This window comes from Superficieibacter sp., assembly GCF_032071645.1.
In the GTDB taxonomy this organism is placed as follows: domain Bacteria; phylum Pseudomonadota; class Gammaproteobacteria; order Enterobacterales; family Enterobacteriaceae; genus Superficieibacter.
The window spans coordinates 1-55,331 of record NZ_DAMAPU010000002.1; the positions used below are offsets into that span (position 1 = coordinate 1).

59 protein-coding genes and 1 pseudogene are annotated in these 55,331 nt (G+C 56.5%); 47 read left to right on the forward strand and 13 right to left on the reverse strand.

Annotated features, from left to right (window positions below; all coding sequences use genetic code 11):
* Nucleotides 1-323 precede the first annotated feature (323 nt).
* A complete protein-coding gene (queG, locus tag RT197_RS04250) occupies nt 324-1,463 on the reverse strand; it encodes a tRNA epoxyqueuosine(34) reductase QueG (protein WP_312947601.1) in 1,140 nt (379 codons plus the stop codon).
* Between queG and nnr the strand changes: the two genes are divergently transcribed.
* From nnr to RT197_RS04335, 17 genes are all read left to right on the forward strand, one after another.
* Nucleotides 1,462-2,988: a bifunctional ADP-dependent NAD(P)H-hydrate dehydratase/NAD(P)H-hydrate epimerase gene (gene nnr / locus RT197_RS04255; protein WP_312947603.1), complete on the forward strand. Its 1,527-nt coding sequence runs from the start codon at nt 1,462-1,464 to the stop codon at nt 2,986-2,988. The genes queG and nnr overlap by 2 nt on opposite strands.
* On the forward strand, nt 2,981-3,442 hold the full coding sequence (tsaE, locus tag RT197_RS04260; RefSeq protein WP_312947605.1) for a tRNA (adenosine(37)-N6)-threonylcarbamoyltransferase complex ATPase subunit type 1 TsaE: 462 nt from the start codon (nt 2,981-2,983) through the stop codon (nt 3,440-3,442). The genes nnr and tsaE overlap by 8 nt, the downstream gene beginning before the upstream one ends.
* Nucleotides 3,443-3,458: 16 nt before the next feature.
* The gene (gene amiB / locus RT197_RS04265) at nt 3,459-4,799 is read left to right on the forward strand and encodes an N-acetylmuramoyl-L-alanine amidase AmiB (RefSeq protein ID WP_312947607.1); all 1,341 of its coding nucleotides are present in this window, start codon (nt 3,459-3,461) and stop codon (nt 4,797-4,799) included.
* Between the two features lie 9 nt (nt 4,800-4,808).
* On the forward strand, nt 4,809-6,638 hold the full coding sequence (mutL, locus tag RT197_RS04270; protein WP_312947609.1) for a DNA mismatch repair endonuclease MutL: 1,830 nt from the start codon (nt 4,809-4,811) through the stop codon (nt 6,636-6,638).
* Entirely contained in the window at nt 6,631-7,581 is a 951-nt protein-coding gene (gene miaA / locus RT197_RS04275) for a tRNA (adenosine(37)-N6)-dimethylallyltransferase MiaA (RefSeq protein ID WP_312947611.1), read from the forward strand. Before mutL ends, miaA begins: the two co-directional genes overlap by 8 nt.
* 88 nt (nt 7,582-7,669) lie before the next feature.
* The gene (gene hfq / locus RT197_RS04280; protein ID WP_312947612.1) at nt 7,670-7,981 is read left to right on the forward strand and encodes an RNA chaperone Hfq; all 312 of its coding nucleotides are present in this window, start codon (nt 7,670-7,672) and stop codon (nt 7,979-7,981) included.
* A 74-nt stretch (nt 7,982-8,055) separates the two neighbouring features.
* Nucleotides 8,056-9,336 carry a ribosome rescue GTPase HflX gene (gene hflX / locus RT197_RS04285; RefSeq protein ID WP_312947614.1) on the forward strand — a complete coding sequence of 427 codons (1,281 nt, stop codon included), beginning with the start codon at nt 8,056-8,058 and terminating at the stop codon, nt 9,334-9,336.
* A 92-nt stretch (nt 9,337-9,428) separates the two neighbouring features.
* Nucleotides 9,429-10,685 (forward strand): FtsH protease activity modulator HflK, encoded by a 1,257-nt coding sequence (hflK, locus tag RT197_RS04290; protein ID WP_312947616.1) that lies wholly within the window; start codon nt 9,429-9,431, stop codon nt 10,683-10,685.
* A gap of 2 nt (nt 10,686-10,687) precedes the next feature.
* Nucleotides 10,688-11,692: a protease modulator HflC gene (hflC, locus tag RT197_RS04295; protein WP_312947618.1), complete on the forward strand. Its 1,005-nt coding sequence runs from the start codon at nt 10,688-10,690 to the stop codon at nt 11,690-11,692.
* Nucleotides 11,693-11,984: 292 nt separating this feature from the next.
* On the forward strand, nt 11,985-12,182 hold the full coding sequence (locus RT197_RS04300) for a DUF2065 domain-containing protein (protein ID WP_312947619.1): 198 nt from the start codon (nt 11,985-11,987) through the stop codon (nt 12,180-12,182).
* 100 nt (nt 12,183-12,282) lie between these two features.
* Nucleotides 12,283-13,581: an adenylosuccinate synthase gene (locus RT197_RS04305; protein WP_312947620.1), complete on the forward strand. Its 1,299-nt coding sequence runs from the start codon at nt 12,283-12,285 to the stop codon at nt 13,579-13,581.
* Nucleotides 13,582-13,740: 159 nt separating this feature from the next.
* Nucleotides 13,741-14,166 (forward strand): nitric oxide-sensing transcriptional repressor NsrR, encoded by a 426-nt coding sequence (nsrR, locus tag RT197_RS04310; protein ID WP_312947622.1) that lies wholly within the window; start codon nt 13,741-13,743, stop codon nt 14,164-14,166.
* Nucleotides 14,167-14,204: 38 nt separating this feature from the next.
* Nucleotides 14,205-16,658 carry a ribonuclease R gene (gene rnr, locus RT197_RS04315; RefSeq protein ID WP_312947624.1) on the forward strand — a complete coding sequence of 818 codons (2,454 nt, stop codon included), beginning with the start codon at nt 14,205-14,207 and terminating at the stop codon, nt 16,656-16,658.
* A gap of 41 nt (nt 16,659-16,699) precedes the next feature.
* Nucleotides 16,700-17,281, forward strand: coding sequence for a DapH/DapD/GlmU-related protein (locus RT197_RS04320; protein ID WP_312947627.1), 582 nt, complete (start codon nt 16,700-16,702; stop codon nt 17,279-17,281).
* Nucleotides 17,282-17,501: 220 nt separating this feature from the next.
* Nucleotides 17,502-17,747, forward strand: coding sequence for a YmjA family protein (locus RT197_RS04325; protein WP_312947630.1), 246 nt, complete (start codon nt 17,502-17,504; stop codon nt 17,745-17,747).
* 176 nt (nt 17,748-17,923) lie between these two features.
* A complete protein-coding gene (locus RT197_RS04330) occupies nt 17,924-18,406 on the forward strand; it encodes a cold shock domain-containing protein (RefSeq protein WP_312947632.1) in 483 nt (160 codons plus the stop codon).
* A gap of 126 nt (nt 18,407-18,532) precedes the next feature.
* Entirely contained in the window at nt 18,533-19,072 is a 540-nt protein-coding gene (locus RT197_RS04335) for a DUF2058 domain-containing protein (RefSeq protein ID WP_312947634.1), read from the forward strand.
* A gap of 59 nt (nt 19,073-19,131) precedes the next feature.
* Here the strand turns inward: RT197_RS04335 and RT197_RS04340 are convergent, their stop codons facing one another.
* The gene (locus RT197_RS04340; RefSeq protein ID WP_312947637.1) at nt 19,132-19,719 is read right to left on the reverse strand and encodes a TetR/AcrR family transcriptional regulator; all 588 of its coding nucleotides are present in this window, start codon (nt 19,717-19,719) and stop codon (nt 19,132-19,134) included.
* A gap of 169 nt (nt 19,720-19,888) precedes the next feature.
* On the opposite strand from RT197_RS04340, the gene RT197_RS04345 reads away from it, so the two are divergent.
* The 14 genes from RT197_RS04345 to RT197_RS04410 all read left to right on the forward strand — a co-directional run bounded on the left by RT197_RS04345 (nt 19,889) and on the right by RT197_RS04410 (nt 34,210).
* Nucleotides 19,889-20,644: an SDR family oxidoreductase gene (locus RT197_RS04345; protein ID WP_312947640.1), complete on the forward strand. Its 756-nt coding sequence runs from the start codon at nt 19,889-19,891 to the stop codon at nt 20,642-20,644.
* A gap of 255 nt (nt 20,645-20,899) precedes the next feature.
* Nucleotides 20,900-21,901 carry a D-cysteine desulfhydrase gene (locus RT197_RS04350; RefSeq protein WP_312947641.1) on the forward strand — a complete coding sequence of 334 codons (1,002 nt, stop codon included), beginning with the start codon at nt 20,900-20,902 and terminating at the stop codon, nt 21,899-21,901.
* Nucleotides 21,898-22,623: an amino acid racemase gene (locus RT197_RS04355; RefSeq protein WP_312947644.1), complete on the forward strand. Its 726-nt coding sequence runs from the start codon at nt 21,898-21,900 to the stop codon at nt 22,621-22,623. The genes RT197_RS04350 and RT197_RS04355 overlap by 4 nt, the downstream gene beginning before the upstream one ends.
* A gap of 25 nt (nt 22,624-22,648) precedes the next feature.
* Nucleotides 22,649-23,650, forward strand: coding sequence for a glycine betaine ABC transporter substrate-binding protein (locus RT197_RS04360; RefSeq protein ID WP_312947646.1), 1,002 nt, complete (start codon nt 22,649-22,651; stop codon nt 23,648-23,650).
* On the forward strand, nt 23,647-24,420 hold the full coding sequence (locus tag RT197_RS04365) for an ABC transporter permease (RefSeq protein WP_312947650.1): 774 nt from the start codon (nt 23,647-23,649) through the stop codon (nt 24,418-24,420). Before RT197_RS04360 ends, RT197_RS04365 begins: the two co-directional genes overlap by 4 nt.
* Nucleotides 24,417-25,196, forward strand: coding sequence for an ABC transporter ATP-binding protein (locus tag RT197_RS04370; protein WP_312947652.1), 780 nt, complete (start codon nt 24,417-24,419; stop codon nt 25,194-25,196). Before RT197_RS04365 ends, RT197_RS04370 begins: the two co-directional genes overlap by 4 nt.
* A 54-nt stretch (nt 25,197-25,250) precedes the next feature.
* The gene (locus RT197_RS04375; RefSeq protein WP_312947655.1) at nt 25,251-26,468 is read left to right on the forward strand and encodes a M20 family metallopeptidase; all 1,218 of its coding nucleotides are present in this window, start codon (nt 25,251-25,253) and stop codon (nt 26,466-26,468) included.
* 23 nt (nt 26,469-26,491) lie between these two features.
* Nucleotides 26,492-28,054, forward strand: a complete 1,563-nt coding sequence (locus tag RT197_RS04380; protein ID WP_312947658.1) for an ABC transporter substrate-binding protein — start codon at nt 26,492-26,494, stop codon at nt 28,052-28,054.
* 9 nt (nt 28,055-28,063) lie between these two features.
* Nucleotides 28,064-29,023 carry an ABC transporter permease gene (locus RT197_RS04385; protein ID WP_312947661.1) on the forward strand — a complete coding sequence of 320 codons (960 nt, stop codon included), beginning with the start codon at nt 28,064-28,066 and terminating at the stop codon, nt 29,021-29,023.
* A complete protein-coding gene (locus RT197_RS04390) occupies nt 29,023-29,880 on the forward strand; it encodes an ABC transporter permease (RefSeq protein WP_312947664.1) in 858 nt (285 codons plus the stop codon). The genes RT197_RS04385 and RT197_RS04390 overlap by 1 nt, the downstream gene beginning before the upstream one ends.
* Complete coding sequence (locus RT197_RS04395; protein WP_312947667.1) at nt 29,873-30,862, forward strand: ABC transporter ATP-binding protein; 990 nt, start codon at nt 29,873-29,875, stop codon at nt 30,860-30,862. Before RT197_RS04390 ends, RT197_RS04395 begins: the two co-directional genes overlap by 8 nt.
* Nucleotides 30,859-31,659: an ABC transporter ATP-binding protein gene (locus tag RT197_RS04400; protein WP_312947670.1), complete on the forward strand. Its 801-nt coding sequence runs from the start codon at nt 30,859-30,861 to the stop codon at nt 31,657-31,659. The genes RT197_RS04395 and RT197_RS04400 overlap by 4 nt, the downstream gene beginning before the upstream one ends.
* An 86-nt stretch (nt 31,660-31,745) precedes the next feature.
* Nucleotides 31,746-32,477, forward strand: coding sequence for a 23S rRNA (guanosine(2251)-2'-O)-methyltransferase RlmB (gene rlmB / locus RT197_RS04405; RefSeq protein WP_312947672.1), 732 nt, complete (start codon nt 31,746-31,748; stop codon nt 32,475-32,477).
* Between the two features lie 110 nt (nt 32,478-32,587).
* Nucleotides 32,588-34,210: an isovaleryl-CoA dehydrogenase gene (locus RT197_RS04410; protein WP_312947674.1), complete on the forward strand. Its 1,623-nt coding sequence runs from the start codon at nt 32,588-32,590 to the stop codon at nt 34,208-34,210.
* A gap of 271 nt (nt 34,211-34,481) precedes the next feature.
* Here RT197_RS04410 and yjfN read toward each other — a convergent pair whose 3' ends face one another.
* Together yjfN and bsmA are read right to left on the reverse strand one after the other, a co-directional pair.
* The gene (gene yjfN / locus RT197_RS04415; protein WP_312947676.1) at nt 34,482-34,757 is read right to left on the reverse strand and encodes a DUF1471 family protease activator YjfN; all 276 of its coding nucleotides are present in this window, start codon (nt 34,755-34,757) and stop codon (nt 34,482-34,484) included.
* A 142-nt stretch (nt 34,758-34,899) separates the two neighbouring features.
* A complete protein-coding gene (gene bsmA / locus RT197_RS04420; RefSeq protein WP_312947679.1) occupies nt 34,900-35,211 on the reverse strand; it encodes a biofilm peroxide resistance protein BsmA in 312 nt (103 codons plus the stop codon).
* Nucleotides 35,212-35,417: 206 nt separating this feature from the next.
* On the opposite strand from bsmA, the gene yjfP reads away from it, so the two are divergent.
* Nucleotides 35,418-36,131, forward strand: coding sequence for an esterase (gene yjfP / locus RT197_RS04425; protein WP_312947682.1), 714 nt, complete (start codon nt 35,418-35,420; stop codon nt 36,129-36,131).
* Here the strand turns inward: yjfP and ulaR are convergent.
* Nucleotides 36,128-36,883 (reverse strand): HTH-type transcriptional regulator UlaR, encoded by a 756-nt coding sequence (ulaR, locus tag RT197_RS04430; protein WP_312947685.1) that lies wholly within the window; start codon nt 36,881-36,883, stop codon nt 36,128-36,130. The two genes, yjfP and ulaR, sit on opposite strands and share 4 nt — an antisense overlap.
* 107 nt (nt 36,884-36,990) lie before the next feature.
* Nucleotides 36,991-38,055: an L-ascorbate 6-phosphate lactonase gene (ulaG, locus tag RT197_RS04435; RefSeq protein ID WP_312947688.1), complete on the reverse strand. Its 1,065-nt coding sequence runs from the start codon at nt 38,053-38,055 to the stop codon at nt 36,991-36,993.
* A 359-nt stretch (nt 38,056-38,414) separates the two neighbouring features.
* Between ulaG and ulaA the strand changes: the two genes are divergently transcribed.
* The 10 genes from ulaA to rplI all read left to right on the forward strand — a co-directional run bounded on the left by ulaA (nt 38,415) and on the right by rplI (nt 44,480).
* Complete coding sequence (gene ulaA / locus RT197_RS04440) at nt 38,415-39,815, forward strand: PTS ascorbate transporter subunit IIC (RefSeq protein ID WP_312947691.1); 1,401 nt, start codon at nt 38,415-38,417, stop codon at nt 39,813-39,815.
* Nucleotides 39,816-39,826: 11 nt separating this feature from the next.
* On the forward strand, nt 39,827-40,132 hold the full coding sequence (gene ulaB, locus RT197_RS04445) for a PTS ascorbate transporter subunit IIB (RefSeq protein WP_312947693.1): 306 nt from the start codon (nt 39,827-39,829) through the stop codon (nt 40,130-40,132).
* A gap of 9 nt (nt 40,133-40,141) precedes the next feature.
* On the forward strand, nt 40,142-40,609 hold the full coding sequence (gene ulaC, locus RT197_RS04450; protein ID WP_312947696.1) for a PTS ascorbate transporter subunit IIA: 468 nt from the start codon (nt 40,142-40,144) through the stop codon (nt 40,607-40,609).
* 12 nt (nt 40,610-40,621) lie between these two features.
* Nucleotides 40,622-41,272 (forward strand): 3-keto-L-gulonate-6-phosphate decarboxylase UlaD, encoded by a 651-nt coding sequence (ulaD, locus tag RT197_RS04455; protein WP_312947699.1) that lies wholly within the window; start codon nt 40,622-40,624, stop codon nt 41,270-41,272.
* 9 nt (nt 41,273-41,281) lie between these two features.
* Nucleotides 41,282-42,136, forward strand: coding sequence for an L-ribulose-5-phosphate 3-epimerase (locus RT197_RS04460; protein WP_312947702.1), 855 nt, complete (start codon nt 41,282-41,284; stop codon nt 42,134-42,136).
* Nucleotides 42,136-42,822 carry an L-ribulose-5-phosphate 4-epimerase gene (locus tag RT197_RS04465; RefSeq protein WP_312947705.1) on the forward strand — a complete coding sequence of 229 codons (687 nt, stop codon included), beginning with the start codon at nt 42,136-42,138 and terminating at the stop codon, nt 42,820-42,822. The genes RT197_RS04460 and RT197_RS04465 overlap by 1 nt, the downstream gene beginning before the upstream one ends.
* A 218-nt stretch (nt 42,823-43,040) precedes the next feature.
* Nucleotides 43,041-43,436 (forward strand): 30S ribosomal protein S6, encoded by a 396-nt coding sequence (gene rpsF / locus RT197_RS04470; protein WP_039055524.1) that lies wholly within the window; start codon nt 43,041-43,043, stop codon nt 43,434-43,436.
* Between the two features lie 6 nt (nt 43,437-43,442).
* Nucleotides 43,443-43,757 carry a primosomal replication protein N gene (gene priB / locus RT197_RS04475; protein ID WP_012134407.1) on the forward strand — a complete coding sequence of 105 codons (315 nt, stop codon included), beginning with the start codon at nt 43,443-43,445 and terminating at the stop codon, nt 43,755-43,757.
* Between the two features lie 4 nt (nt 43,758-43,761).
* Nucleotides 43,762-43,989: a 30S ribosomal protein S18 gene (gene rpsR / locus RT197_RS04480; protein ID WP_000135199.1), complete on the forward strand. Its 228-nt coding sequence runs from the start codon at nt 43,762-43,764 to the stop codon at nt 43,987-43,989.
* 41 nt (nt 43,990-44,030) lie between these two features.
* Nucleotides 44,031-44,480 carry a 50S ribosomal protein L9 gene (gene rplI, locus RT197_RS04485; protein WP_312947725.1) on the forward strand — a complete coding sequence of 150 codons (450 nt, stop codon included), beginning with the start codon at nt 44,031-44,033 and terminating at the stop codon, nt 44,478-44,480.
* Nucleotides 44,481-44,553: 73 nt separating this feature from the next.
* Here the strand turns inward: rplI and RT197_RS04490 are convergent, their stop codons facing one another.
* The gene (locus RT197_RS04490) at nt 44,554-45,192 is read right to left on the reverse strand and encodes a LysM-like peptidoglycan-binding domain-containing protein (protein WP_312947728.1); all 639 of its coding nucleotides are present in this window, start codon (nt 45,190-45,192) and stop codon (nt 44,554-44,556) included.
* A gap of 228 nt (nt 45,193-45,420) precedes the next feature.
* Between RT197_RS04490 and fklB the strand changes: the two genes are divergently transcribed.
* Nucleotides 45,421-46,041, forward strand: coding sequence for an FKBP-type peptidyl-prolyl cis-trans isomerase (fklB, locus tag RT197_RS04495; protein WP_312947730.1), 621 nt, complete (start codon nt 45,421-45,423; stop codon nt 46,039-46,041).
* 304 nt (nt 46,042-46,345) lie between these two features.
* A complete protein-coding gene (cycA, locus tag RT197_RS04500) occupies nt 46,346-47,758 on the forward strand; it encodes a D-serine/D-alanine/glycine transporter (RefSeq protein ID WP_312947732.1) in 1,413 nt (470 codons plus the stop codon).
* 92 nt (nt 47,759-47,850) lie between these two features.
* Here the strand turns inward: cycA and ytfE are convergent, their stop codons facing one another.
* The 4 genes and pseudogenes from ytfE to RT197_RS04520 form a co-directional block, all read right to left on the reverse strand.
* The gene (gene ytfE, locus RT197_RS04505) at nt 47,851-48,513 is read right to left on the reverse strand and encodes an iron-sulfur cluster repair protein YtfE (RefSeq protein ID WP_312947734.1); all 663 of its coding nucleotides are present in this window, start codon (nt 48,511-48,513) and stop codon (nt 47,851-47,853) included.
* 81 nt (nt 48,514-48,594) lie between these two features.
* The gene (locus tag RT197_RS04510) at nt 48,595-49,566 is read right to left on the reverse strand and encodes a DMT family transporter (RefSeq protein WP_312947736.1); all 972 of its coding nucleotides are present in this window, start codon (nt 49,564-49,566) and stop codon (nt 48,595-48,597) included.
* Nucleotides 49,567-49,683: 117 nt separating this feature from the next.
* A pseudogene (locus RT197_RS04515) lies at nt 49,684-49,864 on the reverse strand (AraC family ligand binding domain-containing protein); the annotation flags it as partial.
* A gap of 80 nt (nt 49,865-49,944) precedes the next feature.
* Complete coding sequence (locus RT197_RS04520) at nt 49,945-50,793, reverse strand: SDR family oxidoreductase (protein WP_312947738.1); 849 nt, start codon at nt 50,791-50,793, stop codon at nt 49,945-49,947.
* An 87-nt stretch (nt 50,794-50,880) separates the two neighbouring features.
* Here RT197_RS04520 and RT197_RS04525 point away from each other — a divergent pair, with 87 nt between their 5' ends.
* The gene (locus RT197_RS04525) at nt 50,881-51,261 is read left to right on the forward strand and encodes a winged helix-turn-helix transcriptional regulator (RefSeq protein ID WP_312947740.1); all 381 of its coding nucleotides are present in this window, start codon (nt 50,881-50,883) and stop codon (nt 51,259-51,261) included.
* Between the two features lie 31 nt (nt 51,262-51,292).
* Here the strand turns inward: RT197_RS04525 and RT197_RS04530 are convergent, their stop codons facing one another.
* Nucleotides 51,293-53,236 carry a bifunctional 2',3'-cyclic-nucleotide 2'-phosphodiesterase/3'-nucleotidase gene (locus RT197_RS04530; RefSeq protein ID WP_312947743.1) on the reverse strand — a complete coding sequence of 648 codons (1,944 nt, stop codon included), beginning with the start codon at nt 53,234-53,236 and terminating at the stop codon, nt 51,293-51,295.
* Between the two features lie 190 nt (nt 53,237-53,426).
* Between RT197_RS04530 and cysQ the strand changes: the two genes are divergently transcribed.
* A complete protein-coding gene (gene cysQ, locus RT197_RS04535) occupies nt 53,427-54,170 on the forward strand; it encodes a 3'(2'),5'-bisphosphate nucleotidase CysQ (protein ID WP_312947746.1) in 744 nt (247 codons plus the stop codon).
* Here the strand turns inward: cysQ and RT197_RS04540 are convergent.
* Nucleotides 54,160-54,717, reverse strand: coding sequence for a YtfJ family protein (locus tag RT197_RS04540; protein WP_312947748.1), 558 nt, complete (start codon nt 54,715-54,717; stop codon nt 54,160-54,162). The two genes, cysQ and RT197_RS04540, sit on opposite strands and share 11 nt — an antisense overlap.
* Nucleotides 54,718-55,043: 326 nt before the next feature.
* On the opposite strand from RT197_RS04540, the gene RT197_RS04545 reads away from it, so the two are divergent.
* Complete coding sequence (locus tag RT197_RS04545) at nt 55,044-55,250, forward strand: DUF1107 domain-containing protein (protein ID WP_312947751.1); 207 nt, start codon at nt 55,044-55,046, stop codon at nt 55,248-55,250.
* The last annotated feature ends 81 nt before the right edge of the window (nt 55,251-55,331 follow it).

Here is a 55,331-nt window from a genome sequence, read left to right on the forward strand (position 1 = left end):
GCACGACCTTGCCAAGGTCGGGGTCGCGAGTTCGAGTCTCGTTTCCCGCTCCAAATCTTCACTCCAGAATAAATTATCCACAGCGACGACGCCCGTTGTACGCCATGTTTTGCACTTCTGACAAACTTCTGTAAACAGAGTTATCCACAGGTTAGCGATTTCTGCCTTCCGCACATAATTGTTCAGAATGTAAATTAGTTTTCGATAACGTTATGAAATTATTGGATAAAATAATATTTCAAAATGTTAATTCGATCGCTTGACGAATTTTTGCGTGTTGAATACCAATGAGTTTTTAATTTTATTCACATGCTGTGAATGGTTTATGCGTCGCGCGGCAAACCTTTTTCAATCACCCGCACCAGCCGCTGTTTTTTGGGTAGCTGTACGTCAACCACGCAGGCATTACGCTTCTGAATTTGCTGCGCAATCGCCCATTCTATGTGCTCGTCGAGAAGTGGGTGCTCACCCCGGCGCGCTTCGAGCGCCCGAATATTGGCTTCATCCCACGGTGCGTTGCCCAGCGCAACGGCAATATTTCGCAGCCAGCGCAGGTGACCAATGCGCCGAATGGCTGAGCCTTCCGTCACCTTCAGAAACCACGCTTCGCTCCACGCAAAGAGTTCAATCAGTTCGGGCGCGTGTAGCGATTTGCGCGGGCTGAAATCTTCCTCGTTCGTCAACTGCGAATAGCGATTCCACGGGCAGATAAGCTGGCAGTCATCGCAACCGTAAATCCGGTTGCCCATCAGCGGACGAAATTCTTCGGGGATCGCGCCTTCCAGCTCAATGGTTAAATAAGAAATGCAGCGCCGGGCGTCTACGGTGTAGGGTTCAACGATCGCCCCGGTCGGGCAAATGGTCATGCAGGCCACGCAGCGCCCGCAGCCTTCTTCAACGGGGCCATCGACGGGCAGCGGGAGGTCGATCAACAACTCGCCGAGAAAAAAGAACGATCCGGCGTCACGGCTGAGGATCAGTGAGTGCTTGCCCGTCCAGCCCAGCCCGGCTTTTTCCGCCAGCGGACGTTCCAGCACAGGCGCGGAATCCACAAAAGGTCTAAAATTCAGCGAAACGCACTGTTCCTGGATTTTCTCACCGAGCTTTTTTAAGCGATTGCGCAGCAGCTTGTGATAGTCGCGTCCGAGCGCGTAGCGGCTGACGTAGCCAAGCGTGGGATCTTTCAGCGTGCGGGCAAACGCAGCGTTGGCGGGCAGATAGTTCATCCGCACGCTGATGACGCGCAGCGTGCCGGGCAGAAGCTCGTGAGGACGGGCGCGCATCATGCCGTGACGCGCCATCCACTCCATTTCGCCGTGGTACTGTTTATCGAGCCACGCCTGGAGTTGCGGCTCGCTGGCGCTAAGATCGGTATCGGTAATACCGACCTGCTGAAACCCGAGTTCAGTGCCCCACTGTTTAATATTTTGCGCTAACTGACTGAGATCGAGGGGCTGAGACATGACGGACCATACCATGAACAAAAACCCCGCAAGTGTACCACACTCCATCTGGCCTGCGCAGGCGCTACCGCGTCTCGAACAAGAAGCAGCAGATGCGCTGGGATTAACGTTGTTTGAACTGATGCAGCGAGCGGGCTTCGCCGCTTTCACCCTGGCACGGGAATGCTGGCCGGACGCGCGCCACTGGCTCATTCTGTGCGGTCACGGTAATAACGGCGGCGACGGCTACGTGGTTGCGAGGCTGGCGCAGGCGGCGGGTATACAGGCGAGCGTAATTGCGCTTCAGAGTGAGAAACCCTTGCCGGAAGAGGCAGAAAGCGCCCGCGAGGCCTGGCTTAACGCGGGCGGCACCGTTCACGCGCCGGATGTGGCCTGGCCGGAAGGTGTTGAGGTCATCGTTGATGGTTTGCTGGGCACTGGCCTGCACAGCGCTCCGCGTGATGATATCGCCGCACTGATTGACCATGCCAACGCGCATCCGGCACCCGTGCTGGCGCTGGATATTCCCTCTGGCCTGCTGGCGCAGACGGGTGCGACGCCCGGCGCGGTAATTCACGCCGCTCATACCATCACTTTCATCGCCCTCAAGCCCGGGCTGCTCACCGGTAAAGCCCGCGACGTGGTGGGGCAACTGCACCATAACGCTCTCGGCCTGGAAGGGTGGCTGGCCGGGCAGGAGCCGCCGTATCTCCGCTTTGACGGCAGCCTGCTGGCCGACTGGCTTAAACCGCGCCGTCCGACCTCTAACAAAGGCGATCACGGCAAACTGCTGATTGTGGGCGGCGATCACGGCACGGCGGGGGCGATCCGCATGACCGGTGAAGCGGCGCTGCGTGCGGGGGCAGGGCTGGTACGGATCTTAACCCGCAGCGATAACATCGTTCCTGTCCTCGCCGCGCGCCCGGAACTGATGGTGCAGGCGCTGACGCCAGAATCGCTCGAAGATAATCTGGAATGGGCGGATGTTGTGGTGATTGGCCCCGGTCTCGGACAGCAAAAATGGGGCCGTCAGGCGCTGCAAAAAATTGAGAATTTTCGCAAACCGATGTTATGGGACGCGGATGCGCTGAACCTGCTGGCAATCAATCCCGATAAACGTCACAATCGCCTGCTGACGCCGCATCCCGGCGAAGCTGCCCGGCTGTTAAACACCGACGTTGCAGAAATTGAGAGCGATCGCTTACTTTCTGCGCAGCGTCTGGTAAAACAGTATGGTGGCACCGTAGTGCTGAAGGGCGCGGGGACGGTGGTTGCCAGCCACGAAGGAACGCTCGGCATCGTGGATGCCGGTAACGCGGGCATGGCGAGCGGCGGAATGGGCGATGTGCTGTCTGGTATTATCGGCGCACTGCTGGCACAAAAGCTGCCACTCTTTGAGGCCGCCGCTGCCGGATGTATTGCTCACGGCGTCGCGGCAGATAAGCTGGCGGCGCGTTACGGTACGCGCGGTATGCTGGCGACTGACCTTTTTTCCACGCTTGTGCGTGTTGTTAACCCGGATGTGATTGACCCAGACCATGATTAATCGAGTAATACCTCTGCCCGACGAACAAGCGACTTTAGACCTCGGTGAACGCATCGCCAAGGCGTGCAATGGCGCAACCGTTATTTATCTTTATGGCGACCTCGGCGCGGGGAAAACCACCTTCAGCCGTGGGTTTTTGCAGGCGCTGGGCCATCGCGGAAACGTCAAAAGCCCGACCTATACGCTGGTCGAGCCTTACGTTCTTGATGCGCTGACGGTCTATCACTTCGATCTGTACCGTCTCGCTGACCCGGAAGAACTGGAGTTTATGGGCATCCGCGACTATTTCACCAATGAGGCGATTTGCCTGGTGGAGTGGCCGCAGCAGGGGACGGGCGTGCTGCCGGAACCGGATATTGAAATACACCTGGATTATCAGGCACAAGGTCGTGAGGCGCGCGTAACCGCGGTCTCCGCATCGGGTGATTCGCTGCTGGCGCGTTTAGCCGGTTAACCTTAAGGGCGACGGGATGATGTATCGTATGCATAAATGGTTGATATCGCTGCTGGTGCTGCTGTGCGCGCAGGCCGGAGCGGCAAGCCTGTCCGATATCCAGGTATCTAATGGCGATCGTCAGGCCCGCATTACCCTAAGTTTTATCGGCGATCCCGAGTACGCATTTTCCCAGGACGGTAAGCGCACCGTCGCGCTGGATATCAAACAAACCGGCGTGATCCAGGGGCTGCCGTTGCAGTTCAGCGGTAACAACCTGGTGAAGGCGATCCGTTCCGGTACGCCAAAAGATAATCAGTCATTAAGGCTGGTGGTCGATCTCACGGAAAACGGGAAAACCCGCGCGGTGAAGCAGCAAAACGGCGGCAACTATACGGTGGTGTTTACCATCAATGCCGATGTCCCGCCGCCGCCTCCTCCTGCGCCAGTGATAGTTGCGCAGCCGCAAGCCGCGCCGCCGGTGGTTGCGCAAACGCGCCCGGTGCAGCCTGCGCAAAACCCGTTTAAAGCAGACAACGATCGCATCACCAGCGTAACGAACAGCAATACCGTAACGCGTCCCGCCATGCGCACACGCACGGCCTCAGGCGATAAAGTCATTATCGCCATTGATGCCGGACACGGCGGTCAGGACCCCGGCGCGATTGGCCCCGGCGGTACGCGCGAAAAAAATGTTACCATCGCCATTGCGCGTAAACTGCGCACCCTGCTGAATGCCGATCCGATGTTTAAAGGTGTGCTGACCCGCGACGGCGACTACTTTATTTCGGTGATGGGGCGCTCTGACGTCGCTCGCCAGCAGAACGCCAACTTCCTTGTGTCGATCCACGCCGACGCCGCGCCTAACCGCGACGCGACCGGCGCGTCGGTATGGGTCTTGTCCAACCGCCGCGCCAATAGCGAAATGGCAAGCTGGCTGGAACAGCACGAGAAGCAATCCGAGCTGCTCGGCGGCGCGGGAGACGTGCTGGCGAACAGTCAGTCCGATCCTTACTTAAGCCAGGCGGTGCTGGATTTACAATTCGGTCATTCGCAGCGCGTCGGGTATGATGTGGCGACGAATATGCTCAGCCAGCTTCAGCGTGTCGGATCGCTGCATAAGCGGCGACCAGAGCACGCCAGCCTTGGCGTTTTACGCTCGCCGGATATTCCATCCGTGCTGGTGGAGACCGGGTTTATCAGCAATACCAGCGAAGAGCGTTTGCTGGGCAGCGATGAATTCCAGCAGCAGATTGCCAGCGCGATTTATGCAGGCCTGCGTAACTACTTCCAGGCGCATCCGCTACAGCCTGGCCCGCAGGGAGACGCCGGGCAGGTTGCCAGCGCATCGTCGCCGGGCGGGATGCTGCTCAACTAAGGAGATTTCATGCCGATTCAGGTTTTGCCTCCGCAGCTTGCAAACCAGATTGCCGCAGGTGAGGTGGTCGAGCGCCCTGCGTCGGTGGTGAAAGAGCTGGTTGAAAACAGCATCGATGCTGGCGCAACGCGAATTGATATCGATATCGAACGCGGTGGCGCTAAGCTCATCCGCATCCGTGATAACGGCTGCGGCATCAAAAAAGACGAGCTGGCGCTGGCGCTGGCTCGTCACGCCACCAGTAAAATCACCACTCTTGACGATCTTGAAGCCATTATCAGCCTCGGCTTTCGCGGTGAAGCGCTGGCGAGCATCAGCTCAGTCTCACGCCTGACGCTTACCTCGCGGACGGCGGAGCAGCAGGAAGCATGGCAGGCCTACGCCGAAGGGCGCGATATGGACGTGACGGTTAAACCGGCGGCGCACCCGGTGGGGACAACGCTGGAAGTGCTGGATCTGTTCTATAACACGCCCGCCCGCCGCAAATTCATGCGCACCGAGAAAACCGAGTTTAACCACATCGACGAGATTATTCGCCGCATCGCGCTGGCGCGTTTTGACGTATCTATCAACTTGAATCATAACGGTAAAATGGTGCGTCAGTATCGCGCAGTGCCGCCGGGCGCGGCGAAAGAACGGCGAATGGGTGCCATTTGCGGGACGGCCTTTCTTGAGAAGGCGCTGGCGATTGAGTGGCAGCACGGCGATCTGACGCTGCGCGGCTGGGTGGCCGATCCGCAGGGAACCACGCCCGCGCTGGCAGAAATTCAGTACAGCTATGTTAACGGGCGCATGATGCGTGACCGCCTGATTAACCACGCGATCCGCCAGGCCTGTGAGGAAAAACTTGGTCTGGATCAGCAGCCTGCGTTTGTGCTCTATCTGGAAATCGATCCGCATCAGGTGGACGTGAACGTCCACCCTGCCAAGCATGAAGTGCGCTTTCACCAGCCGCGGCTGGTTCATGATTTTATCTACCAGGGCGTGCTGAGCGTACTCCAGCAGCGGTTTGACGCGCCGCTGGCGCTGGCGGAAGAGCCGCGCCACGTCCCGGAAAATCGCGTCGCCGCCGGACGCAATCAGTTCGCCGAACCCGCGCCCGAACGCGAGAAAACGCCGCCGCGCCCTGCCTCCGCGCCTGCGGGTGGAGGCGCGAGCTGGCCCAATGCCCAGCCGGGCTACCAGAAACAGCAGGGCGCACTTTACCGCCAGCTGTTACAAACTCCCTCTACCGAACGTCAAGTTCGTGAACCGTCACCGCCGGTACAGGCGCTGGACGGTCACGCGCAGAGTTTTGGTCGTGTGCTGACCATTCTGCACAGCGAGTTTGCTCTGCTGGAGCGGGGAGGCAAATTACAGCTTCTGGCGCTGCCGGTTGCCGAGCGCTGGCTGCGGCAGGCGCAACTCACGCCGGGTAAAAATGAGGTATGCGCTCAGCCGCTGTTGATCCCCCTGCGGCTGAAAGTTTCGGCGCAGGAAAAGCAGGCGATGAGCAACGCACAGGCCGTTTTAACGCAGTTGGGCATTGAATTTCAGTCAGATGCTCATTTTGTGACAATTCGGGCCGTGCCTTTACCCTTGCGGCAACAAAATTTACAAAACTTGATTCCTGAACTGATAGGCTACCTGGCGCAGCAATCGACGCATCTTGTTGAAGATATTGCCCTGTGGCTGGCGCGCAATCTGGCAAGCGAGCATGTCCAGTGGAACATGGCGCAGGCGATTGCGGTGCTGGCAGATGTCGAACGCCTCTGCCCGCAGCTGGTCGCGTCGCCGCCAGGCGGTTTATTACAACCTGTTGAGATACATTCGGCGATGAACGCCCTGAAAGATGAGTAACGTGACACAAGCAGATCTGCCACAGGCAATATTTTTAATGGGGCCAACGGCCTCGGGCAAAACCGCGCTGGCGATAGCGTTACGTAAAGTTTTGCCAGTAGAGTTGATAAGCGTCGATTCCGCCCTTATCTATCAAGGGATGAATATCGGAACGGCGAAGCCGGATGCGGACGAACTTCGCGCCGCGCCGCACCGGTTGTTAGACATTCTCGACCCCGCGCAGGCTTATTCGGCGGCTGATTTCCGCCGCGACGCGCTAAAGGAGATGGCAGAGATTACCGCCTCGGGCCGTATTCCTCTGCTGGTGGGCGGTACGATGCTGTATTTCAAGGCATTACTGGAAGGACTCTCACCGCTTCCTTCCGCTGATCCAGCGGTCAGAGCGAAGATCGAGCAGCAGGCCGCAGAGCAGGGATGGGAGGCGCTACATCAGCAGCTTCAGGAGATTGATCCTGTCGCCGCAGCGCGCATTCATCCTAACGATCCGCAAAGGCTTTCCCGGGCACTGGAAGTTTTTTTCATTTCGGGTAAAACTTTAACGGAGCTGACGCAAACGTCAGGCGAGGCTCTGCCCTACAGGGTGCATCAGTTTGCTATCGCTCCGGCGAGCAGGGAACTGCTCCATCAGCGCATTGAGCAGCGTTTTCATCAGATGTTGGCTTCAGATTTTGAAGCAGAAGTGCGAGCGCTTTTTGCTCGTGGAGATTTGCATACGGATATGCCTTCCATTCGTTGTGTGGGATACCGCCAGATGTGGTCTTATCTTGAAGGCGAGATTTCATATGATGAAATGGTTTATCGAGGTGTTTGCGCCACGAGGCAGTTAGCCAAGCGTCAGGTAACCTGGTTACGCGGATGGGAAGGTGTTCACTGGCTTGACAGTGAAAATCCAGACCAGGCACGTAACGAAGTGTTGCAGGTTGTTGGTGCTAACGCTCATTGAATGTGTACAATTGAGTCGAATCGTGCGCAATTTGCAGAATCGTAAGGTTCTAAGTACAAAACAAGCATACATATAAGGAAAAGAGAGAATGGCTAAGGGGCAATCTTTACAAGACCCGTTCCTGAACGCATTACGTCGGGAACGCGTTCCGGTTTCTATTTATTTGGTGAATGGTATTAAGCTGCAAGGTCAAATCGAATCTTTCGATCAGTTCGTGATTCTGTTGAAGAACACGGTTAGCCAGATGGTGTATAAGCACGCTATCTCTACCGTTGTTCCGTCTCGTCCGGTTTCGCACCATAGCAACAATGCAACGGGTGGCACCGGCAGCAATTATCATCACGGTAGTAACGCGCAGGGTTCTTCTGCGTCCCAGCAAGACGGCGAAGATAACGAATAAGTTATTGGCTGTTTTTCCAGCTCGGGGAGCCGTTTTTTTCAGGTTCCCCGCTGGTCATTAGTGAGGGTTTACGCTTGTTTGACCGTTATGACGCCGGTGAGCAGGCGGTGCTGGTACACATCTATTTTTCGCAAGACAAAGATATGGAAGATCTTCAGGAGTTTGAATCTCTTGTCTCTTCCGCCGGTGTCGACGCAATTCAGGTGATTACCGGTAGCCGTAAAGCACCGCACCCCAAGTATTATGTTGGTGAAGGTAAAGCAGTTGAAATTGCGGAAGCCGTAAAAGCAACGGGTTCATCCGTTGTGCTGTTTGATCACGCCCTGAGTCCGGCCCAGGAACGTAACCTGGAACGTCTTTGCGAATGCCGGGTTATCGACCGTACCGGTCTTATCTTAGATATTTTTGCCCAGCGTGCGCGCACCCATGAGGGTAAGTTGCAGGTTGAGCTGGCGCAGTTGCGCCATATGGCCACGCGCCTCGTGCGCGGCTGGACGCACCTTGAAAGACAAAAAGGCGGTATTGGTTTACGCGGTCCGGGTGAAACCCAGCTCGAAACCGACCGTCGTTTATTACGTAACCGGATTATGCAAATCCTGTCGCGGCTTGAGAAAGTGGAAAAGCAGCGCGAACAGGGGCGTCAGTCGCGCATTAAAGCGGATATCCCTACCGTATCGTTAGTGGGATACACCAACGCCGGGAAATCGACGCTCTTTAATCAGATCACCGAATCGCAGGTTTACGCGGCGGATCAGCTTTTTGCTACGCTCGACCCGACGCTGCGGCGCATTGACGTGGCCGACGTGGGCGAAACCGTGCTGGCGGACACCGTAGGGTTTATCCGTCATCTGCCGCATGACCTGGTTGCCGCCTTTAAGGCCACGCTGCTGGAAACGCGTCAGGCGACGCTGCTGCTGCATGTAATCGACGCTGCCGACGTGCGGGTGCAGGAAAACGTGGACGCCGTCAATACCGTGCTCGAAGAGATTGACGCTCATGAAATCCCCACGCTGCTGATCATGAACAAAATCGATATGCTGGAAGATTTCGAGCCGCGTATCGACCGGGATGAAGAAAATAAACCGATCCGCGTCTGGCTTTCCGCGCAGACCGGGGCAGGTGCAGAACTGCTTTTTCAGGCTTTGACCGAACGGCTTTCCGGTGAAGTAGCGCAGCACACGCTGCGGCTGCCCGTCCAGGAAGGGCGTCTGCGAAGCCGGTTTTATCAGCTTCAGGCAATAGAAAAAGAGTGGCAAGAGGAAGACGGTAGTATTGGTCTGCAAATTCGCCTGCCGATTGTTGACTGGCGTCGCCTCTGTAAACAAGAACCCGCTCTGGTTGATTATATTATTTAACCCGACTGAAGATATTTTTCCTCGATAAGAGGATGCCCGGAACATTGACATCGCACGGGCATATCACCGCATAACAAATATGGAGTACAGAAATGGCGTGGAACCAGCCCGGTAATAACGGACAAGACCGCGACCCCTGGGGGAGTAATAAACCTGGCGGCAACCCCGGCGGAAATGGAAACAAAGGCGGTCGTGAGCAGGGACCGCCTGACCTTGACGATATCTTCCGCAAGCTGAGTAAAAAACTCGGCGGCTTCGGCGGAGGCAACAGAGGCAATGGGACAGGCGGTGCGCCACAAGGTCCGCGTGGCCAGTTGGGCGGTCGCGTTGTCGGCATTGCGGTTGCCGCAGTCGTTATTATCTGGGCGGCAAGCGGGTTCTACACCATTAAAGAAGCAGAGCGTGGCGTGGTCACGCGCTTCGGTCAGTTTAACCATCTGGTTGAGCCGGGCCTGAACTGGAAGCCGACGTTCATTGATGAAGTCACGCCGGTCAACGTTGAAGCCGTGCGCGAGCTGGCCGCGTCTGGCGTCATGCTGACGTCAGACGAAAACGTCGTGCGCGTTGAGATGAACGTGCAGTACCGCATCACCGATCCGCGTCGTTACCTGTTCAGCGTGACCAGCGCCGATGACAGCCTGCGTCAGGCCACAGACAGCGCGCTGCGTGGGGTTATCGGCAAATACACGATGGACCGCATCCTGACTGAAGGCCGTACCGTTATTCGTAGCGATACCCAGCGTGAGCTGGAAGAAACCATCCGTCCGTACAACATGGGTATCACCCTGCTGGACGTCAACTTCCAGGCTGCTCGTCCGCCAGAAGCCGTTCAGGCGGCGTTTGATGATGCCATCTCCGCGCGTGAGAACGAGCAGCAGTCCATTCGTGAAGCGGAAGCGTACAGCAACGAAGTCCAGCCGCGTGCTAACGGTCAGGCGCAGCGTATTCTCGAAGAAGCCCGCGCTTATAAAACGCAAACTGTGTTAGAAGCGCAGGGTGAAGTGGCACGCTTTGCTAAAATCCTGCCGGAATATAAAGCCGCCCCGGAAATTACCCGCGAGCGTCTGTATATCGAAACGATGGAAAAAGTCCTGAGCCACACCCGTAAAGTGCTGGTGAACGACAAAGGCGGCAACCTGATGGTTCTCCCACTGGATCAAATGCTTAAAGGTGGTAATGCCTCGTCAGCAAAGAATGAAAACAGCGGCGCAAACAACCTTCTGCGCCTGCCGCCTGCGTCCTCTGGCAACAGCAGTGCGAATAAATCATCGTCAGACAGTCAGGACGATATCATGGACCAACGCCGCGCCAACGCGCAGCGTAACGACTACCAGCGTCAGGGGGAATAACGATGCGTAAGTCTGTTATTGCGATTATCATCATCGTGCTGGTAGTGCTTTATACCTCATTATTTGTGGTGAAAGAGGGCGAGCGTGGGATCACGCTGCGCTTCGGTAAAGTACTGCGAGACGACGACAACAAGCCGCTGGTCTTTGAACCAGGTCTGCACTTCAAGATCCCGTTTATCGAATCGGTTAAAACGCTTGATGCCCGTATCCAGACGATGGATAACCAGGCTGACCGCTTTGTGACCAAAGAGAAGAAAGACCTGATCGTTGACTCCTACATCAAATGGCGTATCAGCGACTTCAGCCGTTACTATCTGGCTACCGGCGGCGGTGACGTATCGCAGGCCGAAGTGCTGCTGAAACGTAAATTCTCTGACCGTCTGCGGTCTGAAATCGGTCGTCTGGATGTGAAAGACATCGTGACCGACTCGCGTGGTCGTCTGACCATTGAAGTGCGTGAAGCGCTGAACTCCGGTTCTGCGGGCACGGAAGACGAAGTTGCGACGCCGGGCGCGGATAACGAAATCGCCAAAGCCGCCGAGCGCGTATCGGCTGAAACCAACGGCAAGGTGCCGGTGGTGAATCCGAACAGTATGGCGGCGCTGGGTATCGAAGTGGTGGATGTGCGTATCAAGCAGATCAACCTGCCGACCGAAGTTTCCGAGGCGATCTACAACCGTATGCGTGCCGAGCGTGAAGCGGTTGCTCGTCGTCACCGTTCACAGGGTGAAGAAGAGAAAGAGAAGATCCAGGCTGCCGCAGATTACGAAGTTACCAAAACGCTGGCAGAAGCCGAGCGTCAGGGCCGTATCATGCGCGGTGAAGGTGATGCCGAAGCGGCCAAACTGTTTGCCGACGCATTCAGCCAGGACCCGGACTTCTACGCCTTTATTCGTAGCCTGCGCGCGTACGAAAACAGCTTCCAGGGCAACCAGGACGTCATGGTCCTTAGCCCGGAAAATGATTTCTTCCGCTATATGAAAACGCCGACTTCCGTAACGCGTTAATCCTGAAGCCTTAAACCCTCCAGAGTGCGATGCTCTGGAGGGTTTTTTATCATTTTAGCCCTGAACAACTCACTCCGCGGATCAACGAGAAAAAGCGCCGAGTTTTCCGCTTTGCCTGCCACTTCTCTGCTGGCGCACCCTGTTCATGGTAAATACTTTTTAATGCGGCCGTGCATCAGGTATTCTGCCGGTGCTTTAGTACGCTTAGCGCAGCAAAATAACAAAACGCTATTTTTAGCGCGCTGCCTGTCCCTGATGATTTAACGTTTGTCTGGCAAAGGATGGATCTGCTTTGAACTCAACAATCCTGCTGGCCCTCGCGCTGGTTTTAGTGCTGGAAGGCTTAGGCCCGATGCTTTATCCGCGTGCCTGGCGCAAAATGATCGCCGCGCTCGCGATACTGCCGGATAATATTTTGCGTCGTTTTGGCGGCGGACTTGTGGTCGCCGGGTTTGTGATCTACTACATGTTGACGAAAACGATTGGCTGATCAAATAGTGGTCGGATTTGCCGTTTTTCGGGTGCAAAAAGTGCTGATTAACACAAAAAGCGGTGGTAGAATCCATTTTTAAGCAATCGGTGATTTTAAAATGGGTAACAACGTCGTCGTACTGGGCACCCAATGGGGTGACGAAGGTAAAGGAAAGATCGTAGATCTTCTGACTGAACGGGCTAAATATGTGGTGCGCTATCAGGGCGGTCACAATGCAGGTCATACTCTCGTAATCAACGGTGAAAAAACCGTTCTCCATCTTATTCCATCAGGCATTCTTCGCGATAACGTCACCAGCATTATTGGTAACGGCGTAGTGCTGTCGCCTGCCGCGCTGATGAAAGAAATGAAAGAACTGGAAGACCGTGGTATCCCGGTTCGTGAGCGTCTGTTGCTCTCTGAAGCCTGCCCGCTGATCCTCGACTATCACGTCGCGCTGGACGTAGCGCGCGAAAAAGCGCGTGGCGCGAAAGCCATCGGCACCACCGGTCGTGGTATCGGTCCGGCTTACGAAGATAAAGTCGCCCGTCGCGGTCTGCGCGTTGGCGATCTGTTCGACAAAGCCACCTTTGCTGACAAGCTGAAAGAAGTGATGGAATATCACAACTTCCAGCTGGTGAACTTCTACAAAGTCGACGCCGTTGACTACCAGAAAGTGCTGGATGACGTTATGGCGATTGCCGATATCCTCACCGCGATGGTAGTGGACGTCTCTGACCTGCTCGACCAGGCGCGTCAGCGCGGCGACTTCGTGATGTTCGAAGGCGCGCAGGGTACGCTGCTGGATATCGACCACGGCACCTATCCGTACGTAACGTCCTCCAACACCACTGCGGGTGGCGTGGCGACCGGTTCCGGCCTGGGTCCGCGTTATGTGGATTACGTGCTCGGCATCATCAAAGCCTACTCCACGCGCGTGGGCGCGGGTCCGTTCCCGACCGAGCTGTTTGATGACATCGGTGAGTTCCTGTGCAAACAGGGTAACGAATACGGCGCTACCACCGGTCGCCGCCGTCGTACCGGCTGGCTGGATGCGGTTGCCGTGCGCCGTGCGGTGCAGATCAACTCCCTGTCCGGCTTCTGCCTGACCAAACTGGACGTGCTGGACGGCCTGAAAGAAGTGAAAATCTGCGTCGGTTACCGTATGCCGGATGGCCGCGAAGTCACCACTACGCCGCTGGCAGCCGATAACTGGGAAGGCATTGAGCCAATCTACGAAACGCTGCCGGGCTGGTCTGAATCCACCTTCGGCGTGAAAACGCGTGATGGCCTGCCGCAGACGGCGCTGGACTACATCAAGCGTATCGAAGAGCTGACTGGCGTTCCGATTGACATCATCTCTACCGGTCCCGATCGTACCGAGACCATGATTCTGCGCGATCCGTTCGACGCATAATCTTTTGCACTACTGGCCTGCGCCGATACGCGCGGGCCAGATATCCCGTCCGACACTCCCGCTTTTTGCCTCGCGATCCAAATTAATTAGCGACCTGAAGGTTGGCTGGTTTATCATCACTACTATAAATATCCGTGTTTCCCCTGGTTTGAGGTTGATGTGCAGTTAACGAGTTTTACCGATTACGGTCTGCGTGCGCTAATCTATATGGCATCGCTACCGGATGGGCGGATGACCAGCATCTCGGAAGTGACTGCCGTATACGGTGTGTCCCGTAATCATATGGTCAAAATAATCAATCAGCTTAGTCGTGCTGGCTATGTGGCCGCCGTACGGGGAAAAAACGGGGGGATCCGGCTCGGCAAACCCGCAGAAACTATTCGCATTGGTGATGTTGTACGAGAGCTGGAGCCGCTTACCCTGGTGAACTGCAACAGCGCATTTTGCCATATTACGCCAGCGTGCCGCCTGAAACAGGCGCTTTCACAAGCCGTGCAGAGCTTCCTTAAGGAGCTGGATAACCTCACGCTGGCCGATTTGGTTGAAGAAAATCAACCGCTTTATAAATTATTACTGGTGGAGTGACGATTAACGCCATCAGCGCTGACAACGGAGGAACCGCTATGTCACAAGATCCTTTCCTGAACCGCGAAGCAGAAAAATACGCGAACCCCATCCCAAGCCGGGAATTTATCCTCGAACATTTAACCAAACGTGAAAAACCAGCCAACCGCGAAGAGCTGGCGGTTGAACTTAATATTGAAGGTGAAGAGCAGACTGAAGCCTTGCGCCGCCGCCTGCGTGCGATGGAGCGCGACGGTCAGTTAGTCTTCACCCGCCGCCAGTGCTACGCGCTGCCGGAGCGCCTCGACCTGCTTAAAGGCGTGGTGATCGGTCACCGCGATGGCTTCGGCTTCCTGCGCGTTGAAGGCCGCAAGGACGATCTCTATCTCTCCAGCGAACAAATGAAAACCTGCATTCATGGCGATCAGGTACTGGCCCAGCCGCTGGGCGCGGACCGTAAAGGCCGTCGCGAAGCGCGTATCGTGCGCGTGCTGGTGCCGAAAACCGGTCAGATTGTCGGGCGCTACTTTACCGACGCGGGCGTGGGCTTTGTGGTGCCGGACGACAGCCGTCTGAGCTTCGACATCCTCATTCCGCCGGAAGATATCATGGGCGCGCGGATGGGCTTTGTCGTGGTGGTTGAACTCACCCAGCGCCCGACCCGCCGCACCAAGGCCGTAGGTAAAATCGTCGAAGTGCTCGGCGAAAACATGGGCACCGGCATGGCGGTCGATATGGCCCTGCGTACCCATGAAATTCCCTACGTCTGGCCGCAGGCGGTTGAAGATCAGATTGCCAGCCTGAAAGAACAGGTGCCGGAAGAGGCCAAAGTGGGCCGTGTGGATCTGCGCAACCTGCCGCTGGTTACTATCGACGGCGAAGACGCCCGCGACTTTGACGATGCGGTCTACTGCGAGAAAAAACGCGGTGGCGGCTGGCGTTTATGGGTGGCGATTGCCGACGTCAGCTATTACGTGCGTCCACCCACACCGCTGGATCAGGAAGCCCGCAACCGTGGCACCTCGGTCTATTTCCCGTCGCAGGTCGTACCGATGCTGCCGGAAGTGCTCTCTAATGGCCTGTGCTCGCTCAACCCGCAGGTTGACCGCCTGTGTATGGTCTGTGAGATGACCCTCTCCGCCAAAGGCCGCCTGACCGGTTTTAAATTCTACGAAGCGGTGATGAGTTCACACGCGCGTCTGACCTATACCAAAGTCTGGCATATGCTTCAGGGCGACCAGGAACTGCGCACGCAGTATGCGCCGCTGGTTAAACACATCGAAGAGCTGCATAACCTTTATAAAGTGCTGGAGCAGGCCCGCACCGAGCGCGGCGGTATCTCTTTTGAGAGCGAAGAGGCGAAGTTTATTTTCAACGCCGAGCGCCGCATTGAGCGCATTGAGCAGACCCAGCGCAACGACGCGCATAAGCTTATTGAAGAATGCATGATTCTGGCGAATATTTCGGCGGCACGCTTTGTCGAGAAAGCCCAGGAGCCTGCGCTGTTCCGTATTCACGACAAACCGACTAACGAAGCGATTACGTCGTTCCGCTCGGTACTGGCAGAGCTGGGGCTGGAACTGCCGGGCGGTAATAAGCCGGAGCCGCGCGACTACGCTGAACTGCTGGAGTCCATCGCCGATCGTCCTGACGCCGAGATGCTGCAAACCATGCTGCTGCGCTCGATGAAGCAGGCAATCTACGACCCGGAGAACCGTGGACACTTTGGCCTCGCGCTACAGTCCTACGCTCACTTTACCTCGCCGATCCGCCGCTACCCGGATCTCTCCCTGCACCGCGCCATCAAATATCTGCTGGCAAAAGAGCAGGGCCACAAAGGTAACAGCACCGACACCGGCGGTTATCACTACTCCATGGAAGAGATGCTGCAACTGGGCCAGCACTGTTCGATGGCTGAACGCCGCGCTGACGAAGCCACCCGCGATGTCGCTGACTGGCTGAAGTGCGACTTTATGCAGGATCAGGTCGGCAATATCTTTAAAGGCGTGATCGCCAGCGTCACGGGTTTTGGCTTTTTTGTCCGTCTTAGCGATCTGTTCATTGATGGCCTGGTTCACGTCTCCTCGCTGGACAACGACTACTATCGCTTCGACCAGGTCGGTCAGCGGCTGATCGGTGAATCCGGCGGCCAGACCTATCGCCTCGGCGACCGCGTTGAAGTGCGCGTGGAAGCGGTCAACATGGACGAACGTAAAATCGACTTCTCGCTGATTTCCAGCGAACGCGCACCGCGCAACGTCGGCAAAACCGAGCGTGAAAAAGCCCGCAGAGGCGGGCAGAACACCAACAGCAAGCGCCGTCAGGTCGGTAAAAAAGTGAATTTCGAGCCAGACAGCGCATTCCGTGGCGGCAAAGGTAAAACCAAACCGAAAGCGGAAAAAGCGGGCGAAAATAAAGGCGCGAAAAAGGCGAAAAAACCGTCAGAGAAAACGCAGAAAATCGCTGCTGCCACCAAAGCCAAACGCTCAGCGAAAAAGAAAATCGCTGAATAATCATTAGGTCAGCGATTTGTTTATACAAAAGGAGAAAGGAAATGTCTGTAAGGGAAAGGATGAATACGGGCAGGCTCTACACCGATCACTGTGAAGGGCTGCCGGAGGAACGTCGTACCGGCAAAGAGCTGGCTTATGATTACAATATGACGCGCTCGTCAGAAGAGGCCAGACGGCGCGACATTTTGCCGCGACTGTTTGGCAGCCTGGGAAAAGACTGCTGGATTGAACCACCCGTTCGCGTGGCCTATGGCAGCCATACCCACATTGGTAATCATTTTTACGCCAACTTTAACTTCACACTCGTTGACGATGCCACGGTAACCATCGGCGATAACGTGATGGTCGCCCCAAACGTCACCATCTCGACGGCGGGGCATCCCATTGACCCGGCAATCCGCATTACGGGTCAGCAGTTCTCGCTGCCGGTGATTATCGAGGATAACGTCTGGCTCGGCACTGGCGTTATCATCAACCCCGGCGTGACGATTGGGCGCAACAGCGTGATCGGTGCGGGCAGCGTGGTCACAAAATCGATCCCAGCGGATGTTGTCGCGGTCGGCGTGCCGTGCCGGGTACTGAGGGCGATTAACGAAGAAGACAGGGCGGCTTTCGCGCAGTAGCGAGTGACCCCTGCGGAGTGAGTAAAGTCGCCGCAGGGGATAATTTTTGTGGCGGGGCCGGTTTCCTGCGGGCTTTTACAGCTGATATCTGCTCCCCCATATTATTCACCAACGCCTTCGGCACATCTGATATCACCGCGCATCATCGCGACGTGATGATAAAAAATGATATTATCGCGGCCAGACGAGACAGACCGCCACATCATCCCGGAGACGACTGATGAACAATGACATCCCATTAAAATATTATGACATCGTCGATGAGTATTCGACGGAGTGCGCAGAGCCGGTGACAGAGGCAGAGCGCGACTCTCTGGCGCACTATTTTCAGCTGCTGATTACCCGGTTAATGAATAACGAGGAAATCAGTGAGGATGCGCAGAAAGAGATGGCGAAGGAGGCGGGTATCGCCGAATCGCGCATCGACGAGATTGCAACCTTCCTGAACCAGTGGGGCAATGAGTAATTGCAGGTTTTGAGCGAGCCGCAGCGATGCCTGTCCGGCGCATTGCGGCGCTAACCGCCCAACCCGACCGCACTTCGCATCCAGAAATTTATCCTCACGATACGTAGTCTGCGCAGGCATTGTGCTTTACACTGCGCCCTGCAAAAATGAGTGGATAAACGATTAATCAGGTGGTAATGGCGATGAACGGAACAATCACAACGTGGTTTAAAGATAAAGGCTTTGGATTTATCAAAGATGAAAACGGCGAAAATCGTTATTTTCATGTGATTAAGGTCGCCAACCCGGAGCTGATTAAGAAGGATGCGGCGGTCACTTTCGAACCGACGACCAATAACAAGGGTTTGTCCGCGTATGCGGTAAAAGTCGTCCCGGAAAGCAAATACATCTACATCGCGGGTGAGCGCCTTAAGCTCACGGCGATCAAAAACTACCTTATTTACAGCGAAGAAGTTCCGGCTGATGCCCGTATTGATAAAGATAATGCGGTGTTATCCGTCGGCGCATTAATGGGCAGCATCCGGCCAAAAATCGCCAACAAGCCCGGTGAAATGCGCACGCTGAAAAAACTGGCGATCACCACTTTCCAGGGCAATACGCTGATTTTCTCGGAAGATGAAATAGACATCGATGCCACGGTGAAAATGCTTAAGGTCTGATGGCATTCGGTATCAGGGGCTGGCGCGCCGCGATGCACGGCGCTTTCGTCTCGTCCGCGAATCAGGTACAGCCGCAATAATTACAGGTATAATCTTACCTGGCCTTCAACGATTTCAGACACGAAAATGACAAAACTTACCTTACAAGAACAGATGCTAAAAGCGGGTTTAGTGACCAGCAAAAAAATGGCCAAAGTTCAGAGAACGGCCAAAAAATCACGCGTGCAGGCGCGCGAGGCACGCGAGGCTGTGGAAGAAAATAAAAAAGCGCAGCTTGAGCGTGATAAGCAGCTGAACGAACAGCAAAAACAGGCCGCTTTATCGAAAGAATATAAAGCGCAGGTGAAGCAGCTTATTGAAATGAACAGAATCAGCATCGTAAAAGGCGATATTGATTTTAACTTTACCGACAATAACCTCATTAAACGGGTCGTTGTCAATAAGGCCACCCAGGCCCAGCTGATCAGCGGTCGCCTCGCCATTGCGCGTCTGGTTGTCGATAGCAATGGCGAATCCGAATACGCCATCATCCCCGCGAGCGTTGCCGATAAAATCGCGCAGCGGGATGCGGGCAGCATCGTCTTAAATAGTGCGCTCAGTCAGGAAGAGCAGGATGAAGACGATCCGTACGCTGATTTCAAAGTGCCTGATGATTTGATGTGGTAATGCATCTCCGGCAAAACTAAAGAGTACGGGCACCGAAAGGGTGCCTGTTCTTTACACGGTTACTCTTTTGTCGGCCACGTCCCAAGCACATACTCCGCCACGCCCTCCAGATCTTCCCGTAGCGCTCCGGCTTTCGCCTGTACCGCCATTCCTTGCGTTGTCGTCATTACCACTGAAGCCAGCACCGCGCTGTCGGCTGACGCAGGGAGATCGCCCTCGCGCTTAGCCTGTTCAAAACGCGCCTTCAGCGCCCGTTGACCTTCTGCACGTCGCCGTATCAGCTCGCCACGAATCGACTCGGCATCATCCGAGCAGGCCAGCGCGCCATTAATCCCCAGACAGCCGGGATGGACCGCGCTCATGGTATGAAGGCGAGCGCAGCCTCGCAGGATGGTTTCTGCCACTTTGCGGGAGGTCGGTTCGGTCAGCGCGGCGGCCATAAAATCCAGATACTTCATCTGGTAAAGATCCAGCGCCTTCTGGAAAAGCGCCTCTTTATTGCCGAACGCGGCGTAAAGACCGGGGCGCGCAACGCCCGTGGCCTGCGTCAGATCGGGAAATGACGTGCCTTCATACCCCTTTTGCCAGAAAACCGCGAGCGCCGCTTCCAGCGCTTCGGCTTCATCGAACTGCTTGTGTCGACCCATGTTTAGTCTGTGCCTCTTTTCAATAACGATCAGTATAAAACGCTTGACGCCGCGCAGGCAATAAAATACCGTTCGATAAAGTATCAATCGGTATTTTATTTTAAGCATTAAGAGAAAGCGCAGCCGTGCGCTGTGACAACATCCTTCAATCCGACAATGAGGAACTGCAATGAGCAAGTTATTTTCTGGAAAGGTCGCCCTGATCACCGGCGGTTCGCGTGGGCTTGGTGCCGCCACCGCTGCGGCGTTAGCCGATCGCGGGGCGGATATCGCCATTACCTATGTCGCTTCAGAGCAAAAGGCGCAGGCCGTCGTCGAGGGCCTGCGGGCGAAAGGCGTGCGTGCCATCGCCATTAAGAACGATCAGGGCGATCCCACGGCCGCTGAATCGCTGATTCGCGAAGTCACGGACACGCTGGGCAGGCTTGATATTCTGGTGAATAACGCGGCCGTGGCGTGGCAGGGCAAGACTATTGACGCGCCCGACATCGATAACGCGGCAATGGACAGACAATGGGCTATTAATACGCTGGGCGTGATCGCCAACATTCGCGCGGCGGTGAAAGTGCTGCCGGACGGCGGGCGCATTATCTCGGTTGGTTCCGGGCTTGGATCGCGTATCGGCTTCCCCGGCACCACCGATTACGCGGCCAGCAAAGCCGCCGTTGTGGGCTACAGTAAAGGCGCCGCGCGGGATCTGGGCGCGCGCAATATTACCGTGAACGTGGTTCAGGCCGGAATAATGGATACCGATATGGCTGCGGCATCGAAGGATAACCTTCCGCCCATCGTGCTGGCCTCGCACGCCATCCAGCGCTTCGCAACGGTGGAAGAGGTGGCTGCCGCGATTGTTTACCTCGCCGGACCCGACGCGGGCTTTATTACCGGCTCGGTGCTCAACGTGGACGGCGGATTTACGGCCTGAGAAATGAATAAACAACGGGGCGTGGCAGGCAATCTTCCATGCCTCCGTTATTCTTTTTTCCTCTAATCTGTTCCAAATCGACATACTTAATTGCCATTCCCCCGCTATTTCCCGCCTTAGCTTAATTCCGGTAATTGATATTTAGAATTGTTGATTAGCCGCCGAAATCAGATGTGTATAGTGAATTCCAACTCGTTTATTGACCCGATGAAAAAGCGCGGGCGTTAACACTGTTCTGATTTACAAGGAGCTATTATGCATCTGGCCCGATTCCCGCGAATCACCCTCGGTCATTTCCCGACACCTTTAGAGCCTCTCGATAATTTATCTACATTACTGGGCGGGCCGAAAATATGGATCAAACGCGACGACGCGACCGGGCTGGCAACGGGTGGAAATAAAACCCGCAAGCTGGAGTTTTTGCTGGCGGATGCGCTGCAAAAAAACGCGGACATTATTATCACCCAAGGCGCGACCCAGTCTAACCATGTGCGCCAGACTATCGCGGGCGCGGCGAAGCTCGGCTTACAGGCGAAGGTGCTGCTGGAAAAGCGAGTGACCGATTTCGGTGAAGATTATCAGCGCTCCGGCAACGTGCTGCTGGACAACCTGCTGGGCGGCGAAATCGTCGCGCATTTACCGGGCGGTACTGATATGCAACAGGCGATGGAAGAGTACGCCGCGACCCTGCGCGAGCAGGGGCATAATCCGTATGTCATTCCCGGCGGCGGCTCGAACGCCATCGGCGCGCTCGGCTATGTCGCCTGCGCTGAAGAGTTACTGTATCAGTCTTCCCAGCTACGTTTGCGCATCGATCATGTGGTTCACGCCACCGGCAGTACCGGCACCCAGGCCGGACTGGTTGCCGGATTTCATGCTACCAACAGCCAGGTGCCGGTGCTGGGGATCAGCGTGCGTGCGCCAAAGGCGAAGCAGGAAGAGAACGTCTGGAATCTGGCCTCGCGCACGCTTGAACTGCTGGGCGTGGCGGGGGAACTGCCGCGCGAAGCGGTGGTGGCAAACAGCGATTACGTGGGTGACGGCTACGGTCTTCCCACCGACAGTATGCTGGAGGCGCTGACCCTGCTGGCTCGTCACGAAGGTATTCTGCTGGACCCGGTTTATTCCGGCAAAGGCATGGCGGGGCTGATTGACCTCATTCGCAAAGGCCACTTCCGCAAAGAAGATAACGTGGTATTTATTCACACCGGTGGTTCGGCGGGGCTGTTTGGTTACCGTCAGGTGCTGGAAAAATGACCCAGCCGTTTTTGCTGGGTGTACTCGGCGGGATGGGGCCGCTGGCAACCGTTGATTTTATGTCAACGCTGCTGGCGGTGACGCCTGCAACCAGCGACCAGCAGCAGATCCCGACGGTAGTGTGGAACGTGCCGCAAATTGCCGACCGGCAAAAAGCGCTGGCGGGCACCGGTCCGTCGCCGTTGCCGCAGCTTCTGACCGGTATTGCAAAGCTGAATCAGGCGGGGGCCAGCCATATTGTGATCCCGTGCAATACCGCGCATCACTGGTTTTCGGCGCTAAGCGACGTCAGCCGCGCACCGCTGATCCATATTGTTGATGCCACCATTGCGGCGGTGGTGGAGGCCAGCCCAAAACCGCAGCGCATCGGCATCATCGCCACCAAAGGCACGCTGGACGCGGGCTGGTTTCAGCGCGGCCTTCAGCAGCACGGCATTACGCCGGTTGTTCCTGATGACGTCGAGCTGGAAACCTGGTTTGTTCCCGGCTGCTACGCCGTTAAGCGCGGTGAACTGGCAGAAGGCGGCGCGGCGCTGGTGCATCAGGCCAGAGCGCTGTTTGCGCGCGGCGCGGAAAAACTGATCCTCGCCTGTACTGAAGTTCCCGTGGCGCTACGGGCCGTTAACGCGCCTTTCTTACCGCTGACTTTCGATCCCGCCCATGCCCTGGCAGAGCGATGTTCGAAAATATGGCAGGACTACCGTACTTCTTATTTAGCGTAATTAAATACATCTCAAAGGATAAAAAATGAAAAAAAGTCTCTGCTTATTACTCGCAGCGGGTGGTTTATGGGCTAATGCCAGCATCGCGCAAACTCCGCCGGAAGTTCGGGTGGCCTATAGCGGCGGCTCGCAGGTATTAATGCTGGCGAAAGCCGATGGCTCGCTGGATAAAGCGCTTAACAGCAAAGTGAAATGGGTGCAATTTGCATCCGGTGCGGACGCATTAAGTTATTTTGCCAGCAACGCGATTGATATTGCGAATTTCGGCTCCAGCCCGGCGACCGCCGGTATTGTGCGTAAATTGCCGGTAGAAATTATTGGTGTCTCCGGGGTGATTGCCAGCTACGAACGTTTAATTGGCAAAGAAGGCATCAGCAATATTAAGGATATTGAAGGCAAACGCGTGGCTTATCCGCCTAATTCCACCGCGCAATATGCGCTGGAAGCGGCGATTAGCGTGAATAAACTCGACCGCAGCAAAATCACGCTGCTGCCGCTGCGCCCGGCGGAAATGGTAGCTGCCTGGAAACGCGGCGATATTGACGCGGGCTACGTCTGGGCACCGTTTGCCCAGGAACTGGAGTCATCCGGCGGTCATCAGGTCTTTGCAACCAAAGATCTGCAAAAAGAGGGCTACCTGATTTACAACAACTACGTGGTGCGCAAAGCCTTTGCCGAGCAGTACCCGGAAACGGTGAGCGCGTTCCTGCGTATCCACCAGCAAAAAGTGGATGAATTCAAAAAAGATCCTGAGCGCGCGGCGGCCATTGTCGCGAAAGAAGTTGGCGCGCCGGTCACTACCGCCGCGAACACGCTGGGTGGACTGGAATATCCGACGTTGAGCGAGCAGGGCACCGCCGCCTGGCTGGGTAACGGCACGCAAACCAGCGAAAGCGGGATCGGTAAGGCGCTGACCAAAACCTCCAACTTCCTTGCCGGAATTGGTGAGATCCGCAAGCGTGACATTCCGGCGAACTGGGATGCCGCCATCAACTCGCGCTATATCCGGGAAGCAGCAGCAAAATGAGATTACGTCAGCACGTCGCTATCAGCGTGGTGTCGGTAGCGATCTTTTTTAGCCTCTGGCAGTTAGTGACCACCCGCCAGTGGGTGGACCCGTTACTGCTGCCGTCGCTGACGGATATCGGTTTAACCGCTGAGGAGCTGCTGGCGGACGGTTATCGCCAGGTGCCGCTGTGGGAGCATATCGCGGTCAGCCTGGCGCGTGCGTTAAGCGCGTTCTCGGCGGCGATTGTTATCGGCATCCCGCTGGGGCTGCTGATGGGTATGTCTGACGGCCTGTCCGCCGTCCTCAATCCCTTCGTGCAGTTCCTGCGCCCGCTGCCGAAAATCGCCCTGATCCCGCTGGCGGTAGTCTGGCTGGGCATTGGCGAAGCGTCGAAGTTCTTCCTGATCTTCATCGCCACCTTTTTAAGCGTGGTGGTGGGTGCCAGCGCGGCGGTTGAGCGCATCGGTCGCTCGCGCATTCGGGTAGCACAGACGCTGGGCGCAACGCGGCGGCAGATTTTTCTGCGCGTGGTGCTCCCGGACGCGCTGCCGGAACTGTTCACCACCGTCAGATTATCGATTGGCATCGGCTGGACTTCGCTGATCGCCGCTGAAATGGTGGCCGCCAGCTCCGGGCTGGGCTGGATGGTGATTAACGCCAGTTCTTATCTGCGTACCGATATTGTCATGCTTGGCATTCTGCTGCTCGGCGGCATTGGTTATTTACTGGATTTACTACTTCTGGGGCTACAACGGCTGTTTGTACCCTGGGCGGGGAAAGAGTCATGACAACGCAAATTGCGCTGGAAAACGTGTCGCTAACCTTTGCGGCAAAACCGCAGCCGCTAAACGTGCTGGAGGATGTCTCCCTGTCTCTGACGAAGGGAGAATTTGTGGTGCTGCTGGGGCCATCGGGCTGCGGCAAATCCACCATTCTGAACCTGGTCGCCGGGTTTACGCGCCCGGACAGCGGTCAGGTGCTGGCGGGCGGCAAGCCGGTCCAGCGACCGGGGCCGAAGCGGGGGATGATCTTCCAGCAGCCGAATTTATTCCCCTGGCTGTCGGTGCTCGATAACGTCACCTTCGGCCCGCGTCTGGGGCGTTACAGTAAAGACGAGGTTAACGCCAGAGCGCTGGACTGGCTGGAGCGGGTGGGGCTGAAAGGCTTTGAACACCATGCGCCGTGGCAGCTCTCCGGCGGCATGAAGCAGCGCGTGGCGCTGGCGCGCGCCTGGCTACCCGGCCCGGAAGTGCTGCTGCTGGACGAACCGTTCGGTGCGCTGGATGCGCAGACCCGCCTGATGATGCAGGAACTGCTGTACAACGCGTGGCTTGAAACCGATACCACGCTGCTGTTCGTCACGCATGACGTGGACGAAGCGCTGTTCCTCGCCGACCGCATACTGATCATGTCGGCGCGTCCGGGAAAAATCGTCGAAGAGATCGTCCTGCCGTTTGGTCGCCAGCGCGACATCGAAACTTTTGCGGAGCATCCGCGCTACGGCGAGATCAAGCATCACGTCCTGCACCGCGTGCGCCAGGAGGCGAAGCGTCATCTGAGTTAATCCGTTATTCCCGGCGTCGGGAATGCATAACCGTCATAACGTGAGGTGGAAGCAATGAGCACAAGCGAATTACGAGACCGTCTGGAACAGAGTATTCATCAGCACCGCGACGACTATATTGCGATATCGAAAGATATTCATGCGCACCCGGAAACCGGCAATAACGAATACTACGCCAATGACGTCTTAACAACGCTGCTGAAAAAGCACGGCTTTACGGTGACCTCCAACGTTGCCGGGCATGAGACGGCCTTTTACGCGGTCAAAGAGAGCGCGAAGCCGGGGCCGACCGTGGCATATCTGGCGGAATATGACGCGCTGATCGACATCGGCCACGCCTGCGGACACAACATCATCGGCGTCACCAGCATCGCGGCGGCCATTGCGGTCAGCGAAACGCTGAACGACACCGGCGGCAAAGTGGTGGTGCTCGGCACGCCTGCTGAAGAAGGCGGACTGCGCGGCAAAGGCGGCATCAACGGCAACGTTAAGGCGCGTTTTGTGGAGCATGGCTATCTGGATGAGGTTGACGTCGCCCTGATGGTGCATCCGTCCGGCAAAACCCGCCTCACCGGACCGTCGCTGGCCAATAACCATCTCTACTTCCATTTCTACGGCAAACCGTCCCACGCGGGTAGCTCGCCGCACAAAGGCGTGAACGCGCTGGATGCGCTGGTGCTGCTGTACAACGGCATCAGCGTTCTGCGCCAGCAGCTTCCTGACGGCGTGCGGGTCCACGGCATCATTACCAACGGCGGTCAGGCACCAAACGTGATCCCTGAATACGCCTCCGGGCATTTTTATATTCGCGCCGCTACCCGTGAGCAGGTCATTGAACTGGAGCCACGCATTCGCGCCATCGCCGAAGGTGCCGCGCTGGCGACCGGCACCACGGTCAAAATTGAGCATCAGGTTGGCCCGCGCGATTTTCGCATTAATCACGCGCTCAACGCGGTGCTGCTGGAGGAATTTACCGCCGCCGGGGAAAACGTGGAACTGAAAGAAAAAGAAGGGCTGGGATCGACCGACGCGGGCGACATCAGCCACGCGGTGCCCACCGCCCATCCTTACATCAAAATCGGCCCTGACGATCTGATTGGTCACACCGTTGCGTTCCGCGAAGCCGCCAACTCTGCCAAAGGCTACGAGGCGCTTATCACCGGCGCGCAGGTGCTGGCGCGTACCGGGCTGCGTCTGCTGACCGACCCCGCGCTGTTGCAGGACGTGAAAGACGAGTTCGCCGGGCGTAAAACGTCCACCCAGGCTGCGTAACCCCTGACCGGAGCAAGATTATAATGAAAATGCTGTTTTCTGCCGCCGCGCTGATGCTGGCGGCGGCTTTACCCTGGGAACCCGCGCAGGCGGCGAGCGTGGATCGCAATGCGACGCTGAACATTGCCTATGGTAATCGTCCCGGTACGCTGGACCCGTATCTCACCACTAACAACGCCACGTCGGATGTGGACCGGCATATTTTCGAAACCCTGTTCACCATCAACGACAAATTTGAGCCGGTGCCGGAACTGGTCCAGAGCTACACCCTAAGCGACGACCGTAAAACCTACACTTTTGTGCTGCGCGACGGCATTCACTTCCATGACGGGCAGTTGCTGACCGCCGATGACGTGGTTGCCTCCATGAATCGCTGGCTGGCGACCTCAACCCAGGGCAAAGCGAATCTGCCGGGGGTGCAGTTTATCAAGGTGGACGATAAAACCGTCAGCCTGACGCTGCCCGCGCCGTCGTTAATCACGCTCAACGTGCTGGCGGATGTGAAAAACATCGCCGCCATTATGCCGAAACGGATCGTCGACGCGGCGAACAGCAGCAAAAAACCGGTCACCGAGCTGATCGGCACCGGCCCTTACAAGCTGGCGGAGTTTAAACAGGGCGATTACCTGCATCTGACCCGCTACGATCAATACGTTTCGCGCAGCGAACCGGCAAGCGGTCTTTCCGGGCAGAAAAAGGCGGACGTGAAAGATATCTGGTTCCGCTATATCACCGATGAATCCACCCGCCTGGCGGGCGCGATGACCGGTGAGTACGATCTCGTTTTCCAGTTGCCGAAAGACAACATTGAAACCCTGCAAAGCGCGCCGGATATCTCGCTCTTCCAGCCGCAGAGCGGCGGCTCGCTGATTACCTACCTGTTCAACAAACATCAGGGACCGTTTGCCAACGTCAAGCTGCGCCAGGCGTTTAATCTCGCGCTGGACGTGCATCAGACCCTGCTGGCGGGCTACAGCGATCCGCGTTTCTTTAAAGAAGATCCGTCGCTGGGCTTCCCGGATCAGGTGGACTGGTACAGCGAAGCGGGCAAGCCGTACTGGAATCAACATAAGCTGGATGAGGCGCGCAAGCTGGTGCAGGAATCCGGCTATAAGGGCGAAGAAGTGGTGATCATCGCCACAAAAGAGTACGCCGAACTGTATAACCTGGCGATTGTCGCCCAGCAGGTGCTTAAGCAGATTGGGGTGAAATCGCGGCTTGACGTTTACGACTGGCCAACCGTGCTCCAGCGTCGTCAGGATCCGAAAAACTTCGATCTCTGCGCGCTGGAATTCTCCATGCGTCAGGTGCTGCATCAGTATCCGTTCCTCGACTCGCGCGCGAAGTTTCCCGGCCTGAGCAATAGCCCGGAAATTGACGCCACGCTTGACGCGATTAAACAATCGCCGTCGCTGAAAGAGACGAAAGGGCTGGTCGATAAACTGAACGTCCAGCTCTGGCAGTACCTGCCGGTGATCGTGCTGGGCCGTACCACGCCGGACGCGGTGGCCGTCAAAAATAACGTCAAAGGGTATCAGGATCTGATCGGTCCGGTGCTGTGGAACGTTAGCGTCAGTCAGCCCTGATCGGAGAAAATGATGAGAGGGTTTTTACTTCAGCGTCTGCTGGCTCTGCTTCCGGTGCTGCTGGTGGTCTCGGTGGTGGTCTTCTGCCTGGTGCATCTGGCACCGGGCGATCCGGTGCTGGTGATCCTCGGCAACGACGCCAGTCCCGGCGACATCGCCGCGCTGCGTCAGCAAATGGGGCTGGATAAACCCATCATGGTGCAGTTTCTCCACTGGTTTACAGCGGTCCTGCGGGGCGATCTCGGGCACTCGCTGTTCCTTAATGACAGCGTGATGGGTCTGTTTCTGCAACACCTGACGCCGACTCTGGCGCTGGCGTTTTACGCGCAGCTTATTGCGCTGACGCTGGGGCTGGCGGGCGGGGTGATCGGGGCCTGGCAGCACGGCAGGCTGGCGGACCGGGCGATCCGCGCGCTGGCGACGCTCGGCATGTCGGTGCCGGGTTTTCTGCTGGGTCTGGTGCTGATTTTCGTCTTCGCGGTTCAGCTCCGCTGGTTTCCGGTGGTGGGCTACCGCTCCACCAACAACGATCTGCTGCTTAACCTCTGGTATCTCACGCTGCCTGCCATCGCCCTGGGTTTTCGCATTGCGGCGCTGATTGCGCGCATGACGCGGGCGGTGATGCTGGACGTCTTACAGGAAAACTTCATCAATACCGCGCGCGCCAAAGGGGTGCCGGAACGGGTAGTGCTGCTGCGCCACACCCTGAAAAACGCGCTGATCCCGATCCTCACGATCTGCGGTGAATCCTTCGCCGGGCTGGTGACGGGCACCATTGTGATCGAAAGCGTGTTTGGCATTCCCGGCGTTGGATCGCTGATTGTGGATTCGATCGAGCGGCGCGACGTCACGGTGATCCAGGGCGTGGTGCTGATGATCACCGTCTGCTATGTGTTGATCAATCTGGCGGTGGATCTGCTTAGCTACTTTGCCGATCCGCGCCTGTCCGTTGAGGGAGCGGAAAACTAATGTCCTCACGCAATCATGCTCTGCTGATTTGGCCAATCCTGCTGGCGACGATCGTGGTGCTGTCTTTTTTCGCCAGCGCCATCAGTTCCTGGGATCCGTATGACATCGATCCGCTAAGCCGCCTGAAGCCACCCAACGCCGCGCACTGGTTCGGCACCGATAACTTCGGGCGCGATCTCTTTGTGCGCGTGGCGCTGGCGGTCCGGGTATCGCTGTCGGTTGGTGCGGCGGTCGCGGTTATTTCCGGCGCGGTCGGGATGGCCGTTGGCCTGCTGTGCGCCTGGTATCGTCCGCTGGATCGCATCCTGATGCGCGTCTGCGACGGCCTGTTTGCTTTTCCTTCGCTGCTGCTGGCGATTGCTATCGTCGGCGTGCTGGGGCCGAAAATCTCAAACGTGGTGCTGGCGCTGTCGCTGGTGTATGTACCCTGTATCGCGCGGGTAGTGCGCGGCGCGGCAATGGTGGTCAAAGAGAAAAATTTTATCGAAGCGCTACGGGCGCAGGGCGCGTCCGCCTCGCGCATCATCTGGCTGCATCTGCTGCCAAACGTAATCTCACCGTTTATCGTCCAGGTGAGCTGGGTCTTTTCGGTGGCGATCCTGACCGAAGCGGCGCTGAGTTTTCTCGGCTCCGGGGTGCCTGCGCCGATGCCAAGCCTGGGGAATCTGCTGCTGGAAGGAAAAGCGGTGATTTTTACCGCCTGGTGGATGACCTTCTTTCCCGGCATCGCCATTGTGCTGCTGATCCTTGCACTCAATATTATCGGCGACGATCTGCGCGACAGCGCCGATCCGGGGCTGAAACCGCTGCCGCGCCGCATTCTGCGCCGCCTGAAACGAGGAGATCAGCATGGCTGAGGCGCTATTACAGGTAAACAATTTGCGGGTCAATTTTGCCACCCGGCGCGGCGTGGTGGCACCGGTACGCGGCATTTCGTTTCAGGTTAACGCGCATGAAACGCTGGGGATTATTGGTGAATCCGGCTGCGGAAAAAGCGTCACCGCCCAGGCGCTGATGGGGCTACTTTCACCGCGCACCAGCCGGGTGGAAGGTGCGATCACCCTCGGCGGACGGGCGCTGCATTCGCTTTCGGGTAAGGCCCGCAGGCGGCTAAGCGGGCAGGAAATGGCGATGATCTTCCAGGACCCGCTCTCCAGTCTCAACCCGGTGCTGACCGTCGGATTTCAAATCGATGAAAGCCTGCGCCTGCATACATCACTTAATCGCGCCGCGCGGCGGGAGAAGATCCTCGCGCTACTCGGTCAGGTGGGGATCACCGATCCTGAACGCTGCGCCAGCGCCTGGCCGCACGAGCTTTCCGGCGGGATGCGCCAGCGGGTTATGATCGCGATGGCGATCTCCGGATCGCCCGCCCTGCTGATCGCCGATGAGCCGACCACCGCGCTGGATGCCACAATCCAGGCGCAAATCCTCGATCTGCTGGATGAGATCAAGCGTCAGACCGGCATGGGGATCGTATTTATTACCCACGATCTTAGCGTGGTGGCCCGGTTGTGCCAGCGTGTGGTGGTTCTGTATGCCGGGCAGGTGGTTGAAGAAACCGACGTGCAGACGCTGTTTGCCGATCCGCGCCATCCCTACACCCGCGCGTTGCTCGCCGCCCGTCCGTCGGCGGACAGCCAGCCAAAAACTGCGCTGCGGGAAATTCCGGGTCAGGTGCCTTCGCTGCATACACCGCTTACCGGCTGCGCGTTTGCGGACCGTTGCCCGCTGGCGCAGTCGCGCTGCCGGGCGCAGGTGCCTGCGCTGCGATCTTACGAAACCGCATCGCACCAGGTTCGCTGCTGGCGGGCCGATGAAACAGGAGCACTGCTATGAATGCGCCGCTGTTATCCGTGCGTCATCTGTCGAAAACCTTCCAGCGCCGTGGTCATAAAGTGGTGGCGGTCGATGACGTCAGCTTTACGCTTCAGGCGGGAGAAACCTGGGCGCTGGTGGGCGAGTCGGGAAGCGGGAAAAGCACGACCGGACGCACCCTGCTCGGCCTGACGCCCGCTACCGGCGGCGAAGTGCTATTTAACGGCGTTTCGCTCTTCCAGCAGAGCGCCGCGCAGTGGCGGTCGGTGCGCAAAGATATCCAGATGATTTTTCAGGACCCGCTCTCATCACTCGACCCGAAGCGCTCCATTGGCTACAGTCTCGAAGAGCCGCTGATCATTCACGGCATTAAAAACCGCCAGCGCGCGGTGGCGGAGATGCTGACTCAGGTCGGCCTCAATGCCGAAGATGCCAGGCGTTATCCACATGAATTTTCTGGCGGCCAGCGCCAGCGCATCGGCATCGCCCGGGCGCTGATCCTCCGCCCGAAGCTTATTGTCTGCGATGAGCCTGTATCGGCACTGGATGTCTCCATTCAGTCACAAATTCTCAACCTGCTGATGAACCTCCAGCGTGAATACGGGCTGGCCTATTTGTTTATCTCTCACGATTTAAACGTGGTGCGCCATATTGCCGATAAAGTCGGCGTCATGCAGCACGGGAAAATCGTTGAGCAGGGTGAGAGCGAACAGATTTTCGCCCGGCCCGCACATCCGTATACCCGCTATCTGCTGGAGGCCATCCTGCCTGCCCATCCGCCCGGCATGGACGCGCGGCGCATCGCCGTCAACGGTTAGGGAGTCGACCTGCGGGCTGTGTCGGTTATAATGGGCGAGTAAAAACCCTATAACCCGGCGCATCCCGCCTAAAACGAGTACCTTTAATGAGTGAAATGATCTACGGCATCCACGCGGTGCAGGCACTGCTGGAGCGCGCACCGGAGCGTTTTCAGGAAGTTTTTATTCTGAAAGGACGTGAAGACAAACGTCTGCTGCCGCTTATTCATGCGCTGGAAGCCCAGGGCGTGGTGATCCAACTGGCGAATCGTCAGTATCTGGATGAAAAAAGCGAAGGCGCGGTGCATCAGGGGATCATTGCGCGCGTTAAGCCGGGACGACAGTACCAGGAGAACGATCTGCCGGATTTGATCGCCTCCCTCGACCAGCCTTTCTTTCTGATCCTCGACGGCGTAACCGATCCGCACAACCTCGGTGCCTGCCTGCGCAGCGCCGATGCAGCGGGCGTCCATGCGGTGATTGTCCCGCGTGACCGCTCCGCCCAGCTTAACGCCACGGCGAAAAAAGTCGCCTGCGGCGCGGCGGAAAACGTACCGCTGATCCGCGTGACCAATCTGGCGCGCACGATGCGTCTTTTGCAGGAGGAGAATATCTGGATCGTCGGCACCGCAGGCGAAGCGGATCACACGTTGTTCCAGAGCAAAATGACCGGCCCGCTGGCGCTGGTGATGGGCGCAGAAGGCGAAGGTATGCGCCGTCTGACCCGCGAGCACTGCGACGAACTGATCAGCATTCCGATGGCGGGCAGCGTTTCGTCTCTTAACGTCTCGGTGGCAACCGGCATTTGCCTGTTTGAAGCGGTACGTCAGCGCGGTTAACCCTGTCGCCTCTCGCCACGGCGAGGGGCGATTTCTGTGACCGCTCTCCCACGCCTTCCTCCTGCCGCTGTCCATAATTACCTCCATCGTAATCGCAGGAGGACGACACCATGCCGTGGCAAACGCATACCGTTTTCAATCAACCGCTTCCGCTTAATAACAGCAATCTCTTTCTTTCCGACACCGCGCTGCGTGAAGCGGTGAGCCGGGAAGGTGCCGCCTGGGACAGCGACTTGCTCGCCAGTATCGGGCAGCAGCTTGGCACCGCTGAATCGCTGGAGCTGGGGCGGCTGGCAAACCAGAACCCGCCGGAGCTTCTGCGCTACGATCAGACCGGCGCGCGGCTGGACGACGTGCGTTTTCATCCCGCCTGGCACATCCTGATGCAGGGGCTGTGCGCGAATCGGGTTCATAATCTGCCGTGGAGCGCCCAGGCGCGGCCCGGCGCATTCGTTGCGCGAGCGGCGCGTTTTATACTTCATGCCCAGGTGGAAGCCGGTACGCTTTGCCCGGTAACGATGACCTTCGCCGCTACGCCGCTGCTGCAACAGGCGCTGCCACCGCTGTTTGACGCGTGGCGCGCGCCGCTGGAAAGCGATCGCTACGATCCGCATATGCAGCCGGGAGATCAAAAGCGCGGGCTGCTGATCGGCATGGGAATGACCGAAAAGCAGGGCGGTTCCGACGTGCTGAGCAATACCACGCGGGCGGAGCGGCTGGCGGATGGATCGTACCGGCTGGTGGGGCATAAATGGTTTTTTTCGGTGCCGCAAAGCGATGCCCACCTGGTGCTGGCGCAGGCGCAGGGCGGGATCTCCTGCTTCTTCGTGCCGCGCTTTTTGCCCGACGGGCAGCGCAACGCCATTCGCCTGGAGCGGCTGAAAGATAAACTCGGCAATCGCTCGAATGCCAGCAGCGAAGCAGAATTTCAGGATGCGGTGGGCTGGTTACTGGGGGAAGAGGGCGATGGCGTGCGGCAAATCCTGAAAATGGGTGGCCTGACGCGCTTCGACTGCGCGCTGGGCAGCCACGGGCTGATGCGCCGCGCGCTTTCGGTGGCGCTTTATCATGCGCATCAGCGGCAGGCGTTCGGGAAAAACCTGATCGACCAGCCGATGATGCGCGAAGTATTAAGCCGCATGGCGCTTCAGCTTGAAGGCCAGATCGCGCTGCTGTTTCGCCTGGCGCGGGCCTGGGACGGTCGCACCCGCCCGGATGACGCGCTGTGGGCGCGGCTGTTTACTCCCGCTGCCAAGTTCAGCGTCTGCAAAGCGGGCATTCCTTTTGTGGCGGAGGCGATGGAGGTGCTGGGCGGCATTGGCTACTGTGAAGACAGCGAACTGCCTCGCCTGTACCGCGAAATGCCCGTCAACAGTATCTGGGAAGGCTCCGGCAATGTGATGTGCCTTGATGTGCTGCGGGTGCTGGCGAAACAGCCGGACGCGGTGGCGCTGCTGGAAGCAGAATGCGCGGCGGTCAAAGGGCAGGATCGGCATTTTGACCGCGCCTGGCGGCAGCTTCAGCAGCGCCTGCGCAGGCCGCTGGAGGCGCAGGGGCGCGACATTACCCGGCAGGTGTTTCTGCTCGGTGTGGGCGCGCAGCTATTGCGCCACGCGTCGCCGCCCGTTGCCCAGGCCTGGTGCCAGATGATGCTGGATACGCGCGGCGGCGTGCCGCTCAGCGAACAGGTGCAAAACGATTTGCTATTGCGGGCGACGGGCGGGGCGCTTTAAGGATACCGCAGGGCATTAAACTGCGCCTGGCTGCCCTGAAATACGTTGAGGTCGCCCGGTCGATGTTTTTTTGATGATGGGAAATATCAATGCCCTGTACGAGCCATTGCTGACGGGAGGGATAATTAAGCCGTAGCCAGCCCTGATAAAACGCGGCTTTTATAATAAAGGCGAAGGCCAGCGCCAGCAAAATGAATATCAGGCCGCGTCCGTAGCGAGGCATATTTACGTATTTCCATAACGATTTTTTGCCTGTATACGCCTGAAACTATCAGGCGTAAAGGATCGCCTGTACTTGCCAGTTGTCCGGGTCCTGCTCTTCATTCATTTGAATAATACGATACCAGGAAGCGCCCTGTTCATCGGCTTTTAACGCCACGACGCGCTCGACGTCCTGCAGATTGCCGGAAATATTATTCACGGAAATAAGACCGATTTCATTCAGTCCGGTGACGCAATCTGCGCTGGCGAACTCCGCCGACTGCGCGGTGGTGTTTGCCATTGCGCCGGAAAACATTAATGAGGGTAAAGCAAAAGTTCGTTTCATTATTCATTCACTCCATTTCACAAGACCCCAACGTTAAGCGAAGCGCTCCGTCGCTGGTGTCGATCCTTCAATTCACGATTGACAACATTGTGTACGGAAATTTGTGTATGGACGCAAAGCAATGTAAAGGTTGATAAAATTCTTATTTACGGTAAAGAATCGCCTGTGAATACCATTGTGCCGGAAATACGGTGTCATCAATCATAACGATGACGTAGTAATCCGCTTTTGCCGCAACCGCTTTCGCTTTTATTGCTTCTTCTGCATCCATCGGCGAGCCATAAATCATGACGCTGACCGTGTCCATTCGCTGTAAATCTTTAGTCTGATTGCGCTGGATCTCCTGCGGATAGCTGGCGACCGGCGGCGGGGCTTTCGGGGTTCCTTCAAGCACGCTACAACCGCCCAGCAATACAATCAGTATTAATGGCACGAAACGGCGCATAATCGTCATAACTCGTCTCCTGATAACGCTAGTGTAGTGGCATTCGGGACGCTATTTAGGGGAATGTTCCCAATTTGTTAGCTCAGCCGCTATTTTCGAATGAAAATTTTTAAAAAACGTAAGCCACTTCTCACTATTGCCGTACAGACGTTTATTGTGATTGCTTATACAGCACTGCACCGCGTGGCATACCCAAGTATAAGAGGAGATAACCCATGATTGAACTTGACGTCCAGATTCTCGCAAATAATGAAATTATCCACGCTTTCCCGGCCGGAAAAGGCGCACAGCCGTTGCCCTGCATCGTGTTTTATCATGGCTTTAGTTCATCGAAGCTGGTGTACAGCTATTTTGCCGTTGCGCTGGCCCAGGCGGGTTTTCGGGTGGTGATGCCGGACGCCAGCGAGCACGGCGCGCGGTATAACGGCGATGAACAAACCAGAATGGGCCATTTCTGGCAGATATTGCAGCAAAACTTCCATGAATTTAGCGCATTGCGTGAGGCGATTTTCCAGCAGGGCTGGGTGGACGGACAGCGGCTGGCGGTGGCGGGTGCGTCGATGGGCGGCATGACGGCGCTGGGGCTGATGACCCGGTACCCGGACATCTCCTGCGTCGCCAGCCTGATGGGTTCCGGCTATTTTACGCAGCTTTCCCGCACGCTGTTTCCTGCCCGGGAGCCACAGCCATCGCTGGCGCGCTGGGATGTGACGCAGCAACTGGCAACGCTGGCTGACCGTCCACTGATGCTCTGGCACGGCGAAGAGGACGACGTGGTTCCGGCTGCCGGGACGCGGCGTTTACAGCAGGCGCTGGGGGAGGCGCAGTTGGATCGCCACCTCACCTGCCACTGGCAGGCGGGCGTGCGTCACCGCATTACGCCAGAAGCGCTGGCCTGGACGGTGGATTTTTTCCGCCAGCATCTTTAAACGCGGGTAATGGTGACGCCCTGATCTTCCAGCTTTTTCAGAATTTCCGGGTCGGCGTTTTTACCGGTGATCACCCGGTCGATCTGCGCGGCCTGGCTGAACAGCATTCCCGCGCGTTCACCGACTTTGCTGCTGTCGACCAGTACCACCAGCTTGCCGACGACGTTAAGCATTTTTTGCTCCGCCATCGCGGTCAGCATATCGGTTTTGTACAGCCCTTCGGAAGTCAGCCCCTTGCCGCTGGTGAACATCCAGTGTCCGGCATAGAGGCTGTTTTCGTTATCCTGCGGGCTAAGCGTAATCGAGTGGCTCTTGTTGTACTGACCGCCCATGATAATCACGCTCTCGTGTTCCTGGTCGATCAGGTAGTTTGCCAGCGGCAGATAGTTGGTGATGATCTGCACCGGTTTACCGCACATTTCGCGCCCCAATAAAAATGCCGTCGAGCCGCAGTTAATCACCACGCTTTCGCCCGGATTCACCAGCTGCGATGCGGCTCTGGCAATACGCACTTTTTCATCATGATTTTGCGCCTGATGAATATTCATCGGCGACCAGCGCGGGCGCTGCTGGCTGATGGCCTCGGCACCGTTACGCACTTTCTTTAACTTGCCGCCTTCATCCAGTTTATTGATGTCGCGGCGAGCGGTGGCCGGAGAGATCCCCAGCCTGGCGATAACCTGATCTACCGTCACAAAACCTGATTGCGCGAGCTGATCTAACAGAATTTGATGTCTTTGCGCTTCCGTCATGAGCGATTCCGATTATTTATGATGGGGAAAGATAATATTTGAAATGACCTGGAATTGCTAAAGATAAGTGTTTACGAGGACGCCGGATGGCGTCCTCGTAACAGGGATCACAGGAAGGATTTGAACGGTAAATCAGGCTCAATGGTAAAGCAGTCGTCAAAGCCGCGCGGATAGTGATATTCAAAATTATCTTTATCCAGCGGCCAGGTGAATTTGCCGCCGACCTGCCAGATAAAGGGTTTGAATCCGTACTTCAGGCGATCTTTTTTCATCTCCCACAGCACGCGCAGTTCCTGCGGATCGGCCTGGAAGTTCGACCAGATATCATGATGGAACGGGATCACCACTTTCGCGTTCAGCGCTTCCGCCATGCGCAGCATATCGACGCTGGTCATTTTGTCGGTGATGCCGCGCGGGTTTTCACCGTAGGAGCCGAGCGCGACGTCGATATGGTGATCGTTGCCGTGCTTCGCATAGTAATTGGAGTAGTGGGAATCGCCGCTGTGATACAGGGTGCCGCCCGGCGTTTTGAACAGGTAGTTCACCGCGCGCTGATCCATGCCGTCCGGCAGGACGCCCGCCGCGCTTTGATCGGCGGGCAGGGTGATTAACGCTGTGCGGTCAAAGGCGTCCAGCGCGTGAATTTCAACGTCTTTGACTTTCACCACGTCGCCCGGTTTGACCACAATGCAGCGCTCTTTCGGTACGCCCCAGCCGATCCACAGATCCACGCAGGTTTGCGGGCCAATAAACGGCACGTCGTCCGCGCAGTTTTGCATGACGGCGGCGGCAACGTTGACGTCGATATGATCGTTATGATCGTGGGTGGACAGCACCGCGTCGATCTGGCGAATGGCGAACGGATCGAGTACGAAAGGGGTGGTGCGCAGGTTCGGCTGAAGCTTCTGCACGCCCGCCATGCGCTGCATCTGATGGCCTTTTTTCATCAGCGGGTTGCCGTGACTCTGCTTGCCAGTGCCACACCAGAAGTCTACGCAGAGATTCGCGCCGCCTTCGGATTTCAGCCAGATGCCGGTACAACCGAGCCACCACATGGCAAAAGTTCCCGGCGCGACCTGCTCCTGTTCAATCTCTTCATTCAGCCAGCTACCCCATTCCGGGAAAGTGCTGAGGATCCATGATTCACGGGTAATGGTTGTCACTTTACTCATTGTACCGCTCCTGTAGCGTTCAGATTAAATCATTAAATGATTACTTTTGATTTATGTTGTCACCAACGAATCATCATTGCAACGGGAAAATTGCCTTTTTCATGCTATTAGAAAAAAGTGATTTTGCCGCTATCTGAGCTATTTTTAAGCATTTTTGTAATAAATTTGTATTTAATATTTTGATTGTAAAGGGGTTTTATTGCCAGCGATGTAAGCCTTACACCCGGAGGGGAAATAAATTGCGGGATTCGTCACAAATAATCAAACGCAATCTTTTTGTGATTACTTTTGATTGCTAGAGTGGCAGCACACTATGCATCGGCTCTGAATAGCCGTGCCTGCACTTTCTGGAGAGCGTTATGGATATCCTCTACAACATCTTTACCGTGTTTTTCCAACAGGTGATGACCAACGCACCGTTGTTGCTCGGTATTGTTACCTGTCTTGGTTACATCCTGCTGCGTAAAAGCGTCAGCGTGATCATCAAGGGCACGATCAAAACCATTATCGGTTTTATGCTTTTACAGGCGGGTTCGGGAATTCTGACCGGCACCTTTAAGCCTGTAGTTGAAAAAATGTCTGAAGTTTACGGCATCAACGGCGCGATCTCTGATACCTACGCCTCCATGATGGCGACCATTGAACGCATGGCGGACGCTTACAGCTGGGTGGGATATGCGGTGCTGTTAGCGCTGGCGCTGAACATCTGTTACGTGCTGCTGCGCCGGATCACCGGCATCCGTACCATCATGCTTACCGGGCATATCATGTTCCAGCAGGCCGGGCTGATTGCGGTGTTCTTCTATATCGCCGGGTATTCGATGTGGACCACCATCATTTGCACCGCCGTGCTGGTGTCGCTGTACTGGGGGATCACCTCCAACATGATGTACAAGCCGACCCAGGAAGTGACCGACGGCTGCGGTTTCTCCATCGGCCATCAGCAGCAGTTTGCTTCCTGGCTGGCTTACAAACTTGCGCCGTTCCTCGGTAAAAAAGAAGAAAGCGTTGAAGAGCTGAAGCTTCCCGGCTGGCTGAATATTTTCCACGACAATATCGTCTCGACGGCCATTGTGATGACCATCTTCTTTGGCGCGATCCTCCTCTCCTTCGGGCTGGACGTGGTGCAGGCGATGGCGGGCAAAACCCACTGGACGATCTACATCCTGCAAACCGGCTTCCAGTTTGCGGTCGCCATTTTCATCATCACCCAGGGCGTGCGGATGTTCGTGGCTGAACTGTCCGAAGCGTTCAACGGCATTTCCCAGCGCCTTATCCCCGGCGCGGTACTGGCGATTGACTGTGCGGCGATTTACAGCTTCGCGCCAAACGCGGTGGTCTGGGGCTTTATGTGGGGCACTATCGGCCAGTTGATTGCGGTTGGCATCCTGGTCGGCTGTGGTTCTTCCATCCTTATCATCCCCGGCTTTATCCCGATGTTCTTCTCCAACGCCACCATCGGTGTGTTCGCTAACCACTTCGGTGGCTGGCGCGCGGCGCTGAAAATCTGTCTGGTGATGGGGATGATCGAGATCTTCGGCTGCGTCTGGGCGGTGAAACTTACCGGCATGAGCGCCTGGATGGGCATGGCAGACTGGTCGATTCTGGCACCGCCGATGATGCAGGGCTTTGTCTCCTTCGGCATTGCATTTATGGCCGTCATCATCGCAATAGCACTGGCTTATATGGTCTTCGCGGGACGCGCGCTGCGCGCTGAAGAAGACGCAGAAAAACAACCGGCAGAGATTTCTGCTCAATAAGGAGTTTGATTATGACCGTACGTATTCTGGCTGTATGTGGCAACGGGCAGGGAAGTTCCATGATCATGAAGATGAAAGTGGACCAGTTTCTGACCCAGTCGAATATTGACCACACGGTGAACAGCTGCGCGGTAGGCGAGTACAAAAGTGAACTGGGCGGCGCGGACATTATCATCGCCTCGACCCATATCGCCGGTGAAATTACCGTCTCCGGCAACAAATACGTGGTGGGCGTGCGCAACATGCTGTCGCCTGCGGATTTTGGCCCGAAACTGCTGGAAGTGATCAAAGAACATTTCCCGCAGGACGTGAAGTAAGGGCGGCCTGTGAAATTACGAGATTCTCTTGCAGACAATAATTCCATCCTGCTACAGGCAGAGGCCAGCAACTGGCAGGAAGCGGTCAAACTGGGCGTCGATTTGCTGGTGAAGGCCGACGTGGTGGAGCCGCGCTACTACCAGGCCATTCTGGATGGCGTCGCGCAGCACGGCCCGTATTTTGTTATCGCGCCGGGGCTGGCAATGCCGCACGGTCGCCCGGAAGAGGGCGTCAAACGCACCGGTTTTTCGCTGGTCACGCTGAAAACGCCGCTGGTGTTTAACCATGAAGATAACGACCCGGTCGATATTCTGATCACCATGGCGGCCGTGGATGCCAACACCCATCAGGAAGTGGGCATCATGCAGATCGTCAACCTGTTTGAAGACGAAGAAAACTTTGACCGTATTCGCGCCTGCCGTACCGCGCAGGAAGTTCTTGATTTAATTGACCGCACCAGTGCGGCTGCCGTTTAAGAGGAAATCATTATGTCATTACCGATGTTACAGGTTGCGCTGGACAACCAGACGATGGACAGCGCCTACGCCACGACCCGCCTGATTGCGGAAGAGGTGGATATTATTGAAGTCGGCACCATCCTTTGCGTTGGCGAAGGCGTGCGTGCGGTACGCGATCTGAAAGCGCTCTATCCGCATAAAATCGTGCTGGCGGACGCGAAAATTGCCGACGCCGGGAAAATCCTCTCCCGCATGTGTTTTGAAGCCAACGCCGACTGGGTGACGGTGATCTGCTGTGCGGATATCAACACCGCTAAAGGCGCGCTGGATGTCGCGAAAGAGTTTAACGGCGACGTGCAGATCGAACTGACCGGTTTCTGGACCTGGGAGCAGGCGCAGGAATGGCGCAACGCGGGCATTCAGCAGGTGGTGTATCACCGCAGCCGTGACGCGCAGGCGGCGGGCGTGGCGTGGGGTGACGCCGATATCAGCGCCATTAAACGGCTGGCTGAAATGGGCTTCAAAGTCACCGTCACCGGCGGGCTGGCGCTGGAAGATCTGCCGCTGTTTAAAGGCATTCCGATCCACGTCTTTATTGCCGGTCGCAGCATTCGCGACGCCGCCTCCCCGGTAGAAGCCGCGCGTCAGTTCAAACGCTCAATCGCCCAGCTTTGGGGCTAAGGAGCGGTTATGCTGTCGAAACAGATCCCGCTCGGCATTTACGAAAAAGCGCTCCCCGCCGGGGAGTGCTGGCTGGAACGCCTGCGGCTGGCAAAAGAACTGGGCTTTGATTTTGTCGAAATGTCCGTTGATGAAACCGACGCCCGACTGGCGCGCCTCGACTGGAGCCGCGAGCAGCGCCTGGCGCTGGTGAACGCGGTCGCTGAAACCGGCGTGCGCGTGCCGTCGATGTGTCTTTCTGCGCATCGCCGCTTCCCGCTCGGCAGCGAAGATAACGCCGTTCGCGCCCAGGGGCTGGAGATCATGCGGAAAGCCATCCGCTTTGCGCAGGATGTTGGCATCCGCGTGATCCAGCTTGCCGGGTACGACGTCTATTATCAGCAGGCCACGGACGAAACGCGCCGTCGTTTCCGCGACGGGCTGAAGGAAAGCGTGGAGATGGCCAGCCGGGCGCAGGTCACGCTGGCGATGGAAATCATGGACTATCCGTTGATGAACTCTATCAGCAAAGCGCTGGGCTACGCGCACTATCTGAATAACCCGTGGTTCCAGCTTTACCCGGACATCGGCAACCTGTCGGCGTGGGACAACGACGTCCAGATGGAGCTTCAGGCGGGCATCGGGCATATCGTGGCGGTGCATATAAAAGACACCAAACCTGGCGTGTTTAAAAACGTGCCGTTTGGCGACGGAGTGGTGGATTTCGAACGCTGCTTCGAAACGCTCAGACAGAGTGGCTATTGCGGGCCGTACCTGATTGAGATGTGGAGCGAAACGTCCGACGACCCGGCGCGGGAAGTGGCGAAAGCGCGTGACTGGGTGAAAGCGCGGATGGCCCGCGCGGGTCTGGTGGAGGCCGCCTGATGCAAAAGCTGAAACAGCAGGTTTTTGCCGCCAATATGGATTTGCCGCGCTACGGGCTGGTGACTTTCACCTGGGGCAACGTCAGCGGCATTGACCGTGAACGCGGGCTGGTGGTGATTAAGCCCAGCGGCGTGGCCTATGAAACCATGCAGGCGGACGATATGGTGGTGGTGGATCTGTGCGGTAAGGTGGTTGAAGGGCACTACCGTCCTTCCTCCGATACCGCCACGCATCTTGAACTCTACGGTCGCTACCCGTCGCTCGGCGGCGTGGTGCATACCCACTCGACTCACGCCACGGCCTGGGCGCAGGCGGGGCTGTCCATCCCGGCGCTGGGAACTACCCACGCGGATTACTTCTTCGGTGATATTCCCTGTACGCGGGCGTTACGTGAAGACGAAGTGCAGGGCGAGTACGAACTCAACACCGGCAAAGTGATTGTCGAAACGCTGGGCGACAGCGAGCCGCTGCACACGCCGGGCATTGTGGTTTATCAGCACGGCCCGTTTGCCTGGGGTAAAGACGCGCATGATGCCGTCCATAACGCCGTAGTGATGGAAGAAGTCGCACGGATGGCGTGGATGGCGCGCGGAATTAATCCGCAGCTGAAGCCCATCGACGGTTATCTGATGAACAAGCATTTTATGCGTAAGCATGGTCCAAACGCCTATTACGGGCAGAAGTAATTAAGCGCCCCGGAATTGTTAACATTCGCGGAATGTAACTGGTCCACTTCCGGGGCGTTTCCCACGCCGGATAATTATTCAGGTAATCGCCTTGTCTTTGTCCGGGGACGCTTGTATTATGACGCGTCATTTTTCAGCCGACCTTTAACACGTTCCTTGCCTCCACGGGCCTCGGCTGACCCAGACAGGAGGCTGAATAATCCGTAAGGAGCAATTCGATGCGTCATTACGAAATCGTTTTTATGGTCCATCCTGACCAGAGCGAACAGGTTCCGGGCATGATCGAGCGCTACACTGGTGCAATCACTGCAGCAGAAGGCACGATCCACCGTCTGGAAGACTGGGGCCGCCGTCAGCTGGCTTATCCGATCAACAAACTGCACAAGGCACACTACGTTCTGCTGAACGTTGAAGCGCCGCAGGAAGCGATCGATGAGCTGGAAACTAACTTCCGCTTCAACGACGCCGTTATCCGCAGCATGGTAATGCGTACTAAGCACGCTGTTACCGAAGCATCTCCGATGGTTAAAGCGAAAGACGAGCGCCGTGAGCGTCGCGATGATTTCGCAAACGAAACCGCAGATGATGCAGATGCTGGGGATTCTGAAGAGTAATTTCTGATGACCAACCGTCTGGCGTTGTCCGGCACCGTGTGCAGGATGCCCCTTCGAAAGGTCAGCCCATCAGGAATTCCTCATTGCCAGTTCGTGCTTGAGCATCGTTCTGTGCAGGAGGAAGCCGGATTTCACCGGCAGGCGTGGTGCCAAATGCCCGTTATTGTTAGCGGACACGAAAACCAGGCCATTACTCACAGTATAACGGTCGGCAGCCGCATAACCGTTCAGGGGTTCATTTCTTGCCACAAGGCAAAGAACGGCCTGAGTAAAATGGTTCTGCATGCCGAGCAGATTGAATTGATAGATTCTGGAGACTAGCCATATGGCACGTTATTTCCGTCGTCGCAAGTTCTGCCGTTTCACCGCGGAAGGCGTTCAAGAGATCGACTATAAAGACATCGCTACGCTGAAAAACTACATCACCGAAAGCGGTAAGATTGTCCCAAGCCGTATCACCGGTACCCGTGCAAAATATCAGCGTCAGCTGGCTCGCGCTATCAAACGCGCTCGCTACCTGTCTCTGCTGCCGTACACTGATCGTCATCAGTAATCGGTCACGGTCCATTAATACGACTTTGAGAGGATAAGGTAATGCAAGTTATTCTGCTTGATAAAGTAGCAAACCTGGGTAGCCTGGGTGATCAGGTTAACGTTAAAGCGGGTTATGCTCGTAACTTCCTGGTACCGCAGGGTAAAGCTGTTCCTGCTACCAAGAAAAACGTTGAATTTTTCGAAGCACGCCGTGCTGAACTGGAAGCCAAACTGGCTGACGTTCTGTCCGCTGCTGAAGCTCGCGCTGAAAAAATCAACGCACTGGAAACCGTTACTATCGCGTCTAAATCAGGCGACGAAGGTAAACTGTTCGGTTCCATCGGTACTCGCGACATCGCTGACGCTGTTACTGCAGCTGGCGTTGAAGTGGCTAAGAGCGAAGTTCGTCTGCCGAACGGCGTTCTGCGTACCACTGGCGAGCACGAAGTGAGCTTCCAGGTTCACAGCGAAGTGTTTGCTAAGCTGACTGTAAACGTAGTTGCAGAATAAGTTTTTATTCTAAGACACGCGTAAAAACGCCGACCCTGGGTCGGCGTTTTGCTTTTCTGGCGCGGGCAGGAAATTACTGCGCGCGGATAAAATTGCCGTCCGGCTGGCGGGTAAACAGCGCCTGCTGCCCGTTGCCCATATCAATCGTCAGCCCGGTCACTACGCCGCTGGCGTTCTGCCGTATCTTCACCATCTGACCTGATTGCAGGGTGCTTAGCGGCTTACCTGCGCCTTCTACTTTTGCCATCGCATAAACATCGGTCGCCGGTAAATTATGATCGCGGAATACCTGTGCCAGCGTTTTACCGGAATCGATACGGTAGGCGCGCCACTGCTGGTCGATGCCCGGCGTTGGCTGCTGCTGTTGAGGCGGCGCGGTTTGCGCCTGTGCCTGGTCGTCCGGTTGTTCCTGGACAGGTTCTGGCTCTACCGGGGCGACGGCACCGGGATCGCTGGAAGGGGCTACCAGCTGGGGTTGAGGGGCTGCTGTCGGCTGCTGACTGGAGGACGGGAGATCCAGTTGGGCATCGCGCACCACCGGCTGCGGATTGCTGTTATCGGAAGACGGAAGCAGGATACCTGTCACCACCACCAGAGCGGCGATAATAATGCCCCGACGATGCATCGGCGGAAGCGGGTCCATGAGGCGAACGTCATCCGGCGCGTGCCAGATCCTCGCCAGGGTAGTTTTTACATCAAAGCGCCCGGGCATGGCTTTCCTCCTGCTCCGCATGTTTTTGTCCTGTAGCATCAGTATAGTTGGCTAACTGCCTGATGTACGCAGCAAAGGGAAACGATGCGACACCAGAATGGGAAAACTCTTATCCGCGTATTGTTTCTGTTTCGGCGCGATTTGTCATCAACCCTGAGACAAAGTTTTACCCGATGCGACGTGGCTGCTATGCTGCCCGCTACTTAAATTGTATGAAAAGGAAAGACGATGGCCACCCCGACTTTTGACACTATCGAAGCGCAGGCAAGTTACGGTATTGGTTTACAGGTAGGACAGCAGCTGAGCGAATCCGGCCTTGAAGGACTGTTGCCGGAAGCGCTGGTTGCGGGTATCGCTGATGCGCTGGAAGGCAAGCATCCTGCCGTGCCGGTAGATGTTGTGCATCGCGCGCTGCGTGAAATTCATGAACGTGCGGATGCCGTGCGTCGCGAACGCTTCCAGGCAATGGCGGCAGACGGCGTGAAGTATCTTGAAGAGAACGGCGCGCGTGAAGGTGTGAACAGCACTGAATCCGGTCTCCAGTTCCGCGTGATTACCCAGGGCGAAGGCGCGATCCCGGCGCGTACCGACCGCGTGCGTGTGCATTACACCGGTAAACTCATCGACGGTTCCGTGTTCGACAGCTCCGTTGCCCGTGGCGAACCGGCTGAATTCCCGGTTAACGGCGTGATCCCCGGCTGGATTGAAGCGCTGACCCTGATGCCGGTTGGCTCTAAATGGGAACTGACCATCCCGCAGAATCTTGCCTACGGCGAGCGCGGCGCGGGCGCGTCCATTCCGCCATTCAGCACGCTGGTATTTGAAGTCGAGCTGCTGGAAATCCTGTAAGGATTATTCCCCTCTCTCCTGTGCGGAGGGAGGGGAAACAGTGCAAGATGCTTAAGTTTGAAAGATCGTAATACTTTATCTTGCAAATCCATTTATCAGGTGTATTTTTGTGAGCTTTCTATCATTATCACAGTGATATAACACTCACTTTAAACATAAATTTAACATTTAATTTGATTCCAGGTATTCATCCCGCCGATTCTTCCCTACTATCGATGCATCCCTGACAAGGGAAAATAAAAACACGCAATCAAAGGCCAGCAGAGCCTGAACAACACAGACAGGTACACAAGAAGATAATCACATGGTAGATCAGATAAAAGCCGCTGCTGACGAACAGGCATCCGGCGAGCAGTCTCTTCGACGTAATCTCACCAACCGACATATTCAGCTTATCGCCATCGGCGGCGCGATTGGGACCGGGCTGTTTATGGGCTCCGGGAAAACCATCAGTCTTGCCGGGCCGTCGATCATTTTTGTTTATATGATCATCGGGTTTATGCTCTTTTTCGTCATGCGCGCGATGGGCGAGCTGCTGCTGTCGAATCTGGAGTACAAATCCTTCAGCGATTTTGCGGCGGATTTGCTTGGCCCGTGGGCGGGCTATTTTACCGGCTGGACCTACTGGTTCTGCTGGGTAGTGACCGGGATGGCTGACGTGGTAGCGATCACCGCCTATGCCCAGTTCTGGTTCCCCGGACTTTCCGAGTGGGTCGCGTCGCTGGCGGTCGTCCTGCTGCTGCTGGGGCTGAATCTTGCGACGGTTAAAATGTTCGGCGAGATGGAGTTCTGGTTTGCGATGATTAAAATCGTCGCGATTGTGGCGCTGATTATCGTCGGGCTGGTCATGGTGCTGATGCATTTCCAGTCGCCGACCGGCGTCGAGGCTTCGTTTAGCCACCTGTGGGATAACGGCGGCTGGTTCCCGAAAGGCATTAGCGGCTTCTTCGCGGGCTTCCAGATTGCGGTGTTTGCTTTTGTGGGCATCGAACTGGTCGGCACCACGGCGGCGGAAACGAAAGATCCAGAGAAATCCCTGCCGCGCGCGATTAACTCGATCCCGCTGCGCATCATTATGTTCTACGTGCTGGCGCTGATTGTCATTATGTCCGTCACCCCGTGGAACTCGGTCGTGGCGAACAAAAGCCCGTTTGTCGAACTGTTTATGCTGGTGGGACTGCCTGCGGCGGCGAGCATTATTAACTTCGTGGTCCTGACCTCGGCGGCTTCCTCGGCAAACAGCGGGGTGTTCTCCACCAGCCGGATGCTTTTCGGTCTGGCGCAGGATGGCGTGGCACCGAAAAGCTTCGGCAAACTGTCCAAACGTGCGGTGCCAGCGACCGGCCTGACCTTTTCCTGCATCTGCCTGCTGGGCGGAGTGGTGCTGATTTACGTGAAGCCCGATGTGATCACCGCCTTTACGCTGGTGACGACGGTTTCGGCGATCCTGTTTATGTTCGTCTGGACCATCATCATGTGCTCATACCTGGTCTATCGCAAACAGCGTCCGCACCTGCATGCGCAGTCGATGTTTAAAATGCCGCTCGGCAAACTGATGTGCTGGGTCTGCATGGCGTTCTTTGCGTTTGTGCTGGTGCTGCTGACGCTGGAAGATGATACCCGTCAGGCGCTGCTGGTCACGCCGCTGTGGTTTGTGGTGCTCGGCGTATGCTGGCTGCTGATGGGGAAAAAGCGGCTGGCGAATTTGCGTAAGTGATCGCGGGCGTTCATGCTTCTGAACGGATAAAAAAGGCCGCTTAGCAGGCGGCCGGAGATACTATCAAAAAGGTGCCGCAGGCACCTTTTTTGTTACTCGCCCGCCAGCGCGCGCGGGAACAGAACGTTATTTTCCAGACTGATATGCTCCATCAGATCGTCAATCAGTTCATTAATGCCGTTATACATCGCTTTCCATGTCGTACAGGCTTCCGGCGGCGGCGTCACGTTTTGGGTGACGAGCTTGATCACCTCTAACAGTTCGCCCGCTTCATCATGTTCACTTTCCATCACGCTGATAGGTCCGGCGGCCTGACGGCCCATGCCCTGCTTGATCATCGGGAACAGGATCTGTTCTTCTTTCATCATATGGCTGGAGAGTTCTTCATGCAGCGCGGTAAGGTACTTCGTCAGGCCGCGCGGCACATTAGGTTTATCGGCATGAACGCGTTCTACTTTGGTTGCCTGGAGGATCAGCTCCGGCAGTTGCTCGCGATGGCGATCGTGATAGCGCACGATGATGTGATCGATGATTTCAGCCAGCGCAACGGTGCGCCAGTCTTTTTCGACCGGCTGCTCCGCCAGTTTTGCCAGTTCAGCTTCGATAGCGGCAACGTTCAGCTCCTTGCGTGAGGCAGCGCGTTCCAGCGTCTGCTTACCGCCGCAGCAGTAATCCATATCGTATTTACGAAACAGCGCGGAGGCGCGCGGAATAGAAAGCGCCAGTTCCCCTAAAGCCTGTTCACGGTAAGTCATAGCAGTGACCTCATCAGTAAAATATAAGGTGCATTTTAAATGCATCTTTGAGGATAAGGAATACCTCTTTGGGATAGTCGGCTATTTTATTTGCGTACTGAGAGGTCGGACGGTTGGCTTTTCCGGCTTTGCGCGCACCGCCATCACCACGCCGAGCACCAGCAGGACGATGCCGCTAAATGTCAGCAGCGGCGGCAGGCTCTGACGGAGCAGGAAGGTATAAAGCAGACCGGCGAGCGTTTCGAAAACAATCAGCGGACCGAGGATCACCGTCGGCAGACGCTGGCTGGCGATGTTCCAGCACAGTGCGCCAATCCAGGAACAGAGGATCGCAATCGCTACCATCAGGGTGATGAAAACCGCAGGCCGGGGGCCGAAGGGCAGGGGAAAACTGTGCGGTTGACTGCCCAGCCACAGACAGGCGGCGAGATAACCCGCCAGCGACACCGGCAGCGTGACCAGCGCCTGCGCCGTCGCCCACATCATCGGGTGCTTATCCGGGTTTTCCCGCAGCCAGCGGGCGTTGCGCAGCGCGTACCACGCCCAGCAAACCACCGCCACCAGCGCCAGCCCAATGCCGGAAGCGTAGCGCGGCCAGCTAAAAGCGGGCAGGCCATGATTTAGTTCGGCGATGTTGACGCACAGCAAACCTGCCGCAATGCACAGCAACGCCGGAGCCAGCCGCCGCCAGGGGAGTTTGCCGTCGCGCTGGCTGTAAAGCCGATTGGCAAACACCGGGATCACCACCGGCAGCGTCGCGATAATCATTGTTGACACCGGCGCGCCGGTGCGCTGGATAGCGCTCGCAAGGCAGACATAGTAGATCAGATTGCCCATCATGGTCAGCGCCAGCGCGGTCAGCCAGTCATTTTTGCTGAGTTGCTTGAGCCGGGCGCGTCCCAGCCAGGCCAGCGGTAGCGCAATCAGCCCCAGCGCCAGGTAGCGTCCCATCGACTGCAACACCGCCGGGTATTCCGGCACGATTAGCGGCCCGACGAATATCAATCCCCACATCAGCCCTGCCAGCAGGGCATACAGTACGCCGCTAATCATTCTCGTCACCTTTCCCGGATAAACGGCGAGTGTAAGCGTCAGCCCGCGCAGAATATTGTATGAGATTGCGCATTAGCGCCGGGCAACCTGCTTTTGATCGCGTACCGGAGTGATGCCGTAGCGAAAGCGTTCGGCCCCCCGCTTCAATCGCGCCAATGCCGAAGGCTTCATGGGTGTGGGGTTCAAAGGCGTAACGGGAAATATGGGCGTGATAAAGTTCAACGCCGGGGATTTGCGCCAGATGGCGAATGCGGGCGCGGTCTCTTTCATCGCTGAACTGTTCGGGAACGCCTTGCACTGGTTTTCTCCACGCGGGCCATCGCCGTATTATCGGGGATGGCCCGGTGGGATGCTACAAAAATTAACGCATTTGTAACATCAGAGAACGGCCTTCACGCTCTCCGCCAGCGATGTGGTCGGACGGCCGATCAGCGCGCTTAGCGTGTGGCTGTCGTCAAACAGGCCGCCTTTCGAGGCACCGGTATCAGAATCTGCCAGCATCTCCGCCAGGCCGTCCGGCAGGCCCACGCCTTTCAGCGCGGCGGCAAAATCGGCTTCACTGAGGTTCTGATACGCGACGTTTTTACCGCTCTGTTTGCTCAGCTCTGCGGCGAGCTGGCTTAAAGTGTACGCTTCGTCACCAGCCAGTTCGTAGACTTTCCCGGCGTGGCCCTCTTCGCTAATGACCTTCGCGGCGGCAGCGGCGTAATCGGCGCGCGTTGCGGAGGCGATTTTACCTTCGCCCGCTGCGCCGATAAACACGCCGTGCTCCAGCGCTGGCGGAGCGCTGGCAAGGTAATTTTCGGTATACCAGCCGTTACGCAGTAGCGCGTAAGAAATGCCGGATTGCGCCAGCGCGTTCTCGGTCGCAACGTGCTCAACGTGCAGCCCCAACGGTGATGTATCGGCGTGCAGCAGACTGGTATAGGCGATGAATTTCACCCCGGCAGCAGCGGCGGCGTTGATCACATTCTGATGCTGGGTGGCGCGCTGGCCCACCTCGCTTGAAGAGATCAGCAGCAGTTTTTCAACGCCCGCCAGCGCGGCGGTCAGGGCCGCTTCATCGTTATAGTCAGCCTGGCGCACGGTAACACCCTGTTCGCTTAACGCCTGCGCTTTGGCCGGGTTGCGGACAATTGCCACCAGGTCACTGGCGGTCACGGTTTTCAGGAGTTCTTTAATGACGAGCTGGCCGAGCTGACCTGTTGTACCGGTAATCGCAATCATGGTCTGTTCCTCTGTTTGTCTTGTGTTTGCTCACGCTAACACCTAAACTTACTTTTAGTAAGTACGTACAAAAAGGTAAGTATGAAAATGGCGAATTTAACCTTAAGCGAACAGTTGCGTAACGGTAATCTGTTTGCGGAACAGTGTCCGTCGCGCGATGTGCTTAAGCATGTCACCAGCCGCTGGGGGGTGCTGATCCTCGTTGCTCTGCGCGACGGCACGCATCGCTTCAGCGATCTGCGGCGCAAAATGGGCGGCGTCAGTGAAAAGATGCTGGCGCAGTCGTTACAGGCGCTGGAGATGGATGGCTTCGTGAACCGGGTGTCTTATCCGGTGGTGCCGCCACACGTGGAATATAGCCTGACGCCGCTCGGCGAGCAGGTGAGTGAAAAGGTGGCGGCGCTGGCGGACTGGATTGAACTGAATCTGCCGGAAGTGCTGGCAACGCGCGGTGAGCGTGCCGCGTAACAGCCCGGCAAGCTGCCGGGCTGCGCGACGGTTACTGCTGTAAATCCAGTTGATACACCGCGAAGCCGATGTCATCGGTGGCGACGTGATGCATCGGGTACTGCGCTTTCTCTTTGATAAACGCTGCGGCCTTATCAGACGGCGAGGTTTCAAAACGGATATCCAGCTTCACATCGCTGTGAATGGGCGCAAGACGCCAGTTATTATCCGCCGCCGGGTGGATCTCTCCGGCCCGCTTTGATTCAGCGCCAATCCACGTTGCCAGCACGGAGCGGTTTTCGTCCGGCGAGGCAAAGGCAATATGGCTGTCGCCCGTACCGGCAAACTTGCCGCCGTAAGCACGATAGTTATTGGTGGCGATCAGGAACGTCGCGCCGGGATCGATGGGCTTCCCGTTAAACGTCAAGTCTTTGATACGTTCTGCGTCGGCGTTAATCGACTGGCACTCGCCGTCATAGCGCGCGGGCTGCGTCACATCAATCTGATATTTTACGCCGTCGATCACGTCAAAATTATAGGTGCGGAAATCCTCCCAGTTAATCAGCGCCTGCGGCCGGGTACTGTGCGGATCGATTTGATTAAACTGTCCGGCAGAACATTCCAGCCACTCCTTCACCTCTTTACCCGTCGCCTTTACCACTACCAGCGTATTGGGGTACAGGTAGAGATCGGCGGCGTTGCGGAAAGTGAGCTGGCCTTTTTCCACCTCAACGAAGCTCGCCGGATCGTTTTTACGCCCGCCCGCTTTAAAAGGCGCGGCGGCAGAAAGTACCGGCAGCGACGCCAGATCCGGGTCGCCCTGAATATAGTGTTCTACATAAGCTTTTTGCGCGTTGTTCACCACCTGCACGGTCGGATCGTCCTGCACCAGTGACAGATAGCTGTACATGTTGTCGGCGGATTTACCAATCGGCTTGCTGACAAAATCGCGGGTCGCATCGTGATCGGCCTTCAGAATGCCAACCAGTTTTTCATCTTCCGCCGCGAGGGATTTTTTTGCCGCCGCATCGTAAATCGGACGCGCTTGTGCCTTGCCCTGGCTGACCTGCCACTTGCCCGTGTCGTTGCTGAGCACCAGATCGACCACGCCTAAATGATCGCCCCACATTCCCGGCATCACCGCCGGAACGCCGTTAAGGGTGCCTTTTTGCAGGTCAACGCCTTTGATACTGGCAAAATCTTTCGACGGGAAAACGGCGTGCGCGTGACCGAACATAATCGCATCCACGCCCGGCACTTCGCTGAGATAGTACACTGAGTTCTCCGCCATTGCTTTGTACGGATCGGCGGATAAACCGGAGTGAGCAATCACAACGACGATGTCCGCGCCCTGGGCGCGCATCTGCGGGATGTAGCTGCGCACGGTTTCGGTAATGTCATTGACCGTGACTTTGCCAGCAAGATTGGCTTTATCCCAGGTCATAATCTGCGGCGGCACCACGCCGATATAACCGATGCGCAGGGCGTGCGTTTTGCCATCCTGATCTTCAACCTGCGTCTCTTTGATCAGGTAAGGCGTGAACAGAGGTTTTTGCGTTTTAACATCAATCACGTTGGCGTTGACGTAGGGAAATTTCGCCCCCGCCAGCGCGTTTTTGAGATAATCGAGGCCGTAGTTAAATTCGTGATTGCCGAGGTTGCCGACGGCGTAATCCAGGGTATTCAGCGCCTTATAAACCGGGTGAATATCCCCTTTCTTCAGACCCTTTGCCGCCGCATAATCGCCGAGCGGGCTGCCCTGAATGATGTCGCCGTTATCGACCAGCACGCTGTTCTTCACTTCATGGCGGGCAGCGTTAATCAGGCTGGCGGTGCGGACCAGTCCGAATTTTTCCGTTGGCGTATCTTTGTAGTAATCAAAGTCCATCATATTACTATGCAAATCAGTGGTTTCCATAATGCGGAGATCCACCGTTGCCGCATTCACGCTCGCTGCAATCAACGTAGCCAGGAGCGTTGCACTAAACTTAATCATCAGAGGCGTCCTTTTTTCGATCTGAGGCACAAAAGAAAATGTATATACGTTTTGTTGCTTACAGAAGTGTGAATCTTGCCATGAATTGGGCTAACAAAACCGCAGTTGTTATCACAGATGGCGAATTCTTCCCTGATCGGGTATAAACAAAACAATGAGTTAACACCACTGCCATTTAGCGAGGTGGAGAATGCTACAACAACTATGTGAGCTGGCACGGAATGCGGGCGATGCGATTATGCAGGTCTATGACGGGGCACGGCCAATGGATGTGGTACGTAAAGAAGATGATTCCCCGGTCACGGCGGCGGATCTTGCCGCGCATGAGGTCATTTTGCAGGGGCTGAAAGCGCTGACGCCGGATATCCCGGTACTGTCGGAGGAAGATCCTCCGTCGTGGCAGGTGCGCCAGCACTGGCAACGTTTCTGGCTGGTCGATCCGCTCGACGGCACTAAAGAATTTATCAAACGCAACGGCGAGTTTACCGTCAATATTGCGCTGATTGAGCAGGGTAAACCGGTGATCGGCGTGGTCTATGCCCCGGTGCTGAACGTGATGTACAGCGCGGCGGAAGGAAAAGCCTGGAAAGAGGAGTGCGGGGTGCGCAACCCGATTCAGGTGCGCGACGCCCGCCCGCCGCTGGTGGTGATTAGCCGTTCTCATTCGAACGACCCGGAGTTGCAGGAATATCTCCAGCAGCTCGGCGAGCATCAGACCACGTCCATCGGCTCTTCACTGAAATTCTGTCTGGTGGCGGAAGGGCAGGCCCAACTTTATCCACGCTTTGGGCCTACCAACGCCTGGGACACCGCCGCAGGCCACGCGGTCGCCGTTGCCGCCGGGGCACACGTTCACGACTGGCAGGGCAAAACCCTGGATTACACCCCGCGTGAATCCTTCCTCAACCCCGGCTTCCGGGTATCTATTTACTAAGAAGCTGACGCAGCAGGCTAACCACCTGCTGCACTTCCTGCTGGGTCAGCGCGCCGTCTTTGGCCCACTGCACGCGACCGTCTTTATCCAGCACCACCACGGCGGACCCTTTTTCTTCCAGTTGCCAGGCCTGACGCGCAGCACCGTTGCTGTCGACAACAAACTGCGACCACGGGTAAAGCTTTTTATTGCTCTCAATGCTGCTGCGTACAAACATCGCCGAGCCGGGGATGGCATCATCGGTGTTGATGATGGTGGTGGTCTGGTACTTGTCATGCGGGAAATTCGCCGCTTTGATGGCTTCCACCAGCGTTGCGTTTTTCTCCTTGGCCGAGGTGCGACCCGCAATGTGTTGCAGGAGTCGCACTTTCCCGCTGAGCTGCGCGCTATTCCAGTTTTTGTAGCTAAACTTATCGTTACTCAGCATCAGCTCGCCGCGATCGGCGATGCCCACCGGCGGCACGCGCTGGTTTTCTTTAAAGCTATGAGCAGAAGCCAGCATCGGCAATAGCAGGCACACGGATGCCATCAGCGTTCGTAGAGTCATGGTTTTTCCTTTTTATATGCAGGTGATCCGACCACTTGGCGCGGTGATTTAAGCATAAATGCGATCAATGCCCTTTACCCGCAAGCACGATGCCAATTTGCGGTAGAGCGCACATATCCCGAAAAAAATGAATGCTTATACTGCTTTTGTTCTATGCCTAAAAAGAAAATTCTGAATAATTGTAATCAAACGGTAAATAAACTTATACACACTGTGTTACCAGGACGTTCTGGTCTATAGTCATAGGGCATTAAAATTTGCGTCTTAGAACTGTCGGTCCAAATGTGGCACCGCAAGGGCGTAATCTTCAGCAGGAGTATACAAGAATGAAAATTTTCCAACGCTACAACCCGCGTCAGGTGGCGAAGTACGTGAAGATCCTGTTCCGTGGACGGTTGTACATCAAGGACGTAGGCGCTTTTGAGTTTGATAAGGGCAAAATCCTTATCCCGAAAGTGAAGGACAAACAGCATTTTTCTGTGATGTCTGAAGTCAATCGTCAGGTGTTGCATCTGCAAACTGAGATGGCTTAATCAACGTGCTATGCAGTAAATAAAAGCAGTACATAAAAGACGGCCCCGGATGGGGCCGTTGATGTTTGTGCAGGAAGGAAA

What these genes read in the sequence shown, in the direction of transcription:
- RT197_RS04410 (WP_312947674.1), top strand. Translation starts at nt 32,588, where the DNA reads ATGCCGTGGCAAACGCATACCGTTTTCAATCAACCGCTTCCGCTTAAT.
- ulaG (WP_312947688.1), bottom strand. Translation starts at nt 38,055, where the DNA reads ATGAGTAAAGTGACAACCATTACCCGTGAATCATGGATCCTCAGCACT.
- nnr (WP_312947603.1), top strand. Translation starts at nt 1,462, where the DNA reads ATGACGGACCATACCATGAACAAAAACCCCGCAAGTGTACCACACTCC.
- RT197_RS04365 (WP_312947650.1), top strand. Translation starts at nt 23,647, where the DNA reads ATGAGATTACGTCAGCACGTCGCTATCAGCGTGGTGTCGGTAGCGATC.
- yjfN (WP_312947676.1), bottom strand. Translation starts at nt 34,757, where the DNA reads ATGAAACGAACTTTTGCTTTACCCTCATTAATGTTTTCCGGCGCAATG.
- RT197_RS04490 (WP_312947728.1), bottom strand. Translation starts at nt 45,192, where the DNA reads ATGCCCGGGCGCTTTGATGTAAAAACTACCCTGGCGAGGATCTGGCAC.
- RT197_RS04545 (WP_312947751.1), top strand. Translation starts at nt 55,044, where the DNA reads ATGAAAATTTTCCAACGCTACAACCCGCGTCAGGTGGCGAAGTACGTG.
- RT197_RS04305 (WP_312947620.1), top strand. Translation starts at nt 12,283, where the DNA reads ATGGGTAACAACGTCGTCGTACTGGGCACCCAATGGGGTGACGAAGGT.
- rlmB (WP_312947672.1), top strand. Translation starts at nt 31,746, where the DNA reads ATGAGTGAAATGATCTACGGCATCCACGCGGTGCAGGCACTGCTGGAG.
- RT197_RS04525 (WP_312947740.1), top strand. Translation starts at nt 50,881, where the DNA reads ATGGCGAATTTAACCTTAAGCGAACAGTTGCGTAACGGTAATCTGTTT.
- ytfE (WP_312947734.1), bottom strand. Translation starts at nt 48,513, where the DNA reads ATGACTTACCGTGAACAGGCTTTAGGGGAACTGGCGCTTTCTATTCCG.
- bsmA (WP_312947679.1), bottom strand. Translation starts at nt 35,211, where the DNA reads ATGACGATTATGCGCCGTTTCGTGCCATTAATACTGATTGTATTGCTG.
- RT197_RS04345 (WP_312947640.1), top strand. Translation starts at nt 19,889, where the DNA reads ATGAGCAAGTTATTTTCTGGAAAGGTCGCCCTGATCACCGGCGGTTCG.
- tsaE (WP_312947605.1), top strand. Translation starts at nt 2,981, where the DNA reads ATGATTAATCGAGTAATACCTCTGCCCGACGAACAAGCGACTTTAGAC.
- hfq (WP_312947612.1), top strand. Translation starts at nt 7,670, where the DNA reads ATGGCTAAGGGGCAATCTTTACAAGACCCGTTCCTGAACGCATTACGT.
- rpsR (WP_000135199.1), top strand. Translation starts at nt 43,762, where the DNA reads ATGGCACGTTATTTCCGTCGTCGCAAGTTCTGCCGTTTCACCGCGGAA.
- rplI (WP_312947725.1), top strand. Translation starts at nt 44,031, where the DNA reads ATGCAAGTTATTCTGCTTGATAAAGTAGCAAACCTGGGTAGCCTGGGT.
- mutL (WP_312947609.1), top strand. Translation starts at nt 4,809, where the DNA reads ATGCCGATTCAGGTTTTGCCTCCGCAGCTTGCAAACCAGATTGCCGCA.
- RT197_RS04325 (WP_312947630.1), top strand. Translation starts at nt 17,502, where the DNA reads ATGAACAATGACATCCCATTAAAATATTATGACATCGTCGATGAGTAT.
- RT197_RS04340 (WP_312947637.1), bottom strand. Translation starts at nt 19,719, where the DNA reads ATGGGTCGACACAAGCAGTTCGATGAAGCCGAAGCGCTGGAAGCGGCG.
- ulaB (WP_312947693.1), top strand. Translation starts at nt 39,827, where the DNA reads ATGACCGTACGTATTCTGGCTGTATGTGGCAACGGGCAGGGAAGTTCC.
- priB (WP_012134407.1), top strand. Translation starts at nt 43,443, where the DNA reads ATGACCAACCGTCTGGCGTTGTCCGGCACCGTGTGCAGGATGCCCCTT.
- RT197_RS04520 (WP_312947738.1), bottom strand. Translation starts at nt 50,793, where the DNA reads ATGATTGCGATTACCGGTACAACAGGTCAGCTCGGCCAGCTCGTCATT.
- hflK (WP_312947616.1), top strand. Translation starts at nt 9,429, where the DNA reads ATGGCGTGGAACCAGCCCGGTAATAACGGACAAGACCGCGACCCCTGG.
- rnr (WP_312947624.1), top strand. Translation starts at nt 14,205, where the DNA reads ATGTCACAAGATCCTTTCCTGAACCGCGAAGCAGAAAAATACGCGAAC.
- RT197_RS04385 (WP_312947661.1), top strand. Translation starts at nt 28,064, where the DNA reads ATGATGAGAGGGTTTTTACTTCAGCGTCTGCTGGCTCTGCTTCCGGTG.
- RT197_RS04370 (WP_312947652.1), top strand. Translation starts at nt 24,417, where the DNA reads ATGACAACGCAAATTGCGCTGGAAAACGTGTCGCTAACCTTTGCGGCA.
- RT197_RS04540 (WP_312947748.1), bottom strand. Translation starts at nt 54,717, where the DNA reads ATGACTCTACGAACGCTGATGGCATCCGTGTGCCTGCTATTGCCGATG.
- RT197_RS04330 (WP_312947632.1), top strand. Translation starts at nt 17,924, where the DNA reads ATGGCGATGAACGGAACAATCACAACGTGGTTTAAAGATAAAGGCTTT.
- RT197_RS04395 (WP_312947667.1), top strand. Translation starts at nt 29,873, where the DNA reads ATGGCTGAGGCGCTATTACAGGTAAACAATTTGCGGGTCAATTTTGCC.
- hflC (WP_312947618.1), top strand. Translation starts at nt 10,688, where the DNA reads ATGCGTAAGTCTGTTATTGCGATTATCATCATCGTGCTGGTAGTGCTT.
- RT197_RS04510 (WP_312947736.1), bottom strand. Translation starts at nt 49,566, where the DNA reads ATGATTAGCGGCGTACTGTATGCCCTGCTGGCAGGGCTGATGTGGGGA.
- RT197_RS04320 (WP_312947627.1), top strand. Translation starts at nt 16,700, where the DNA reads ATGTCTGTAAGGGAAAGGATGAATACGGGCAGGCTCTACACCGATCAC.
- cycA (WP_312947732.1), top strand. Translation starts at nt 46,346, where the DNA reads ATGGTAGATCAGATAAAAGCCGCTGCTGACGAACAGGCATCCGGCGAG.
- RT197_RS04350 (WP_312947641.1), top strand. Translation starts at nt 20,900, where the DNA reads ATGCATCTGGCCCGATTCCCGCGAATCACCCTCGGTCATTTCCCGACA.
- ulaA (WP_312947691.1), top strand. Translation starts at nt 38,415, where the DNA reads ATGGATATCCTCTACAACATCTTTACCGTGTTTTTCCAACAGGTGATG.
- amiB (WP_312947607.1), top strand. Translation starts at nt 3,459, where the DNA reads ATGATGTATCGTATGCATAAATGGTTGATATCGCTGCTGGTGCTGCTG.
- yjfP (WP_312947682.1), top strand. Translation starts at nt 35,418, where the DNA reads ATGATTGAACTTGACGTCCAGATTCTCGCAAATAATGAAATTATCCAC.
- RT197_RS04390 (WP_312947664.1), top strand. Translation starts at nt 29,023, where the DNA reads ATGTCCTCACGCAATCATGCTCTGCTGATTTGGCCAATCCTGCTGGCG.
- RT197_RS04355 (WP_312947644.1), top strand. Translation starts at nt 21,898, where the DNA reads ATGACCCAGCCGTTTTTGCTGGGTGTACTCGGCGGGATGGGGCCGCTG.
- queG (WP_312947601.1), bottom strand. Translation starts at nt 1,463, where the DNA reads ATGTCTCAGCCCCTCGATCTCAGTCAGTTAGCGCAAAATATTAAACAG.
- RT197_RS04465 (WP_312947705.1), top strand. Translation starts at nt 42,136, where the DNA reads ATGCAAAAGCTGAAACAGCAGGTTTTTGCCGCCAATATGGATTTGCCG.
- fklB (WP_312947730.1), top strand. Translation starts at nt 45,421, where the DNA reads ATGGCCACCCCGACTTTTGACACTATCGAAGCGCAGGCAAGTTACGGT.
- ulaD (WP_312947699.1), top strand. Translation starts at nt 40,622, where the DNA reads ATGTCATTACCGATGTTACAGGTTGCGCTGGACAACCAGACGATGGAC.
- rpsF (WP_039055524.1), top strand. Translation starts at nt 43,041, where the DNA reads ATGCGTCATTACGAAATCGTTTTTATGGTCCATCCTGACCAGAGCGAA.
- RT197_RS04400 (WP_312947670.1), top strand. Translation starts at nt 30,859, where the DNA reads ATGAATGCGCCGCTGTTATCCGTGCGTCATCTGTCGAAAACCTTCCAG.
- RT197_RS04380 (WP_312947658.1), top strand. Translation starts at nt 26,492, where the DNA reads ATGAAAATGCTGTTTTCTGCCGCCGCGCTGATGCTGGCGGCGGCTTTA.
- cysQ (WP_312947746.1), top strand. Translation starts at nt 53,427, where the DNA reads ATGCTACAACAACTATGTGAGCTGGCACGGAATGCGGGCGATGCGATT.
- RT197_RS04360 (WP_312947646.1), top strand. Translation starts at nt 22,649, where the DNA reads ATGAAAAAAAGTCTCTGCTTATTACTCGCAGCGGGTGGTTTATGGGCT.
- RT197_RS04375 (WP_312947655.1), top strand. Translation starts at nt 25,251, where the DNA reads ATGAGCACAAGCGAATTACGAGACCGTCTGGAACAGAGTATTCATCAG.
- RT197_RS04530 (WP_312947743.1), bottom strand. Translation starts at nt 53,236, where the DNA reads ATGATTAAGTTTAGTGCAACGCTCCTGGCTACGTTGATTGCAGCGAGC.
- ulaR (WP_312947685.1), bottom strand. Translation starts at nt 36,883, where the DNA reads ATGACGGAAGCGCAAAGACATCAAATTCTGTTAGATCAGCTCGCGCAA.
- RT197_RS04460 (WP_312947702.1), top strand. Translation starts at nt 41,282, where the DNA reads ATGCTGTCGAAACAGATCCCGCTCGGCATTTACGAAAAAGCGCTCCCC.
- RT197_RS04335 (WP_312947634.1), top strand. Translation starts at nt 18,533, where the DNA reads ATGACAAAACTTACCTTACAAGAACAGATGCTAAAAGCGGGTTTAGTG.
- miaA (WP_312947611.1), top strand. Translation starts at nt 6,631, where the DNA reads ATGAGTAACGTGACACAAGCAGATCTGCCACAGGCAATATTTTTAATG.